Origin of the sequence: Streptomyces sp. YS415 (assembly GCF_023544665.1) — a bacterium.
Lineage (GTDB): Bacteria > Actinomycetota > Actinomycetes > Streptomycetales > Streptomycetaceae > Streptomyces.
Genome location: NZ_JAMJFL010000011.1, coordinates 1 through 57,671 on the forward strand (window position 1 = coordinate 1; position 57,671 = coordinate 57,671).

A 57,671-nucleotide genomic window follows, 5' to 3' on the forward strand; every position below is an offset into this window, starting at 1 on the left:
CGACCGGCAGGATCATCGGCCTGCGGCGATACGTGTCGGAAACCCACTTGCCCAGGGTGCGGCGGATCAGCTGCTGGAGCTGGTGGGGCTCCACGACGCCGTCCTGGGCCGACCGCTCCAGCACCTCGGTGATCCTCGGGATGACGTCGCCGAAGGCGGAGTCGTCGATGCCGGAGCCGCGAGCCTGGATGTGGGGGCCGGCCGTGATCTTGCCGGTGGACGAGTCCACGACCACGAAGACCGAGATGATGCCCTCGTCGCCGAGAATCTTCCGGTCCTTCAGCGCCGGCTCGCCCACGTCACCGACGGAGAGGCCGTCGACGTAGACGTAACCCGCCTGGACCTTGCCGGAGATCTTGGCCTTGCCCTCGACGAGGTCGACGGCCACGCCGTCCTCGGCGATGACGATCCGGTCGTGCGGGACGCCGGTCATGGCGCCCAGCTCGGCGTTGGCGCGCAGGTGGCGCCATTCGCCGTGGACCGGCATCAGGTTCTTCGGGCGGCAGATGTTGTAGAAGTACAGGAGCTCGCCCGCGGACGCGTGGCCCGAGACGTGCACCTTGGCGTTGCCCTTGTGGACGACGTTGGCGCCCCAGCGGGTCAGGCCGTTGATCACGCGGTAGACCGCGTTCTCGTTGCCGGGGATCAGCGACGACGCCAGGATCACCGTGTCGCCGTCGACGATGCGGATCTGGTGATCGCGGTTGGCCATGCGGGACAGGGCCGCCATCGGTTCGCCCTGGGAGCCGGTGCAGACCAGCACGATCTGGCTGTCCGGGAGGTCGTCCAGTGTCTTGACGTCCACCACCAGGCCCGGCGGGACCTTGAGATAGCCCAGGTCCCGGGCGATGCCCATGTTGCGGACCATCGAGCGGCCGACGAAGGCGACCCGGCGGCCGTACTCGTGGGCCGCGTCCAGGATCTGCTGGATGCGGTGGACGTGGCTGGCGAAGCTCGCCACGATGATCCGCTTGTTGGCGCCGGCGAAGACCTGCCGCAGGACGTTGGAGATCTCGCGCTCCGGCGGAACGAACCCCGGGACCTCGGCGTTCGTGGAGTCGCTGAGGAGAAGGTCGATGCCCTCCTCGCTCAGGCGGGCGAACGCGTGCAGGTCGGTGAGCCGGCTGTCCAGCGGGAGCTGGTCCATCTTGAAGTCGCCCGTGTGCACCACCATGCCCGCGGGGGTGCGGATGGCGACGGCCAGGGCGTCGGGGATGGAGTGGTTGACGGCGATGAACTCGCAGTCGAAGGGGCCGATGCGCTCGCGGTTCCCCTCCACCACCTCAAGGGTGTACGGGCGGATGCGGTGCTCCTGCAGCTTGGCCTCGATGAGCGCGAGGGTCAGCTTGGAGCCGATCAGCGGGATGTCCGGCTTCTCGCGGAGCAGGAAGGGGACGCCGCCGATGTGGTCCTCGTGACCGTGGGTGAGGACGATGCCCTCGATGTCGTCGAGGCGGTCCCTGATGGACGAGAAGTCCGGCAGGATCAGGTCGATTCCGGGCTGCTCCTCCTCGGGGAAGAGCACTCCGCAGTCGACGATCAGCAGGCGGCCGCCGTACTCGAAGACCGTCATGTTTCGGCCGATTTCGCCGAGGCCGCCGAGTGGGGTGACCCGCAGGCCGCCTTCGGCGAGCGGCGGGGGCGGGCTCAGTTCAGGATGCGGATGACTCAAAAGACTCTCCTCAACCACGCGCGCCACGTACCGGTAGGGCACGTGGCGCGCATGACGTTCGTGCAGAAGCAGTTGTCGTTGTGGCGCAGGCACCGGTGGCCTGCTTATTCAGTTGTGAAGTCGATGCGCGCGGTCGGGCCGCGCGAAGTCTGGTGCTAGAGCTGTACCCCGCCCGCGGCAAGATCGATCTTGAGCTGTTCGACCTCTTCGGGCGAGCACTCGACCATCGGGGCGCGCAGCGGTCCCGCGGGCAGGCCCTGGAGGGTGAGCGCGGCCTTGGTGGTCATGACGCCCTGGGTGCGGAACATGCCCGTGTACACGGGGAGCAGCTTCTGGTGGATCTCGGTCGCCTTCTGGACGTCACCGCTGGTGTACGCGTCGACGAGGGCGCGCAGCTCCGGGGTGACGACATGGCCGACGACGGAGACGAAGCCGACCGCGCCCACGGAGAGGAGCGGCAGGTTCAGCATGTCGTCGCCGGAGTACCAGGCGAGGCCGGAGCGGGCGATGGCCCAGCTCGCGCGGCCGAGGTCGCCCTTGGCGTCCTTGTTGGCGACGATCCGGGGGTGCTCGGCGAGCCGGACGAGGGTCTCGGTGCTGATCGGGACGCCGCTGCGGCCGGGGATGTCGTAGAGCATGACCGGCAGCTCGGCGGCGTCGGCGATGGTCCGGAAGTGCCGGTACAGGCCCTCCTGAGGGGGCTTGTTGTAGTACGGCGTGACGATCAGCAGGCCGTGCGCGCCGGCCTTCTCGGCCTGGCGGGCGAGCTCGATGCTGTGGTGCGTGTCGTTGGTGCCGACTCCGGCCACGACGTGGGCACGGTCGCCGACCGCCTCCAGTACGGCTCGTACGAGATCCGCTTTCTCCGCGTTGCTGGTGGTGGGGGACTCGCCTGTGGTGCCGTTGATGATCAGGCCGTCGTTGCCTGCGTCCACCAGGTGCGTGGCGAGCCGCTGCGCGCCGTCGAGGTCGAGTGCGCCGTCCGCCGTGAAGGGCGTGACCATGGCGGTGAGGACCCGCCCGAAGGGGGTCTGCGGAGTGGAGGTCGGAGCCATGGGTTACACGCTACTCGCTGCTCAAGGCGCGGTCTGCCCTAGGGGGTGCGGGAAAAGTCAGGACAAAGAAGGAGCCCGGCACTGCCTGCTCGGGGGTTCAAGCAGTGCCGGGTCCGTTTGATCAGGCTAGATGAACTTCGCTAAATGCCGCAATCCGGACACTTCATGAGGCTGACCCGTACATGTGTGCCCGGCCGGGAACTCGGGTGCGCTACGGCGCCACACGTCCGTTCGCATTGAAGGCGGCGTGGGTGAGCGGCATGAGCCTGGCCCACTCCGCCTCCATCTTCTCGCCGACCATCTCGATCTCCCGCTGCGGGAAGGACGGGAGCTTGGCCAGCTCGTGCTGGGTGCGCAGGCCGAGGAAGTGCATCAGCGAGCGGGCGTTGCAGGTGGCGTACATGGAGGAGAACAGGCCGACGGGCAGGACCGCGCGGGCGACCTCGCGGGCGACGCCCTCCGCGAGGAGCTTCTGGTAGGCGGAGTAGGCCTGCTGGTAGGACTCACCGAGTACCCGCTCGACCATGTCGTGCTGGTCCGGCGTCCCCTCGACGAAGGTGTACTTGCCCGGGCGGCCCTCCTGAACCAGCTTGCGGTCCGCACCGGGGACGTAGAAGACGGGCTCGAGCTCGCGGTACCGGCCCGACTCCTCGTTGTAGGACCAGCCGACGCGGTGCCGCATGAACTCGCGGAAGACGAAGATCGGAGCGCTGATCAGGAAGGTCATCGAGTTGTGCTCGAAGGGGCTGCCGTGCCGGTCCCGCATCAGGTAGTTGATCAGGCCCTTCGAACGCTCGGGGTCCTTCTGGAGCTCGGCGAGGGACTGCTCGCCGAGAGTCGAGACGCGAGCGGCGAACAGGACATCCGAGTCTGAGGCGCTGTGTTTGACCAGCTCGACCGTGACGTCGTGGCGCTTGTCGATGTCGGTGTGGGGGGCGTCGGCGGAGGTCAAGAGGGTCCTTCCCATCACGTCTGAGGTGCGGCGCCTACTTTACTCAGGGCCGCAGGGCGGGTTTGCCGGTCAGGACGGCCGCCGAGGCCGGTACCGACCCCATCCGGACCCCCTAGGGTGGTGAGCCGGGACACAGGTCGATAGCCTCACCGGGCACAGCCCCAGCATGGATTGAGTGAGGACCAGCCGTGCCCCTGCCCTTCCTGACGGCCGACCGAGCCTTCGAAACAGCCGATGACGTCGCGCTGCCCTTCGACGACCGTGACCGCTGGCGGCGCCCCTACCGTCCGGGCCCCTGGCGGGTGGGCGCGGCCGCGCTCGTCCTGCTGCTCGCGTCCTACGTGCTGTTCGCGGCGGTCATCATCGCGCTGACCGGCACACCGGCCGCGGCCGGTGTGGTCTTCGGTATCGCGCTGGCCGCGATCGCCGTCGCGCTGCGGCTGCTGCGCATGGGCGTGTGGGTGAGCGCCCAAGGGCTGCGCCACGTCGGCTTCTTCGCCACGCGCACCACGCCCTGGGACCGGGTCGTCGCGGTGCGCACGGTGCAGCGGCCGGTGCGCTGGCTCGGTCTTCCGCGCACCCTCCAGGGGCAGGCCCTGGTCCTCGTACGCGCCGATCGGGCCGCCGACGATCTGCCGCCGCTGCTGACCACGCACAACGCCGACTTCCTGGCGCGGCCGGAGGCGTTCGAGCGGGCCGCGGACACCATCGAGGCCTGGGGCGCGGAAGCACTCCGCTAAGGGCGGGCGCGTGTCCCGCGCCCCTCTGGGGCGCGCTTCAGCGGGCCGTTTCCCGCAGCATGATCGCCCGCTGCATCGCCTTTCGTGCCCGCGGGGTGTCGCGGGCGTCGTGGTAGGCGATCGCGAGGCGGAACCAGCTGCGCCAGTCGTCCGGCGCGTCCTCCGTCTCGGCCTTGCGGCGGGCGAAGACCTCGTCGGCCGAGTCACGGTCGATGCGCCCGCTGGGGGTGCGCTTCAGCTCGTCGACGGGCAGGCCGCCCTCGGCGTCGAGTTCGGCGGCGAGCTGGTTGGCCTTGCGGACGAACTCGGTGTTCTTCCACAGGAACCACAGGCCGATCAGCGGCAGGATCAGCACCGCGACACCGAAGGTGACGGTGAGCAGGGTGCCGGCCTGGATGAGCATCAGGCCCCGGCTGCCGACCAGGACGAAGTAGACGACCAGGACGGCGGCCGTGACGGCGTAGGAGATCTTCGCGCGCATGAGTCGGTCGGCCCTCAGCTCAGGTCCAGGAAGTGTTCCAGCCCGAAGGTGAGGCCGGGGGTGGCCACCACGCGGCGGGCGCCGAGCAGGATGCCCGGCATGAAGCTGCTGTGGTGCAGGGAGTCGTGGCGGACGGTGAGGGTCTCGCCCTCGCCGCCCAGCAGGACCTCCTGGTGGGCCAGCAGGCCCCGCAGCCGGATCGCGTGGACCGGGATCCCGTCCACGCTGGCGCCCCGCGCGCCGTCCAGGGCGGTGGTCGTGGCGTCCGGCGCGGGGGCCGAGCCGGCCCTGGCGCGGGCCTCGGCGATGAGCTGGGCGGTGCGGGTGGCGGTGCCGCTGGGCGCGTCCACCTTCTTGGGGTGGTGCAGCTCGACGACCTCGACCGACTCGAAGTACGGCGCGGCGATCTGCGCGAACTTCATGGTCAGGACGGCCCCGATGGAGAAGTTGGGCGCGATGAGCACGCCCGTCTCCGGGGACTCGGCCAGCCAGCCCTTCAGCTGCGCGAGGCGCTCGTCGGTCCAGCCCGTCGTACCGACGACCGCGTGGATGCCGTGGCGCACGCAGTAGTCGAGGTTGTCCATCACCGAGTCCGGCGTGGTCAGTTCGACGGCGACCTGGGCGCCGGTCCCGGCCAGGGTCTCCAGTGTGTCGCCCCGGCCCAGGGCAGCGACCAGTTCCATGTCGTCGGCGGCCTCGACGGCCCGGACCGCCTCGGAACCGATGCGGCCCTTGGCACCGAGGACCGCCACTCGCAGCTTGCTCATCTTCTTGCTTCCTTCGGGAGAGGCTTACGCGACCGCTTCGTGCAGACGGGACGCCTGTTTGTCCTTCAGCGGGCCGATGACCGACAGGGAGGGCCGCCGGCCCAGGACGTCCCGGGCCACCGAGCGGACCTCGTCCGGGGTGACCGAGGCTATCCGGGCCAGCATGTCGTCCACGGACATCTGGTCGCCCCAGCACAGCTCGCTCTTGCCGATACGGTTCATCAGCGCGCCGGTGTCCTCCAGGCCGAGGACGGTGGAGCCCCGGAGCTGGCCGATGGCGCGGCCGATCTCGTCGTCGGACAGGCCGTGCTCGGCGACCTGGTCGAGTTCGTCGCGGCAGATCTTCAGCACGTCGTGCACCTGCGAGGGCCGGCACCCGGCGTAGACGCCGAACAGGCCGCAGTCGGCGAAGCCGGAGGTGTACGAGTACACGCTGTACGCCAGGCCGCGCTTCTCCCGGACCTCCTGGAACAGCCGGGACGACATCCCGCCGCCCAGGGCCGTGTTCAGCACGCCCAGCGCCCAGCGGCGCTCGTCCGTGCGCGCGAGCCCCGGCATGCCGAGGACGACGTGCGCCTGCTCGGTCTTGCGGCCGATCAGCTCGACGCGGCCCGCGGTGCGCAGCGCGCGACTGCCGCCGCGCGGGGCGATCGGCGTGGCGTCGGGGTTCGTCAGCGCGCCGGCCTTCTCGAAGGCGGCCCGGACCTGCCGTACGACCTTGTTGTGGTCGACGTTGCCCGCGGCGGCCACGACCAGGTGGGTCGGGTCGTAGTGCTTCTTGTAGAAGCGGCGGATGCGGTCGGCGGTGAGGGCGTTGACCGTGTCGACCGTGCCGAGGACCGGGCGGCCGAGGGGGTTGTCGCCGAACATCGTGTGCGCGAACAGGTCGTGCACGCAGTCGCCGGGGTCGTCCTCGGTCATCGCGATCTCCTCGAGGATCGCGCCGCGCTCGACGTTGACGTCCTCCTCGAGGATCAGCGAGCCCGTGAGCATGTCGCAGACGACGTCGATGGCGAGCGGCAGGTCGGCGTCGAGCACACGGGCGTAGTAGCACGTGTACTCCTTCGCCGTGAACGCGTTCATCTCGCCGCCGACGGCGTCGAGGGCGGAGGAGATGTCCAGGGCCGAGCGGCGCCGGGTGCCCTTGAAGAGCAGGTGCTCCAAGTAGTGCGTGGCGCCGTTCAGGGCCGGGGTCTCGTCGCGGGAGCCGACGTGCGCCCAGATGCCGAAGGTGGCGGAGCGGACCGAGGGCAGGGTCTCGGTGACGATGCGCAGGCCGCCCGGGAGGGTGGTCTTGCGGACCGTGCCGATGCCGTTCTCGCCCTTGATCAGAGTTTGGGTACGGGCGACGGCCCGCGCCTCCGTGGAGGTGCGGGCCGTCGCCTTGGGGCTGCTCGACGTCACTTGTCGGTGTCGTCCTTCGTGTCCTCGGAAGCCTCTTCGCCCTCGATCACCGGGATCAGGGAGAGCTTGCCGCGGGAGTCGATCTCGGCGATCTCGACCTGGACCTTGGCGCCCACGCCGAGCACGTCCTCGACGTTCTCCACGCGCTTGCCGCCGGCGAGCTTGCGGATCTGCGAGATGTGCAGCAGACCGTCCTTGCCCGGGAGCAGCGAGACGAACGCACCGAAGGTGGTCGTCTTCACGACCGTGCCCAGGTAGCGCTCGCCGACCTCCGGCATGGTCGGGTTGGCGATCGAGTTGATCGTGGCGCGGGCGGCCTCGGCCTGCGAGCCGACCTGGGCACCGATGTAGATGGTGCCGTCGTCCTCGATCGTGATCTCGGCGCCGGTGTCCTCCTGGATCTGGTTGATCATCTTGCCCTTGGGGCCGATGACCTCGCCGATCTTGTCCACGGGGATCTTCACGGTGATGATCCGCGGGGCGTTCGGGGACATCTCGTCCGGCGTGTCGATCGCTTCCATCATCACGTCGAGGATGTGGAGGCGGGCGTCACGGGCCTGCTTGAGGGCCGCGGCCAGGACGGAGGCCGGGATGCCGTCCAGCTTGGTGTCGAGCTGGAGGGCGGTCACGAACTCCTTGGTGCCGGCGACCTTGAAGTCCATGTCGCCGAAGGCGTCCTCCGCACCGAGGATGTCGGTGAGGGTGACGTAGTGCGTCTCACCCTCGACCTCCTGGGAGATCAGGCCCATGGCGATACCGGCGACGGGGGCCTTCAGCGGCACACCGGCGTTCAGCAGCGACATGGTGGAGGCGCAGACCGAGCCCATGGACGTCGAGCCGTTGGAGCTCAGCGCCTCGGAGACCTGGCGGATCGCGTAGGGGAACTCCTCGCGCGTCGGCAGGACCGGCACGAGGGCGCGCTCGGCGAGGGCGCCGTGGCCGATCTCGCGGCGCTTCGGGGAGCCGACGCGGCCGGTCTCGCCGGTGGAGTACGGCGGGAAGTTGTAGTTGTGCATGTAGCGCTTGCGGGTCACCGGGGAGAGGGTGTCCAGCTGCTGCTCCATGCGGAGCATGTTCAGGGTGGTGACGCCCAGGATCTGGGTCTCGCCACGCTCGAACACCGCGGAGCCGTGCACGCGCGGGATGGCCTCGACCTCGGCGGCCAGGGTGCGGATGTCGGTGACACCGCGGCCGTCGATGCGCTTCTTCTCCTTGATCACGCGCTCACGGACCAGCTGCTTGGTGAGCGAGCGGTACGCGGCGGAGATCTCCTTCTCGCGGCCCTCGAACTCCGGCAGGAGCTTCTCGGCGGCGAGCGCCTTGACGCGGTCCAGCTCGGCCTCGCGCTCCTGCTTGCCGGCGATGGTCAGGGCGGAGGCGAGCTCCGGCTTGACGGCGGCGGTGAGGGCCTCGAGGACGTCGTCCTGGTAGTCCAGGAAGATCGGGAACTCGCCGGTCGGCTTGGCGGCCTTGGCGGCGAGGTCGGCCTGGGCCTTGCAGAGCACCTTGATGAAGGGCTTCGCGGCGTCCAGACCGGCGGCGACGACCTCCTCGGTCGGCGCCTCGGCGCCGCCCTCGACCAGCTTGATGGTCTTCTCGGTGGCCTCGGCCTCGACCATCATGATCGCGACGTCGCCGTCCTCCAGGGTGCGGCCCGCGACGACCATGTCGAAGACGGCGTCCTCGAGCTCGGTGTGCGTCGGGAACGCCACCCACTGGCCGCGGATCAGCGCGACGCGGACGCCGCCGATCGGGCCGGAGAAGGGCAGACCGGCCAGCTGCGTGGACGCGGAGGCGGCGTTGATCGCCACGACGTCGTACAGGTGGTCGGGGTTGAGCGCCATGATCGTGGCGACGACCTGGATCTCGTTGCGCAGGCCCTTCTTGAAGGAGGGGCGCAGCGGGCGGTCGATCAGGCGGCAGGTGAGGATGGCGTCCTCGGAGGGACGGCCCTCACGGCGGAAGAAGCTGCCGGGGATCTTGCCGGCGGCGTACATCCGCTCCTCGACGTCCACCGTCAGGGGGAAGAAGTCGAGCTGGTCCTTGGGGTTCTTGGAGGCGGTGGTGGCCGACAGCACCATGGTGTCGTCGTCCAGGTACGCCACGGCGGAACCGGCGGCCTGCTTGGCCAGGCGGCCCGTCTCGAAGCGGATGGTGCGGGTGCCGAAGGCGCCATTGTCGATGACGGCCTCGGCGTAGTGGGTCTCGTTCTCCACTAGCAATTTCTCCATTACTTTTCGTCTTTTGTCCCGATCCGCCCGTGTGGCGGGGGGACGAGGGGCGGAGAAGCGCTCTGCGGGCCGGTCTTCGATCGAAGCACCCGGGTTCGCATTGCCCGGGGGCCACTACCGAGGACCGGCGGCGGCGAGGTGCACTTCTCCTCGTGCCACTGCGTTGTGCTACCACACTACAAAGCGTGTGTGACACTCCGCACGTTTCCGTACGTACGGCAAAGGGAGCGGCCCCCGATCGTTTCGGGAACCGCCCCCTTCACGGCGTCTTACTTGGCGCCCGCCGCACCGCGGCGGATGCCGAGGCGGTCGACCAGCGCACGGAAGCGCTGGATGTCCTTCTTCGCCAGGTACTGGAGAAGGCGGCGACGCTGACCGACCAGGATCAGCAGACCACGACGGGAGTGGTGGTCGTGCTTGTGGGTCTTGAGGTGCTCGGTCAGGTCCGAGATCCGGCGGGAGAGCATGGCGACCTGGACCTCGGGGGAGCCGGTGTCGCCCTCCTTCTGACCGAACTCGCTGATGATCTGCTTCTTCGTAGCGGCGTCGAGCGGCACGCGTACTCCTCGTAGTCTTCTGAGTGGCCACCGAGTGCCCCCGGTCTGTGTCTCGGGGGAGCTTCCGTTACTCGGGAGGCGGGGATCCGCTGGGCGCGGCCTCCAGAGCGAGCGCTCCGGGGGTGCGTACACAAACGGCCGTCACTCAGGGTACCAGCCGGAGGTGGGCGCCCTTGCATCGGTTCCGGAACCGCCCTGATCGCGGGGCAGCGGCCACTAGGGTGAGCGCGCCGATCGAGCGTACGTCGGGATGACCCGTACGCCGGAAGTCTGTGGAAGGGGTCGCTGGGCATGGCGGAGACGGAAGCGGAGATCAAGGCGCGCAAGGAGCGGGAGAAGGACGAGCTGTACGCCCTCGACATCTCGGGCGTGGCGTGGGAGAGCGCGCCGGGCACCGAGTCGCACGAGGAGCGAGTGGAGATCGCGCGGCTGCCCGGCGGGGCGGTGGCGATGCGGTCGTCGCTGGATCCGGAGACGGTACTGCGGTACACGGAGGCCGAGTGGACGGCCTTCGTACTGGGCGCGCGGGACGGGGAGTTCGACCTGAAGTAGGCCCCGCGGAGCGGCGGTTCCGGCGTGGAGTGATCGACGGGCGGTCGTCCGGCGGTCGTGGGGGTGCGGGTCCGTGACTCCCCGCGGCCGCCGATTCGCTTGTCCGGCGGCGGCGTTGCGTGGGTGTTGCGTGGGTGTACGGCGGCGGGGTCGCGCGGGCCGGCTTGCTCGCTTCCTTCGCTTTCGTTCCGGATTGTTCACGAGTGTCGTCCGGTTTGTTCACCAATACGACGGCTGTGTACGGCACTTCGGGGCAGGCTGTGACGCAGCGGGCGGCTGCTCGGGGGTGGACGGGCCTGCCGGGGTGATGCCTGTGGTGATTAGTCTGGGACCGGGCGCGACGCCAGAACCCGTGGACCGGGCGTCGGTGGCCCAGGGGGAGAGCCGACCGGAACGGACGACCTCGAACGACTTCGGACGACGAGCAAGGGTCGCCCCGGCACGGCGTGGGGGTACTCGACCACACCAGGAGGAACTCTGTGAGCAGCGATCGGGACGGGATCCGCGGGGGCTGGGCCACACCCGGCGATGACCAGCCCGACGCGGAGTCGGCGAGCGAGGTCACGGGTGAGTTCACCATCGACTATGCGCCGCCTGCCTGGTACACCCAGAACGCGAGTGGCTCCGCCGGGGCGGGGCGGGACGAGGGCGGGTCGGGGGCTTCGGGTGCCTCTGGTTCTACGGGGGCTTCGGCGTCCTCGGGTGCGGCGTCGGGGGGTTCGGCGTCGGGGGGTTCGGATTCAGCATCATCGGCGTCTTCGGCGGGTGAAGGTGCTCCTGCTGCTCCGCCGGTCTTCACGCCCTCTCCCACCGCGCTGCCTTCCTCGCTGCCGGGGCTGACGCCGCCGGTTCCGCAGGGGTCGCCCGCGCCGGGGGCGCCGTTCACGCCGCCCGCTCCTCCGGTGCGGCCCGCGCCCGGGGCGCCGTTCACTCCCCCGCCGCCTGCGGCCGGAGGGCCGGTGGCGGTGCCCAAGCTGCCGGTGGGCAGTGGCTTCGAACCGCAGGGGACGCCGGCCGAGGCGCCCGCCACTCCGCCCGCCACTCCGACCGGGGAGGCGGCCTCTCCTACGGCCGTGCCGAGCATCCCGGTCGGGGGGTTCCAGTCGCAGTGGAGCACGTCTGCTTCCGCGCCTTCCGAGGCTTCCTCCACCGCTCCGGCCGCCGAGGAGTCCGACTCCGGGAACGGTGACCTGGAGAGCGGCGCCACGATGCGGTTCTCCGCGGTCGCGCTGAAGCGGGAGATCGAGGAGCGCGCGGCGGAGTCCGGGGCGGGGCTGCGGTCGGCGGACGGGGACGTTGTCTCCGGCGAGGCTGAGCCGCAGGAGGACGCGTCGGACGAGGACTCCGGTCCCGCCACGACCGAGACGGACGCCGTGGCGGCCGAGCCGGCGGACACCGAGCACACGGACGCCGAGCCGGAGCTGACCGACTCCGCCCCGGAGGACGTCGTGGCCGAGGAGGCCGAGCCGTCGGACGAGCCCGAGGCCGAACCGCAGGACGCGGTACCCGGTGGGACGGAACCGGAAGACGCCGTACAGGCTGATGCCGAGCCGGAAGAGGCGGTACAGGCCGAGGCGGAGCCGGAAGAGGCGGTACAGGCCGACGCGGAACCGGAGGCAGAGGCCGTACGGGCTGACGCGGACGCCGAGCCGGAAGACGCCGTACGGGCTGACGCGGAACTGGCCGACGCCGTACCCGCCGATGCCGAACCGGAGGACGCCGTACGGGCCGACGCCGGACCGGAGGACGCCGTACGGGCCGACTCGGAACCGGAAGACGCCGTACCCGCAGACGCGGAGCCGCAGGATGCCGTACCCGCGGCCGACGCCTGGACTCCCCCGCCGCCGGCACCGCCGGTCGGCGTGCCGCCGCTGCCGCCGTCGTACCAGCCCGCGGCTCCGCCGTCGGCGCCGCAGTGGCCCGTGCAGCAGCAGGAGCCGGTGGCTCCCGCGGAGCCGCAGCCCGTGGCCGAGCAGCAGCCTCCGTTCCAGCCGCAGGCCCCGCAGCCCGCACCGGCGGCCTGGAACCAGCAGCCGACGCCCGGCGTCCCGCAACCCGCGCCGCAGGGTGGCTACGGCTTCCCGCACCCTGGCACTCCCGCCGCACCGGCGCAGGAGCCCACGGCCCCGCACCCCACCGACAACCCGGCGCCCACGCCACAGGGCGGCTACGGCTTCCCTCAGCCCGGCACTCCCGCCGCACCGGCGCAGGAGCCCACGGCCCCGGCGCCCATGCCACAGGGCGGATACAACTCCCCCCAGCCCACGGCCCCCCAAGCGCAGGGCGGCTACGGCTTCCCCCAGCCCGGCGCCCCCACCGCGCCCGCGCCCGCGCCGGAAACCACCACCCCCCCCGCCCCCACACCCCCGGGCGGCTACCCCTCCCCCCAGCCCGGCACCCCCAACCCGCAGGGCGGCTACGGCTTCCCGCACCCCGGCGCCCCCGCCGCACCCGCACAGCAGCCGCCCGCCGCCCCGGCGCCCAACCCCCAGGGCGGCTACGGCTTCCCCCACCCCGGCACCCCGGCGGCCCCGCACGCACAGCCCGAGCACCCCGGCACTCCAGCTGCCCCCCACGCCCAGCCGGGCCAGCAGCCCCAGCAGCCCTCTCCCGCCGCCCACAACTCCCCTGCGCAGCAGGGTGGTTACGGCTTCCCCCAGTCGCCCGGCCAGCCGGGACCGGTACCGGGCCAGAGCCCCGCACAGCCCGCCGTACCTCAGCAGGCCCAGCCGCAGGCGCAGCCCGCCGCATACCCGCAAGGCCAGCCGCAGGCTCAGCCCGGCGTCACCCCACAGGTCCAGCCGCAGGCGCAGCCCGCCGTACCCCCGCAGGGGCACCCGCAGGCCCAGCCCGGCATCCCCCCGCAGGCCCAGCCGCAGGCACACCCCCAGGCCCAGCCGCAGGCGCACCCGCAGCCCCACCCCGGCATGCCTCCGCAGCAGCCCGTCGATCCTCGGGCCGGGGCCGCCTGGCCGCAGCCGATGCAGCATGATCAGCGGCAGCCGACCAACCCCGGCGCCGCGCCGCTCGGTTACACCGCTGCCGTGGAGCTGTCGTCAGACCGGCTGCTCAACAACAAGAAGCAGAAGGCGAAGAGCGGGCGGCCCGCCGCAGGCGGTGGGCGGTTCAAGATCGGTGGGAAGAAGGAGGAGGCCGAGCGGCAGCGGAAGCTCGAGCTCATCCGGACGCCCGTGCTGTCCTGCTACCGGATCGCCGTCATCAGCCTCAAGGGCGGCGTAGGGAAGACCACGACCACCACCGCCCTCGGATCCACCCTCGCCACCGAGCGGCAGGACAAGATCCTCGCCATCGACGCCAACCCGGACGCCGGTACCCTCGGCCGCCGGGTGCGCCGGGAGACCGGGGCCACCATCCGTGACCTCGTGCAGGCGATCCCGTACCTCAACTCGTACATGGACATCCGCCGGTTCACCTCCCAGGCGTCGTCCGGGCTCGAGATCATCGCCAACGACGTCGACCCGGCCGTCTCCACCACCTTCAACGACGAGGACTACCGGCGCGCGATCGACGTGCTGGGCAGGCAGTACCCGATCATCCTCACCGACTCCGGTACCGGTCTGCTCTACAGCGCCATGCGCGGCGTGCTGGACCTCGCCGACCAGCTCATCATCATCTCGACTCCGTCCGTGGACGGTGCGAGCAGCGCCAGTACGACGCTGGACTGGCTGTCGGCGCACGGCTACGCCGATCTCGTCTCGCGGTCCCTCACCGTCATCTCCGGCGTCCGCGAGACCGGCAAGATGATCAAGGTCGACGACATCGTCAGCCACTTCGAGACCCGCTGCCGGGGCGTCATCGTCGTGCCCTTCGACGAGCACCTCGCCGCCGGTGCCGAGGTCGACCTCGACATGATGCGGCCCAAGGTGCGGGAGGCGTACTTCCACCTCGCCGCGATGGTCGCCGAGGACTTCGTGCGCCACCAGCAGGCCCACGGCCTGTGGACCAGCGACGGCAACCCGCCCCCGGTGGCGGCCCCGCCCATGCCGGGCCAGCCGTTCCCCGGCCAGCCCGTCCCCGGCCAGCCGAACCACCACATGCAGCCCGCGGCCGGCCAGCCGTACATCCCCGGCCAGCCCTACGGCCACCCCGGTCAGCCTCCGGCGCAGCAGCCCGGCCAGCAGCCCTACCCCTACCCCCAGCAGCCCTCGCAGTAGGCGGTGGCGCAACGCGAAAGGGCGGCCGGTGCCCGCAAGGCACCGGCCGCCCTTCGGCGTCGTAGCGGCGGCTAGCGCTTCGCCCGGGCCGCCGCGTCCGCCGCCGCCGCCGTCAGATCGCGGCTGATCTTGATGTCCTCCATCATTCGCTCGATCAGCGCGTCGAGCGAGTCGAACTTCACCTGACCGCGCACGAAGCCGAGGAAGTCGACGGCGACATGCAGGCCGTACAGATCGAGGCCGACCCGGTCGATGACGTGCGCCTCGACCGTGCGCGCGGTGCCGTCGAAGGTCGGGTTGGTGCCGACGGAGATCGCCGAGGGCATCACCTCGCCCTGGGCGTGCAGCCAGCCGGCGTAGACACCGTCCGCGGGGATCGCGGTGTGCGGGAGGGTCTCGACGTTCGCCGTGGGGACGCCCAGCTCGCGTCCGCGCTGCGCGCCGCGCACGACGACGCCCTCGACCCGGTGCGGGCGGCCCAGGATCTCGGCGGCGCCCTCGACGTCGCCCTCCAGGACCAGACGCCGGGTCAGGGTCGAGGAGAACGGCTGACCGCCGCCCGCCTCACCGGACACGTACAGGTCGACGACCTCGACGTCGAAGTCGTACGTCTTGCCCAGCTCGGCCAGGTACACGACGTCGCCCGCCGCGCGGTGGCCGAAGCGGAAGTTGGGGCCCTCGACGACGGCCTTGGCGCGCAGCTTGTCGATGAGGACCTTCACGATGAAGTCCGCCGGGGAGAGGCTGGAGAACTCCGCGGTGAACGGCAGCACCAGCACCGCGTCCACGCCCAGTTCCGCCATGAGTTCGGCCCGCCGGTGGTGCGGGGCGAGCAGGGGCGGATGGGTGCCCGGCCGCAGCACCTCCTTGGGGTGCGGGTCGAAGGTGACGACCACGGCGGGCAGGCCCAGTTCGCGGGCGCGGTCCACGGTGTGCCGGATGATCAGCTGGTGTCCGCGGTGGACACCGTCGTAGGACCCGATGGTGACGACGCTGCGCCCCCAGTCCTGGGGGATGTCCTCCAAGCCACGCCAGCGCTGCACTGTGACCGCTCCTTGTCGAACCCGTGTCCGTCACTGCCTTCTACGCAGGTCTAAGGGTGCCATGCCGCGTGCTCCCGTCCCGCATCGGCATGGAGGCTGTGACGGGTAGCACGTGCCGGAGGGCGAAAGTCAGGCGGGGACACGGACACCCGCGAGGTTCTCGATCATCCGCCGGGTGCTGGGGCCCACCACGGCCGCCCAGTCCTGGGGCGCGTCGGTGAGCCAGCCGGCCACCCGGGCGGCGAAGCCGGGGACATGGCGGCCCAGGTCGACGAGACCGCGGTCGAAGCGGGTCGCCCCCTCGGGGGTGCGGACGAGCAGCAGCCCGGTGCGGTGGACGAGGTCGCGCAGTCCCTCGCCGTCCTGCTGGGCTGCCGCGCGCAGGACGGCGTCCAGGACGGCGGGGTCGTCCTCGTGGCCGAGCAGGAACTCCAGGAGGTCCTGGCGCAGGGGCCGGGAGGCGGGGGTCCCGGGGGCGGCGAGGACTCCGGCGAGGGCGGCCCGCAGCTGCTCGGACCCGCCGTCCAGCAAGCCGGTGACCAGCGGGAACAGCACGGCTCGGGCGGCCGGGCCGTGCTCCAGACGGCGGTCCATGCAGACGGCGACGTCCCCGGCCCGCTCCGGGCGCCGCTCCACCGCCTCCCGTACGAGCGCGGCGACCCGGCGGCCCAGCGCCGGGGTGGTGACGTCGGCGAGGGTGCGCAGTGCCGCTCCCGCGTCCGGTCGGCGCAGCCGCTCCCGGAAGGCGTCGAGGACCGGCTCGGGGTGGGTGATGAGGGCGCCGGCCAGTGCGCTCGGCGGGACCTGCGGGTCGCCGGACGCGAAGTGGCGCAGCGCGAGCGGGAGATGGCGGGCGCGGGTGTGCGGGTCGTGGACGAGCAGGGCGAGCGCGCCGCCGTGCAGGGTGCACTCGTCGGGGCGGGCGAGCAGGGCGAGGGCGGCGTAGCGCAGGAGTTCGCGGTCGGCGGTGGTCCGCACGTGCGGGGCCGCGCGCAGTCCGTACGTCACCGCCGCCACCCTCCGTGCGGGCCGCTCGTCGCGCGCCCACCGGTCCACGGCCCGGCAGATCGCGGACGGTTCCTCCTGGGCCAGCACGGCCAGCAGTTCGTCGGCCCGGCGGTGCCCGGCCTCGACGAGGGTCTCGGCCAGGTCGTCCGGCGCGCCGTGCCGGTGCGTGTGCAGCAGCGCCTGCGCGGCCCTCGCGACGGTCGCGTGCGGGGTGGCGGGCAGCGGGCGGTCGTCGTGGAACCAGCGGGTGAGGTGCGGCTGTACGGCGGGGGCGTCGGCGGCGAGGAGCCGGGCCACGGCGTCGAGGTAACGGGGGCCGGCCTTCGAGTCGGCGAGGACGAGGTGCCGAAGCAGGTCGAGCCGTGTGTCGTGCGGCAGCGGCAGCGCGATCCAGAAGTCGGGGCCGAACTCGGCGGGTACGGGCCGCTGTTGCTGCCGCCAGGTCACGATCCGGTCGGTGAGGGTGCGCAGTACGTCCGTGTAGGGCCGGGCGTCCGGTACGCGCAGCAGGACCTGGGCGAGGAGGCGGGCGGCCCACCAGGAGTGCGGGTCGGCGTCCAGGGCGTGGGTCAACTCCTGCAGGCGGAGAGCGAGTTGCAAGGGGGTGCGGTGGCGGGCGACGAGCAGCAGGGCCTCGACCACCGGGCCGATGCGGTGGCGCGGTACGGGAAGCGGGTGGGGGTCCGCGGCCGGATGGCGGTGGACCAGGGCGCGCAGGGCCTCGTCCAGGTCGAGGTGGGTGCCCTGGATCCAGTCGGCGAACTCCTCGTGGGCGAAGCGGTAGCCCTGGCCGGCGGGGACGAGGAGCCCTTCGGTGAGGACGGCGGAGGCCCAGCCGGTGCCGCCGCCGAGCCGTGCCGGTGCGGGGCCCCAGGGGAACACCGCCTCGAAGGTCTCCCGGTCGAGGCCGCCCTGGCCCGGGCCGAGGCTGCGGCGGGCGGCCTCGTGGACCTGGCCGGAGACCTTGGCGGCGAGGCGTTTCACCGCGCTGCCGCGCAGGCCGTTCTCCGCGGCGAGGCGCACGGCGATGCGCAGGCACATCAGGTCCAGGTGGGCGGCGAAGACGTCGTCGCGGTCGACGCGGGCGTGCGGGGCGTCGGGGAGGGCGGAACGGACCTCGGCGAGCAGGCGGAGGGTGAGGGGGTGGCGGGCGTCCCGGGGGGTGAGGGCGTCGTCGGGGATGCCGTAGCGGGTGCGGGCCCGGTGGGCTTCGGCGGGGGTCAGGTCGGGGAGCCGTACGCACGGGGGCAGGTGTCGGCGGAGCTCGCCGGTACGCCCGTCGTACAGCATCCCGGCGTCGAACTCCGTCCCCGCGCCCTCCCAGTACTCCTCCCGGCACGCCACCACCAGCCGTGCGCCCGTCCGGGTCAGCCACCGGGCCGTGCCCGCGGTCCATTCGGCCAGGCGGTGGGAGAGCAGCGGGGGCATCTCCTCGGGGCTGTCGAGCAGGAGCAGGAGGGGGTGGGCGGTGGTGCGGGCCAGGTGTTCGGGGGTCAGGTCGCCGAGGTCGGCGGGTGCGAGGCCGCGTGACGCGGCGACGATGCGGGCCGCCCTCGACAGCGCCCTGCTCGCGGCGTCCGCCACCGAGGTGTCGTCGGCCTTCAGGTCGGCGCCGCGCAGCCACAGGGTGGGGGCCGGTTCCGGGCCTCGGTGGCGGCGGTCGGCCAGGGCCGCCAGTTCGGTCGTACGGCCGCTGCCGGGCGGGCCCACGAGGGCCAGCACCGATGTCCCCGGGCGGGCGGTGAAGTCGTCGAACTGCCGTGTCACCGACGGCCGTTCCACCGGCTCGGCCGCGCCGGGCGGGCCGTCCTGGCCCACCGAGGTCGCCGTCAGTTCCAGGACGCCCGCCGGGTTCAGGTCGGCGCCGTAGGCGGGGACCGTGGCCGCGTTCTCCGTGAGCAGGTCCGCCAGCGGGCCGGGCGGGGGCGGCCGGAGGGGGATCGCGAAGCCCGAGTCCCGGTCGCCGCTCCTCAGGGCCGTGCCCAGGACGGCGATCACCGTGCCGGTCTCCGCGTCCAGCACCGGTCCCCCGGCCGCCCCGCCGCCCAGCCGCAGCGCGTCCCGGCCGGCGGTGCCGATGGCCAGTTCCAGGGCGTGGCTGAGGAAATGAGAGCGGTCCGTCGCCGTGTACGTCACCGGGGTCGCGCCCAGGACCCGTGCCTCGCGCCAGCAGCCGGTCGCGATCCTGACGTATCTGCCGGGCTCGGCCGCCTCCCGTGCCGACACCGGCAGCGGCTGCACGCCGAGGCCTTCGGTGCGGATCAGGGCCAGGTCCAGGGCGGGGAGTGCGGTCACCGCGTCGGCCGGCACGTCGCAGGTGCGGTCCTCGGCCGCGTGCAGGACCAGGCGCGACAGGCCGTCGACGGCCTCGTGGCTGGTGATCACCGTGCCGTGGTGGTCGGCCACGAAACCCAGGCCGCGAGGGCGGCCGGCGAGATCATGGATCCGCACCAGGGCGTCCTCGTGAGCCCCACCGGACTCCCCGGGAATCCGCGGGCCGGCTGCCGCCATGGTCCCACCTCCCGCCGTACCACCGTGCCTGTTCTCGACGGTAGGCGCGGAATGATCAGCGGCACAGATCGCGCGGCGAACGCGCCCCCTTCCACTCCCTCGGTTCACTCCGAGCGCCTGCCCACAAGGGTGAACAGACGGGGGCAGGTGGATACACCCTAGGGGTGGGGGAACCGAGGGGGACCGTGGAGCGGCGGGCAGTGAAAGACCCCGTGCGCGCCGCTCCGCGGGCGGAGAGGGGGCCTCATGGGCCTCAGCCGAAGACGGCCAGGCTCTTCGCCTTGCCCTTGTGCTCCTCGACCAGCGCCAGGAAACGGCCCTCCGCGTCGAAGACCGCGACCGCGCCCCGGCCCGCGTACTCCTCGGGCATCTCAAGCCGGACGCCGTTGGTGAGCAGCCGCGCCCGCCTGGTGTCCACGTCCCAGCGCGGGAACGCGGCCGTGGCGGCCTCGGCCAGCGGCAGCACGGTCAGCTCCTCCTGGAGCTGGTCCAGCGTCTTCGCCCCGTCCAGCCTGTACGGGCCCACGCGCGTCCGGCGCAGCGCCGTGAGGTGGCCGCCGACGCCCAGGCCGGCACCGAGGTCACGGGCGAGCGCCCGGATGTAGGTGCCGGAGGAGCAGACGACCGACACCACCAGGTCCAGGACGGGGGTGCCGTCCTCGGCGACGGCGTCCCGGATGTCGTAGACCTCGAAGGAGGAGACGGTGACCGGACGGGCCGGGATCTCGAACTCCTCCCCCTCGCGCGCCCGCTTGTAGGAGCGCACGCCGTTGATCTTGATGGCGCTGACCTTGGACGGGATCTGCATGATGTCGCCGGTCAGCTTGGCGATCCCGGCGTCGACGGCGTCCCGGGTGACCTTCGAGGCGTCCTGCGACCCCGTGATCGCGCCCTCGGCGTCGTCGGTCAGGGTCGTCTGGCCGAGCCGGACGGTGCCCAGGTACTCCTTCTCGGTCAGCGCGAGGTGACCTAGGAGCTTGGTGGCCTTCTCGACGCCGAGGACGAGCACGCCCGTCGCCATGGGGTCGAGGGTGCCGGCGTGGCCGACGCGGCGGGTCCTGGCGATCCCGCGCATCTTGGCGACCACGTCGTGCGAGGTGAAGCCCGACGGCTTGTCGACGATGACAAGCCCGTCGGGCGTCCGGTTCTGCTGGGTCATTCGGCGGTGTCGTCCTCGTCCTCGCCCGGCTTCTTGTACGGGTCCGGCTCACCGGCGTAGGTGGCGCCGGCCGAGACCTCGCGCACCTTCTCGTCGGACTGGCGGGCCCGGTCGAGGAGGTCCTCGATGGTCCGGGCGGTGTCGGGCAGCGCGTCGGCCACGAAGGTGAGCGTCGGGGTGAACTTCACGCCCGCCGCCGCACCGACCGCGCTGCGGAGCACGCCCTTGGCGCTCTCCAGCCCGGCGGCCGCCGCGGCCCGCTCCTCGTCGTCCCCGTACACCGTGTAGAAGACGGTCGCCTCCCGCAGGTCACCCGTGACCCGGGTGTCCGTGATGGTGACGTGCGAGCCGAGCCGCGGGTCCTTGATCCCGCGCTGCAGCTTCTGGGCCACCACCTCCCGGATGAGGTCCGCCAGCCTTTTCGCCCGCGCGTTGTCGGCCACTGGTCCGTCTCCTTAAGTGTCTTTCTTCTTGCATCAGTCTTCGTCGCTGTGGAGCCTGCGTCGAACCGAGAGCAGTTCCACCTCGGGCCGTCCGGCGACCAGCCGCTCGCAGCGGTCCAGTACGTCGGAGAGGTGACCCGTGTCCCCGGAGACCATCGCGAGACCGATCTCGGCCCGGCGATGAAGGTCCTGGTTCCCCGTCTCGGCCGCGCTGACCGCGTACTTGCGCTGGAGCTCGGCCACGATCGGACGGACGAGAGAGCGTTTCTCCTTCAGCGAGCGAACGTCGCCGAGAAGCAGGTCGAAGGAGAGAGTCCCCACATACATGTGCGTATCCGGATGTCCCGCCGGTTCGGGGTACGGGCGCCACGCATCGACGCCGATACGGGAACCGTACACGCAACGGCCGGGGCCGATCGACGGAAATAACTTCCGCCGACCGGCCCCGGTCGCGTGTCAGGTCACGCGCGCGGCTTCTCGCGCATCTCGTACGTCGCGATGACGTCGTCGACCTTGATGTCGTTGAAGTTGCCGAGGTTGATACCGCCCTCGAACCCTTCGCGGATCTCGGTGACGTCGTCCTTGAAGCGACGCAGGCCCTCGATGTTGAGGCTCTCCGCGACCACCTTGCCGTCGCGGATGAGGCGCGCCTTGGTGTTGCGCTTGACCTCGCCCGAGCGGATGAGGACACCGGCGATGTTGCCCAGCTTGGACGACTTGAAGACCTCGCGGATCTCCGCCGTACCGAGCTCGACCTCTTCGTACTCCGGCTTGAGCATGCCCTTGAGGGCCGCTTCGATCTCCTCGATCGCCTGGTAGATGACCGAGTAGTAGCGGACGTCCACGCCTTCGCGCTCGGCCATCTGCGCCGCGCGGCCGGCCGCACGGACGTTGAAGCCGATCACGATGGCGTCCGAGCCCATCGCCAGGTCGATGTCCGACTCCGTGACCGCACCGACACCGCGGTGCAGGACGCGGATGTCGACCTCTTCGCCGACGTCCAGCTGGAGCAGCGAGGACTCGAGCGCCTCGACGGAACCGGAAGCGTCACCCTTGATGATGAGGTTGAGCTGCTGGATCTCGCCGGCCTTGAGCACCTTGTCCAGGTCCTCGAGGGAGACACGGCGCGTGCGCTTGGCGAACGCGGCGTTGCGCTCACGGGCGGCGCGCTTCTCGGCGATCTGACGGGCCGTACGGTCCTCGTCCACCACCAGGAAGTTGTCGCCCGCACCCGGGACGTTGGTCAGGCCCAGGACCTGGACCGGCGTCGACGGGCCGGCCTCGGCCACGCTGTTGCCGTTGTCGTCGTGCATCGCCCGGACTCGGCCGTACGCGTCGCCGACCACCATGGTGTCGCCGACCCGCAGCGTGCCGCGCTGGACGAGGACCGTCGACACGGCACCGCGGCCGCGGTCGAGACGGGACTCGATCGAGATGCCCTGCGCGTCCTGGTGCGGGTTGGCCCGCAGGTCGAGCGAGGCGTCCGCGGTGAGGATCACGGCCTCCAGCAGGGAGTCGATGTTCAGACCCTGCTTGGCGGAGATGTCGACGAACATGGTGTCGCCGCCGTACTCCTCGGCCACCAGCCCGTACTCGGTGAGCTGACCGCGCACCTTCGTCGGGTCGGCGCCCTCGACGTCGATCTTGTTGACCGCGACCACGATCGGCACGTCGGCCGCCTTGGCGTGGTTGAGCGCCTCGACCGTCTGCGGCATGACGCCGTCGTTGGCCGCGACGACGAGGATCGCGATGTCCGTCGACCGCGCACCACGGGCACGCATGGCGGTGAACGCCTCGTGACCCGGGGTGTCGATGAAGGTGATCTTGCGCTCTTCGTCGTTGACCTCGGTCGCGACCTGGTAGGCACCGATGTGCTGGGTGATGCCGCCGGCCTCGCCCGCGATGACGTTCGTCTTGCGGATGGCGTCGAGCAGTCGGGTCTTTCCGTGGTCGACGTGACCCATGACGGTGACGACCGGCGGGCGGACCACCAGGTCGCCCTCGTCGCCCTCGTCCTCGCCGAACTCGATGTCGAAGGACTCGAGCAGCTCGCGGTCCTCCTCCTCCGGGCTGACGATCTGAACCGTGTAGTTCATCTCGTCGGCGAGGAGCTGGAGCGTCTCGTCGGAGACGGACTGCGTGGCCGTGACCATCTCGCCGAGGTTCATCATGACCGCGACGAGCGACGCCGGGTTGGCGTTGATCTTCTCCGCGAAGTCGGTGAGCGAGGCACCGCGCGACAGGCGAACGGTCTCGCCGTTGCCGCGAGGCAGCATCACACCGCCGACCGACGGGGCCTGCATGGCCTCGTACTCCTGGCGCCTCTGCCGCTTCGACTTGCGACCGCGACGCGCGGGACCGCCGGGACGGCCGAAGGCGCCCTGCGTGCCACCACGGCCACCGGGACCACCGGGACGACCACCGAAGCCGGGACGACCGCCGCCACCGCCACCGGGACCACCGGGACGACCGGCGAAGCCGCCGCCACCGCCACCGGGACCACCGGGACGACCGGCGAAGCCGCCGCCGCCACCGGGACCGGCCGGACGACCGGCGAAGCCGCCGCCACCACCGGGACGACCGCCGCCACCGCCACCGGGACGACCGCCGCCACCGGGACCGCGGCCACCGGGGCCACCGCCGCCGGGACGCGGGCCCGCGGCGGGACGCTGCGGCATCATGCCGGGGTTCGGACGGGGACCGCCGCCGGGACGCGGGGCGCCGCCCTGCGGACGGGGCATGCCGCCCGGGGTGGGACGCGCGCCGCCCGGACCCTGCGGACGGGGACCGCCGGCAGCGCCCTGGGGACGAGGACCGCCCTGGCCCTGACCCTGCGGACGCGGAGCGCCGCCGGGAGCGCCGGGACCACCCTGGCCGCCGGGACGCGGGGCACCACCCGGACGGGGCGCCTGCGGGCGCGCCATGCCGGTGGAGCCACCGGAGGTGAACGGGTTGTTGCCCGGACGGGGACCGGCCGGACGGGAGCCCGGACGCGGGGCCTGACCGGCCGGACGCGGGGCGCCGGGACGGTCGCCGCGGTCACCGCGGCCCTGGCCGGGACCGGCCGGACGGGAGCCCGGACGCGGCGCCTGACCGGCCGGACGCGGGGCGCCCGGACGCGGGCCGGAGCCCTGACCCTGGCTCGGAGCCTGGCTCGGGGCCTGGCTCGGGGCCTGGCTGCCCTGGGAGGCGGCCGGCGCGGCGGGAGCCGACGGCGGTGCCGTGAACTCGGGCGTGGTCGGAGCCGGGGACGCCGGCGCGGGGCGCGGCGCGGGCTTCGGGCCCGGACGGGGGCCGGGGGCGGCCGGCGCGGCGGGAGCCGCGGGCTGCTCGGCGGCGGCCGGCTTGGGGGCCGGCGGGCGCGGGGCAGCCGGACGGGCGGCCTGCGCGGGAGAGGGGGCTGCCGGCCTGGCCGGAGCAGCCTTGCGTGCGGGGGCGGACTTGCCGCCTCCATTGCCCTGCTGGAGGGCATCAGTCAGCTTGCGTACGACGGGCGCCTCGATCGTCGAGGAAGCCGAACGAACAAATTCACCGAGTTCTTGGAGCTTGGCCATGACGACCTTGCTCTCCACCCCGAACTCCTTGGCGAGTTCGTATACCCGGACCTTAGCCACTTCGCTCCTTTTAGGTCCGGGTTGCGGCCGGACCGTCGCTACTTCATGGGCGTACTCATCGCGTGCTCATCGAGTGCTCATCGCAATCTCGACCTACTTCCAACTCGCGGGGTACCTGGGCCGCGCGGGGGTTCCGCGCGACGCTTCTTACGGTGTTGCCTGCTCGACGTAGAGGCGCAACGCCTTGGTGTCGAGCGGACCCGGGGCGCGCAACGCCCGTGGGAACGCCCGACGGCGTACCGCCAGGTCGAAACAGACCAGGGCGGGGTGCACGTACGCACCCCGGCCGGGCAGCGTACCGCGATGATCGGGGACACACTCGTCCTCGATCGCCACGATGCGCAGCAAGTCCTTCTTGGCCGCTCGCTCCCGGCAGCCCACGCAGGTGCGCTCGGGGCATGCTGGGGCTTGCGTCCGGCCAGACACTGTTAAGTCTACCTCCCCGCACCGACCTCACCCCTTTGGGGCAAGAATCGAACGGTTGTTGTCGTGATCTCAGCCACCAGCGGCCGGGTTCTATTCCCCGGGCTGCTCGGTGTCGGGACGGATGTCGATGCGCCAGCCGGTCAGACGGGCCGCGAGCCGGGCGTTCTGCCCTTCCTTGCCGATCGCCAGTGACAGCTGGTAGTCGGGCACGGTCACCCGTGCGGACCGGGCCGCCATGTCCACGACCTCCACCTTGGAGACCCGGGCCGGCGAGAGCGCGTTCGCCACCATCTCGGCCGGGTCGTCCGACCAGTCGACGATGTCGATCTTCTCGCCGCTCAGCTCGCCCATGACATTGCGCACACGGCCGCCCATGGGGCCGATGCAGGCGCCCTTGGCGTTGAGCCCGGAGCGGGTGGAGCGGACGGCGATCTTCGTGCGGTGTCCGGCCTCACGGGCGATGGCGGCGATCTCGACGGAACCGTCGGCGATCTCCGGCACCTCCAGGGCGAAGAGCTTCTTCACCAGGTTCGGGTGCGTGCGCGAGAGGGTGACGGAGGGGCCGCGAACGCCCTTGGCCACCCGTACGACGTAACTGCGCAGCCGCATGCCGTGCGGGTAGGTCTCGCCGGGCACCTGCTCCTGCACCGGCAGGATGGCCTCCAGCTTGCCGATGTCCACGAGCACGTTCTTCGGGTCGCGGCCCTGCTGGACCACTCCGGTGACGATGTCGCCCTCACGCCCCGCGTACTCGCCGAGCGTGGCGTCGTCCTCGGCGTCGCGCAGCCGCTGCAGGATGACCTGCTTGGCGGTGGTGGCGGCGATACGGCCGAAGCCGGACGGGGTGTCGTCGAACTCGCGGGCCTCCTGGCCCTCGTCGAGGTCCTCGGGGTCCTCCTTCGCCCACACGGTCACATGACCGGTCTCCCGGTTGAGCTCCACGCGCGCGTGCCGGCGGCTTCCCTCGGTGCGGTGATAGGCGATGAGGAGGGCCGACTCGATCGCCTCGACCAGCAGGTCGAAGGAGATCTCCTTCTCCCGGACCAAACCCCGCAGGGCGCTCATGTCGATGTCCACGGCTACGCCTCCTCCTCTTCCTTCATGTCCTTCTTGTCCTTGCGACTGAACTCGACCTGGACGCGGGCCTTGGCGATGTCGCCGAAGGCGAGCCTGCGGTTGGTGGCCTTGCGGCCCTTCACTCCGGGTACTTCCAGGTCCACGCCGTCCTCGTCCACGGTCAGGATCCGCGCGACCAGTTCCCCGTCCTCGGCGAGCTGGAATCTCACCAGGCGGTCGACCGCGCGCACGTAGTGCCGGTGCTCGGTGAGCTCGCGCTCCGCACCGGGGGTACCCACTTCGAGGTCGTACGCGCCGTCACCCATCGCGTTGGTCTCGTCGAGCTTGGCCGAGAGCGCACGGCTCACATCGGCGATCCGGTCCAGATCGGCACCGGTGTCCGAGTCGACGACCACACGCAGCACCCGCTTGCGCCCGACGGAGTCCACGGCGATCTCTTCGAGATCGAGGCCCTGAGAGCTGACGAGGGGTTCCAGGAGTTCTCGCAGCCTCTCGCTCTGGGTCGTGCTCATCCGGGTGACTCCTCGGCCGCGTGTGCTGTTGTGGGATGGGTCGCGTGTCTGGTCAAAGGGTATCGGGTCCCAGGGTGTGTTGCCGTCCATCAGGGAGCGGACGGGTGCCGGTGGGTGGTCTCGGACATGTCCACGGGTACCGTGATCACGGGTGTGCTGCCCTCCCTCTCCGTACGAGCACCGAGGACGTCTGCCGTGCCGTTTCCCCCGCCGCCGCGCCTGCCCTCGGGGCCGCGCAGAAGGAGCCTGCTCGCCGCGGCCACCGGTGCCGCGCTGCTGGGGGGCTGTTCACCCGGTCCGGACACCGACGGCACCGCCGGCAGCCCGTCGGCCGCGGACCGCGCACGCGCGCATGCGGCCCGCGACAGCGCGGAGCTGGTGGACCGCTACGACGCGGTGATCGCCGCCCATCCGGCCCTGGCGGACCGGTTGCGGCCGCTGCGCGCGGAGGTGGTGCGGCACGCGGAGGCGTTCGGCGGTACGGCGGCGGCCGGGCCGGTGAACCCGTCCGCTTCGGGGAACCCGTCCGCGTCGGCGACATCGCCGGCGGTGCCGTCCGACGAGAAGGGCGCCCTCGCGGAACTCGCCGCCGCCGAACGGACGCTGTCGGACCGCAGGACCGGGGCGCTGTCGGCGCTGCCCGGGGAACTCGCCCGGCTGCTCGCCTCGGTGGCGGCTTCCGGGTCGGCGCATGTGTATCTGCTGACGGAGGGTGCGGCGTGAGCAAGGCCGAGGCCGGGGAACTGACCGCGCTCCAGGCGGCGCTGGCCGCCGAGCACGCGGCGGTGTACGGGTACGGCGTCGTCGGCGGCCGGATCCGGCAGGAGCGCCGCGCCGAGGCCCGCGGGGCCTACGACGCCCATCGGGCGCGCCGGGACGCCCTGGTGCGCGAGGTGCTGGACCTGGGCGGGGAGCCGGTCGCGGCGGAGCCCGGGTACGCGCTGCCGTTCGCGGTGGCCGACTCGGCGGCGGCGACCCGGCTGGCCGCCGAGGTGGAGGACCGGGTGGCCGGGGTCTACTCGGATCTGGTGCGGGCGGCCACCGGCGCGCGGCGTCGTACGGCCGCCGAGGCGCTGCGGGAGGCGGCGGTGCGGGCGGTGCGCTGGCGCGGTGAGAGCGTAGCCTTCCCTGGGCTCGCCGAGCGGGCGGCCACCGGCTCGGCATCGGCGACGCCCCCGGCGTGACGTGAACTGGAAGGAAACTCTCGCGTATGGCTTTCGAACCGCCGCGGCGTCTGGTCAGGGCGCTCGGTGAGACGGCACCGGACGCCGACGGCTGGCTGGAGAAGCTGCCCGAGGCGACACAACAGGCCGTGGCACTACGCGAGTTGACCGTGGAGCGGGTGCAGGTGCCCGGCGGGCGCAGCAGCCTGGTCGTGCTGGTACGGCGGGCGGACGGCACGCCGGCCGTGCTGAAGCTGGCCCCGCCGCGGGCCCGGCCGGAGAGCGAGCGCGCGGCGCTCGCGCACTGGGGCGGCCGGGGCGCCGTACAGCTGCTGGAGTCCTCCGTCACGGAGGGAGTGCTGCTGCTGGAGCGGCTGCACCCGGACGTGTCGGTGCGGTCGTTGCCGGAGGCGAAGGCGCTGCTGGAGGCGGCGGGGACGCTGCGCCGGCTGTGGGTGGAGCCGCCCGGGGACCATGTCTTCGAGACCGTGGCCGAGCGGACGGGGCGGCAGGCCGAGGCGATGCGGCTCGGCTCCGCGGGTGACGCGGGAGCGGCGGAGCTGGTGGACGCGGCGCTCGCCGCGCGGGAGGAGCTGCTGGCGGCGCCGCCCGAGCACCGGCTGCTGCACGGCACGTTCCGGCAGAGCAAGGTGCTGGCGGGGGAACGGACGCCGTGGCTGGCCGTGGGGCCGGATCCCGTGGTGGGCGAGTGCGCGTTCGACTTGGCCCGGCTGGTGCGGGACCGGGTGGAGGACCTGATCGCCTCGCCGTCGGGAGCGGCCACGACGCGCCGCCGCATCAAACGGCTGGCCGAGTCCCTGGAGGTGGACCAGGAACGGCTCCGCGGCTGGACCCTGTTCCGGGCCGTGGAGTCCGGCGTGCGCGCCCTGCGCGTGGGCCGCCCGCAGGACGCCGAACTGCTGCTGGAGTTCGCGGGCTGGCTGTGAGGGGACTCCTCCCCCGGCTGCCGGGTGCGGGGTCCGTCGTGGCCGGGTCGCGCAGTTCCCCGCGCCCCTGACGGGGTGCCGCACCGGCCCGGGGCCGGTGCGGCCGCTGCCGTTAGGCCGTCAGGCGGGCGATCGCCTCGTCGACCGTGAGCTCCTCGCGCTCGCCGGTGCGGCGGTCCTTGAGCTCGACGACACCCTCGGCCGCGCGGCGTCCGGCCACCAGGATCTTGGGGACGCCGATCAGCTCGGAGTCGGTGAACTTCACGCCCGGGGACACCCCGGCGCGGTCGTCGCACAGGACCCGCAGGCCCTTCGCCGCCAGCTTCTCGGCGACGTCGAGGGCGAGTTCGGTCTGCAGGGCCTTGCCGGCGGCGACCACGTGGACGTCGGCCGGGGCGACCTCGGCGGGCCAGCACAGGCCCTTGTCGTCGGCGGTCTGCTCGGCGAGCGCCGCGACCGCGCGGGAGACGCCGATGCCGTAGGAGCCCATGGTGACGCGGACCGGCTTGCCCTGCTGTCCGAGGACGTCGAGCTTGAGGGCGTCGGCGTACTTGCGGCCGAGCTGGAAGATGTGGCCGATCTCGATGGCACGGTCCAGCTTGAGGCCGGTGCCGCAGTTCGGGCAGGGGTCGCCCTCCTGGACGACCACGACGTCGACGTACTCGGCGACCTCGAAGTCACGGCCCGCGACGACGTTCCTGGCGTGCGTGCCCTCCTTGTTGGCGCCCGTGATCCAGGAGGTGCCGGGGGCGACGCGCGGGTCGGCGAGGTAGGTGACCTTCTCGCCCAGGCCCTGCGGACCGACGTAGCCGCGCACCAGGTCGGGGCGGCCCGCGAAGTCCTCCTCGGTGACCATCTCGACCGTCGCCGGGGCGAAGTGCGCCTCGACCTTGTCCATGTCGACCTCGCGGTCGCCGGGGACACCCACGGCGACGATCTCGCCGTCGACCTTCACCAGGAGGTTCTTCAGGGTCGCCGAGGCCGGGACGCCGAGGTGGGCGGCGAGGGTCTCGATGGTGGGGGTGTCCGGGGTCGGGATCTCCTCGAGCGCGGCCACGCCGTCGGCGTCCACCGGCTTCAGGGCGTACGTGATCGCCTCGGTGTTGGCCGCGAAGTCGCAGTTCGGGCAGTCGGCGAAAGTGTCCTCGCCGGCCTCGGCCGGGGCGAGGAACTCCTCGGACTTGGAGCCGCCCATCGCGCCCGCGGTGGCGGCGCAGATGCGGTAGTCCAGGCCGAGGCGCTCGAAGACGCGCTGGTAGGCCTGGCGGTGCAGGGCGTAGGACCGGGCGAGGCCCTCGTCCTCCGTGTCGAAGGAGTAGGAGTCCTTCATCAGGAACTCACGGCCGCGCAGGATGCCGGCCCGGGGGCGGGCCTCGTCGCGGTACTTGTGCTGGATCTGGTAGAGGATGACCGGCAGGTCCTTGTAGGAGGACGCCTGGTCCTTCACCAGCAGGGTGAAGATCTCCTCGTGGGTCGGGCCGAGCAGGTAGTCGCCGCCCTTGCGGTCCTGGAGGCGGAACAGCTCCTGGCCGTACTCGTCCCAGCGGCCCGTCGCGTCGTACGGCTCACGCGGCAGCAGGGCGGGGAGCAGCACCTCCTGGGCGCCGATCGCGTCCATCTCCTCGCGTACGACGCGCTCCACGTTGGCGAGGACCCGCTTGCCGAGGGGCAGCCAGGACCAGATGCCGGCCGCCGTGCGGCGGACGTACCCGGCGCGGACGAGCAGCTTGTGGCTGAGGACCTCGGCGTCCGCCGGGTCGTCGCGCAGCGTCTTCGCCATCAACTGGGACATGCGCTGGACCGGTGCGTTCGCCATGGTTCGTGTACTCCTGCTGCGTGAGGGTGATGGCAGGAGGTTAGCCGGGCGGTACGGGACGGTGGAAATCGGTTCTGTCCCCCTGCCGCCTGCGCAGGGGCAGGGGGGCACCCATCACGGCGTACGGCCTCGGGGCGCTGGGGAAGAGGACCTGTCGGGCGAGGTCCTGGTAGCCGAGGGAGTGGTAGAGGCCGCGGGCCGGGCTGTCGGTGTCGATCGCGGAGAGGATCGAGCGGGGTTCGCTCGCGCTGTCGGTGATGGTGGTGATCAGCGCGCGGCCGAGTCCGCGGTTCTGGTACTCCGGGTGGACGTGCAGCTCGGTGATGACGAAGGAGTCGTCGAGCCAGTGGTCGTTGCCCCGGCCGCGGAGGTACGGCTCCACGACCGTGGACCACCAGTGGGTGCGGTCGTTCGGCATGCCGTAGACGAATCCGACGAGCCGTCCGTCCTCGGTGGCGCCGAGGGCGCGGGCGCCGGGATAGGCCATGTGACGCAGGACGATCTGACGGCGTACGACCACCTCGTCGGCGCCGAGCCCGAAGGCGACGGCTTGGACGGCCAGGGCCTCGTCCACGTGGGCCGGCAGATCCAGGGGGCCGATGACGAGGTCCATGCGGGGAGGGTACAGGGAGCTAAAAGAGGACGCTCATGAAGGCGCCGACCTCTTCGAAGCCGACCCTGCGGTACGTCCTTCTGGCGGCGGTGTTGAAGTCGTTGACGTAGAGGCTCACCACCGGGGCCACGTCCGCGAGGGCATAGCGCAGGACGGCCGCCATGGCGGGGGCGGCCAGGCCCTGGCCCCGGTACTCGGGGGCCACCCAGACGCCCTGGATCTGGCAGGCGCGGTCGGTCGCGGCGCCGATCTCCGCCTTGAAGACGACCCGGCCGTGTGCGTCGAGGCGGGCGAAGGAGCGGCCGGAACCGACCAGTTCGGCCACCCGGGCCTGGTACAGCAGGCCGCCGTCGCCCGCCATCGGGGAGACGCCGACCTCTTCGGTGAACATCGCCACGCACGCCGGCATGATCGTGTCCATCTCGTCCTTGCGGATCCGGCGGACGCGGGGGTCAGGGGCGATGTCCTCCGGCATGCGATCGGTGACCATGAGGGGCTGGCGGGAGCGGACGTCCCGGGCCGGGCCCCAGTTCGGTTCCAGCAGGCGCCAGAGCTGGGCGGTGGGTTCGGCCGGGCCCACGATCGACGAGCAGCGGCGGCCCGCCCGGCGGGCCCGGTCGGCGAAGGCGCGGACGGCTCGGGGGGTGGCGCAGATGGGGACGAGGTTGGCGCCGGCGTAGCACAGGGACGTGAGCATGCCGTCCTCGTACCAGCCCCACATCTCGCCGCCGAGGCGCCAGGGGTCCAGGCCGGCGACCTGGACCCGGGACGTGACGAAGGCGTTCGTCACGGGCTCGCGGTCCAGTACGGCGAGCGCTGCGTCCAGGTCGCTCGGTTCGAGGACCCGGGAGGTGGTCTGGGTCAGCAACTGCGGGGCCTCACACTAAAGACAGCTGATCTCCGCACTGTACCTGGCGGGGATGTGGAGTGCCGCCCTGCTGAAGTGCAACCGGCCGGGGCGCTGCTCGCCGGGAGGGGCCGCCGCGCGGTCCTGCTCAGACCGTCTCCGGGACTCAGCCCGCCACCGAGACCGACGGCTCGCCCGACTCGATGCCCGCGTCCTGCATCTGCTCGGCCAGCTTCATGGCTTCCTCGATCAGGGTCTCCACGATCTTCGACTCGGGCACCGTCTTGATGACCTCGCCCTTGACGAAGATCTGGCCCTTGCCGTTGCCGGAGGCGACGCCGAGGTCGGCCTCGCGGGCCTCGCCGGGGCCGTTCACCACACAGCCCATGACCGCGACGCGGAGGGGGACCTCCATGCCGGTCAGGCCCGCGGTGACTTCCTCGGCCAGCTTGTAGACGTCCACCTGGGCGCGGCCGCAGGACGGGCAGGAGACGATCTCCAGGCCGCGCTGCTTGAGGTTCAGGGACTCCAGGATCTGGATGCCGACCTTGACCTCCTCGGCGGGCGGCGCCGAGAGGGAGACGCGGATCGTGTCGCCGATGCCCTGGGAGAGCAGGGCGCCGAAGGCGACCGCCGACTTGATCGTGCCCTGGAAGGCGGGCCCCGCCTCCGTGACACCGAGGTGCAGCGGGTAGTCGCACTGGGCGGCGAGCTGCTTGTACGCCTCGATCATGACGACCGGGTCGTTGTGCTTCACCGAGATCTTGATGTCGCGGAAGTCGTGCTCCTCGAAGAGCGAGGCCTCCCACAGGGCCGACTCGACGAGCGCCTCGGGCGTCGCCTTGCCGTACTTCTGGAGCAGTCGCCGGTCCAGCGAGCCCGCGTTCACCCCGATGCGGATCGGCGTGCCGTGGTCCTTCGCCGCCTTCGCGATCTCCTTGACCTTGTCGTCGAACTGCTTGATGTTGCCGGGGTTCACCCGGACCGCGGCGCAGCCGGCCTCGATGGCCGCGAAGACGTACTTCGGCTGGAAGTGGATGTCCGCGATCACCGGGATCTGCGACTTGCGGGCGATGGTGGCGAGGGCGTCCGCGTCGTCCTGCGTGGGGCAGGCGACCCGCACGATCTGGCAGCCGGACGCCGTCAGCTCGGCGATCTGCTGGAGGGTCGCGCCGATGTCGGACGTACGGGTCGTCGTCATCGACTGGACGGAGACCGGGGCGTCGCCGCCCACCGCGACCGTGCCCACCTGGATCTGCCGGCTCTTCCGGCGCTCGGCAACCCTGGTCGGAACGGACGGCATGCCGAGAGAAATCGCAGTCATCTGCTGTGCAACCCCAAGTCGTGGATCAAGGTCCGGCCCCGTCAGCAGCGGGCTCCAGGCTTCGAGATTACGGCACGGGCCACGGCGAGAGCACATCACGGCCCGTAAACCCACTCGATGGAAGGCGGCCCGGGACACAGGATCCCGGGCCGCCGTGAACGCCGTATGGCTAGGAGATTCTCACCGGGTTGACCACGTCGGCGATCAGCACCAGGAGCGTGAAGCAGACGAAGATCCCGGCGACCACGTAGGCGACCGGCATCAGCTTGGCCACGTCGAACGGGCCCGGGTCCGGACGGCGCAGCACCCTGGCGAGGTTGCGGCGCAGCGACTCCCACATCGCGCCCGCGATGTGGCCGCCGTCGAGCGGCAGCAGCGGGAGCATGTTGAACAGGAACAGGGACAGGTTGAAGCCGGCCACCAGCATGACCGCCATGGCCAGCTGCTGGGAGGCGGGGATGTCGAGGGTGAAGATCTCGCCGCCCACCCGGGCCGCGCCGACCACGCCCATGGGCGAGTCGGACTCGCGCTCGCCGTCGCCGAAGGCCGCGTCCCACAGGGCCGGGATCTTGGCGGGCAGGGCGGCGAGGGAGTCGACGGCGTCGACGACCCGGTCGCCCATCCAGGTCACGGAGTCGCCGAAGTCCTGTTTGACGATGCCGGTGGCGGCGCTGAAGCCGAGGAAGCCAGCGGTGACGTACTCGCCCTGGACGATCTGGCCGCCGGCGTCCTTCTTGGCGACCTGGTTGGTGGCGATCGTCGCGGTGAGGGTGACCTCCTGGCCGTCCCGGTCGACGACGATCGGCACCTCCTTGCCGGGGTTGGCGCGGATCAGGTCGGAGAGCTTGTTCCAGTCGTCGGTGCGCACCCCGTCGAAGGCGACGATCTTGTCGCCGGCCTTCAGGCCCGCGGCGGCGGCCGGTGCGGCCGGGTCGGACTTCTCGCAGGTGTCGCGGTTCTCGCTCTGGGCGATGACGCACTGGGAGACCGAGCTGACGGTGGTGGTCTGCTGGGAGATGCCGAAGCCCATGAGCACGGTGAAGAACAGGCCGACGGCGAGGACCAGGTTCATGAAGGGGCCCGCGAACATCACGATGACCCGCTTCCACGGCTTGCGCGTGTAGAAGAGGCGGGTCTCGTCGCCCGGCCTGAGTTCCTCGAACGCGGCCTCGCGGGCGTCCTCGATCATGCCGCGCCAGGGCGAGGTGGAGCGGGCTTCCAGACGGCCGTCGGGGCCGGGCGGGAACATGCCGATCATGCGGATGTAGCCGCCGAACGGGATGGCCTTGATGCCGTACTCCGTCTCGCCCTTCTTCCGCGACCAGAGGGTCGGGCCGAAGCCGACCATGTACTGGGGCACGCGGATGCCGAAGAGCTTGGCGGTGGACAGGTGCCCCAGCTCGTGCCACGCGATCGAGAACAGCAGCCCGACGGCGAAGACCACTATGCCGAGGATGAACATCAAGGTCGTCATGCACGGGCCTCCGCCGTCTGTGCCGCCAGTTCCCGGGCCCGGGTGCGCGCCCAGGTCTCCGCTTCGAGGACGTCCGCGACGGTGAGTGAGGTTCCCGTGACCGGGGTGCCGTGCTCCTGGACCACCCGGGTCACGGTCTCCATGATCCCGTTGAACGGCAGCGCGCCGGCCCGGAAGGCCTCCACGCTCTCCTCGTTGGCGGCATTGAACACCGCCGGGGCCGTGCCCGCGAGCTCACCGACGTGGCGGGCGAGGTTCACCGACGGGAACGCGTCGTTGTCGAGCGGGAAGAACTCCCACGTCGAGGCCCTGCTCCAGTCGAAGGCGGGCGCCGCGTCGGGGACGCGCTCGGGCCAGCCCAGACCGATGGCGATCGGCCCGCCCATGTCGGGGGGCGTCGCCTGGGCGATCGTGGATCCGTCGGTGAACTCGACCATCGAGTGAACATACGACTGGGGGTGCACGACGACCTCAATGCGGTCGAAGGGAATGTCGTAGAGAAGGTGTGCCTCGATGACTTCCAGGCCCTTGTTGACGAGGGTCGCGGAGTTGATCGTGATCACCGGGCCCATGGCCCAGGTGGGGTGGGCGAGGGCGTCCTCTACGGTGACGCTCGCGAGCTCCTGCTTGGTCCGGCCGCGGAAGGGGCCGCCGGACGCGGTGACGACGAGCTTGCGTACGTCCGCGCGCGTGCCCGAGGCCAGCGCCTGGAACAGCGCGGCGTGCTCGGAGTCGACCGGGATGATCTGGCCCGGCTTGGCGAGCGCCTTGACCAGCGGGCCGCCGACGATGAGCGACTCCTTGTTGGCGAGCGCGAGGGTGCGGCCCGCCTCCAGGGCGGCGAGGGTCGGGGCCAGGCCGATCGAGCCGGTGATGCCGTTCAGGACGGTGTGGCAGGCGGAGGCGGCGACCTCGGTGGCGGCCTCCGGTCCGGCCAGGATCCCGGGCAGCGGCTCACCGGCGCCGTACCGCGCGCGGAGGGCCTCGCGCAGCTCGGGTACGGCGTCCTCGCGGGCGACGGCTACCGTGCGGACCCCCAGCCGGTGGGCCTGTTCGGCGAGGAGGGCGACGCGGCCGCCGTTGGCGGAGAGCGCGGTGACCCGGAAGCGGTCGGGGTTGCGCAGCACGAGGTCGATGGCCTGGGTGCCGATCGACCCGGTGGAGCCGAGGATCACCACGTCCTTCGGGCCGTCTCCCGCGACGGGGTCGTACACCAGGTGCGGGTCGGCGAGGGGGGCAGGAGAGTCGCTCATTCCTCCATTGTTGCCGCAAGCGCTGTGCGGGGGGACAGGGCGTCCCCCTCACGGGGACGGGAAGGGAACACCCTGTCGGTGGCCGGTCAGCGGATCGGGCGGTGCACGTTCTCCCGTTCGCTCGGGCCGGGGACCGCGTCGGCGATCCAGGGGCCGTCGCCCGAGGGGTCGACGATGCCCTGCTCCAGCCATGCGTAGGTGCCCGACATGACGCCCTTGACGACCTTGCGGTCGACGTCGTCGGTGTTGCTCCACAGCCGGCCGAAGAGTTCCTCGACGCGGATGCGGGACTGCCGGCAGAAGGCGTCGGCGAGCTGGTAGGCCTCCCGGCCGTTCTCGCCGCGCGAGCGCAGGTGCTCGGCGCGTACGCAGACCGCGCTCATCGCGAACAACTCCGCGCCGATGTCGACGATCCGGGCGAGGAAGCCCTGCTTGGACTCCATCCGGCCCTGCCAGCGGGACATGGCGTAGAAGGTGGAGCGGGCGAGCTTGCGGGAGGTGCGCTCGATGTGACGAAGGTGGGCGGAGAGGTCGACTTCGCGCTTGAACTCGCTGTAGGAGTACGGGAGCTGGCCCTGGCCCGCGACCAGCTTCGGGAGCCATTTGGCGTAGAAGACGCCCGCGTTCGCGCCCGCCCTGGCCTTGTCCTGGAGGGACTTGTCGGGGTCGATGAGGTCGCCGGCGACCGAGAGGTGGGCGTCGACGGCCTCGCGGGCGATGAGGAGATGCATGATCTCCGTCGAGCCCTCGAAGATGCGGTTGATGCGCAGATCGCGCAGGACCTGCTCGGCGGGGACCGCCCGCTCGCCGCGCGCCCGGAGCGACTCGGCCGTCTCGAAGCCGCGTCCGCCGCGGATCTGGACGAGTTCGTCGGCCATCAGCCAGCCCATCTCGGAGGCGTACAGCTTGGCCAGGGCGCCTTCGATCCGGATGTCGTTGCGGTCCTCGTCGGCCATCTGCGAGGCCAGGTCGAGCACGGCCTCCAGGGCGAAGGTGGTGGCCGCGATGAAGGAGATCTTGGCGCCCACCGCTTCGTGCTGGGCAATCGGCTTGCCCCACTGCTCGCGGGCCGCCGACCACTCCCGGGCGATCTTCAGGCACCACTTGCCGGCGGCCACGCAGGACGCGGGCAGCGACAGCCGTCCGGTGTTGAGAGTGGTCAGAGCGATCTTCAGGCCGGCGCCCTCGGGGCCGATGCGGTTGGCGGCGGGGACCCGGACCTGGTGGAAGCGGGTGACGCCGTTCTCGATGCCGCGCAGGCCCATGAAGGCGTTGCGGTGCTCGACGGTGACGCCGGGCGAGTTGGTCTCCACGACGAAGGCCGTGATGCCGCCCCTGTGCCCCTCGGACTTCGGCACCCGCGCCATGACGACGAGCAGATCGGCGACCACCCCATTGGTGGTCCACAGCTTCACCCCGTCGAGGACGTACTCTCCCCCACTCTCGAAGTCGCTCGAGCGGGAGGGACCCCCATCGTCCGGTACGGCGGAGGCGGCGAGCCGGGCCGGGTCGGAGCCGACGTCCGGCTCGGTGAGCAGGAACGCCGAGATGTCGGTACGGGCGCAGCGCGGCAGGAAGCGTTCCTTCTGCTCGTCCGTGCCGAACAGCTTCAGCGGCTGGGGCACGCCGATCGACTGGTGGGCCGAGAGCAGCACGCCGATCGCGGGCGAGGCGGAGCCGGCCAGGGCGAGGGCCTTGTTGTAGTACACCTGGGTGAGGCCGAGGCCGCCGTACTTGGTGTCGATCTTCATGCCGAAGGCGCCGATCTCCTTGAGGCCGCCCACGACCTCGTCGGGGATGCGGGACTCGCGCTCGATGACGGCGCCGTCGACCTTGGTCTCGACGAAGTCGCGAAGCTTGGCGAGGAACTCCTCGCCGCGCTGGGCGGCCTCGTCGGTCGGCATGGGGTGGGGGTGGATGAGGTCGAGGCGGAAGCGGCCGAGGAACAGTTCCTTGGCGAAGCTGGGCTTGCGCCAGTCCTGCTCACGGGCCGCCTCTGCCACCTGGCGGGCCTCACGTTCGGTGACTGTGGGCTTGGTCGTTGGAGCGGACATGACGCTCACCTCGCCGCGCATAGGGTTCGATGCCGGGATCATCCGGACCGGGAGTTACTGACGGGTGCTACCCGATCGTTGGTACCCGATCCGGGGCGAGGTGGCCACCCTGCGTGCGGCCGTTCAGCCGAGAATCGCTCCCGGAGAAAATCGCTGTCGAAGCGCTTCGACAGCCTATGGACACCCACCCCCGGTGGAGCTACTGTCGAACCACCCTCACCCGCCCCTATTCACTGTGCGCACTGTCGAAGCGCTTCACAAAGCTTGGAGAGCTGGATGGTCACCCTCGCCGAGGTCGCCCAGCACGCCGGAGTCTCGGCGAGCACGGTGAGCTATGTCCTCAGCGGCAAGCGGTCCATCTCCGCGACCACCCGGCACCGGGTCGAGCAGAGCATCCGCGAGCTCGGCTACCACCCGAACGCGGGCGCCCGGGCGCTGGCCAGCAGCCGGTCGAACATCATCGCGCTGATGGTCCCCCTGCGCACCGACATGTATGTGCCGGTGATGATGGAGATCGCCATCGCGGTGGCCACCACCGCGCGCACGCACGGCTACGACGTCCTGCTGCTCACCGGTGAGGAGGGCCCGGACGCGGTGCGCCGGGTCACCGGCAGCGGGCTCGCCGACGCGATGATCCTGATGGACGTCGAACTCGACGACGAGCGGCTGCCGTTGCTCCGGGACGCCGACCAGCCGTCCGTGCTGATCGGACTGCCCGCCGACACCTCCGGACTGACCTGCGTCGATCTGGACTTCCGGGCGACCGGCGCGCTCTGCGTGGAGCATCTGGCGAAGCTCGGACACCGCGACATCGCTGTCATCGGCGAGGCACCGGCGGTCTACGAACGGCACACCGGCTTCGCCGAGCGCACCCTCGACGGACTGCGTTCGCGCGCCCAGGAGTTGGGCACCCGGCTGCTGCACCGGCCGTGCGAGGGCGGCTACGACGCGATGGCCGTGACCCTCGCCCGCGTCTTCGACGAGCGCCCGGGCACCACGGGCTTCGTCGTGCAGAACGAGTCGGCGGTGGAACCGCTGCTCGCCCTGCTGCGCCAGCAGGGCCGGGCCGTGCCGGAGGACGTGTCGGTGGTCGCGATCTGCCCCGACCAGGTCGCCGTCCAGGCCTCGGTGCGGCTGACGTCGGTGTCCATTCCCGCGCAGGAGATGGGCCGGCACGCCGTGGAGCATCTGGTGGCCAAGCTGGACGGGCGGGGCGAGGACGACGTCGTGCTCCTCGCCCCCGAGCTGACGGTCCGGGCGAGCTCGGGACCGGCCGCTTCCTGACCCGTACGTCCCCCTGCGGCCCCTGCGGGGGCGGCTTCCCCCTGTCATCGTCCAGGAGTACGCCTCGTGAATCAGCCTGCCGAAAGCCAAGCGAAGGTCAGCCTGGCGCAGTCCTCCCCCACCGTCGGCACGTTCCGTGAGCGGGACGGCTCGCTGGAGTGGAGCGGCCGTCAGGAGACCGTACGGGTCGAGCCGTGGGGTCCGGACGCGGTGCGGGTGCGGGCCCGGCTGGGCGGGCCGGTCCTGGCCGGTCTGCCGGGCGCGCTGCTGGACGAGCCTCCCGCGACCCCGTCGACGGTGAAGATCGAGGACGGGCTCGGGCGGCTGACGGTCGGGGCGCTCACCGTCGAGGTCGACGCCGAGGGCCTGGTCCGCTTCCTGCGCACCGGCGACGGCGCCGAACTGCTCGCCGAGGAGCGTGCCCACTTCTGGTGGCCGGGTCCGCGGCTGTACACGGCCGTCGGCAACGGCCACCACCGCCTGGAACAGCGCTTCGCCGCCTACGACGACGAGAAGCTCTACGGCCTCGGCCAGCACCAGCACGGCCGGCTCGACCAGAAGGGCCTGGTGCTGGACCTGGTGCAGCGCAATGCCGAGGTCGGCATCCCGGTGCTCACCTCCAACCGCGGCTACACCCTGCTGTGGAACAACCCGGCGATCGGCCGGGTGGAGCTCGCCCACAACGGCACCCGCTGGGTCGCGGACTCGGCCCGGCAGATCGACTACTGGATCACCGCGGGCGACCCGGCCGACGCCCAGCGCCGCTACAGCGCGGTGACCGGCCGGACGCCGATGCTGCCCGAGTGGGCGGCCGGGTTCTGGCAGTGCAAGCTGCGCTACCGCACCCAGGACGAACTCCTCGCCGTGGCACGGGAGTACAAGCGGCGGGGCCTGCCGCTGGACGTGATCGTCTGCGACTTCTTCCACTGGACGCACCTCGGCGAGTGGAAGTTCGACCCCGCCGAGTGGCCGGACCCCGCGGCGATGGTCCGCGAACTGGAGGAGCTGGGCGTCAAGCTGGTGGTGAGCGTCTGGCCGTCGGTGTCCCCGCTGTCGGAGAACCACCCGGTGATGGAGCAGCGCGGCTGGTTCATCGGCACCCAGTACGGCCCGATGGCGCACGCCGACTGGCCGGACAAGGAGGTCGCCTCGACCGTCCAGGTCTCCTTCTACGACGCCACCAACCCGGAGGCCCGGGAGTTCGTGTGGTCGCGGATCCGCGACAACTACCTGCGCCCGTACGGCATCACGGCCTTCTGGCTGGACGCCTGCGAGCCGGAGCTGAAGCCGGGGTTCCAGGAGAACCTGCGGTACTGGGCGGGGCCCGGCCTGGAGGTCGGCAACCTCTACCCGGCGGAGAACTCCCGCACCTTCCACGAAGGGCTCACCGCCGAGGGCGAGTCCGGGATCATCACCCTCAACCGCTCGGCGTGGGCGGGCAGTCAGCGCTACGGCGCCGCCCTGTGGTCCGGTGACATCGGCACCGACTTCCCGACCCTGCGCCGCCAGATCGCGGCCGGTCTCAACACCGCGCTGGCCGGCATCCCCTGGTGGAACACCGACATCGGCGGCTTCCACGGCGGCGACCCGCAGGACCCGGCGTACCGCGAGGTCATGGTCCGCTGGTTCCAGTTCGGCGCGCTGTCCCCGCTGATGCGGCTGCACGGCTTCCGCGACCCCGGCATGCCCCTGGGCCCGGACATGACGGGCGGCCCCAACGAGGTCTGGTCGTACGGCGAGGAGGCCGGCGCGATCCTGGAGCGGTATCTGCGGCTGCGCGAGCGGCTGAAGCCGTACGTCCTGGAGGTCATGCGGGAGGCGCACGAGGAGGGGCTGCCCGTGATGCGGCCGCTGTTCCTGGAGTTCCCCCGCGACCCGGCCGCCTGGTCGGTGGACGACGCCTATCTCTTCGGCCGGGATCTGCTGGTGGCGCCGGTGCTGACGGCGGGGGCCACCGCCCGGACGGTGCATCTTCCGGCGGGCGCCGGCTGGACGGACGCGTGGACGGGGACGACGTACGAGGGCGGCGCGGCCGTGACGGTCGACGCGCCGCTGGACCGTATCCCGCTGTTCCTGCGGGACGGGGCGGAACTGCCGATCGCGGAATGACGCGTGCGGCCGGTCCCGCGATAGGTACGGGACCGGCCGCACTCTCACCTGATCAACTGCTGCTGACGGTCAGGTTGTTGGTGACGAAGTCCAGGCCGCCGGAGGACGAGGTGATCTCGTAGCCGAACTGGACGTCCCCGATCGTCTCGTTGCTGGACATCCAGCCCTTGGTGCTCGCGATCCAGGTGAGGATCGGCTTGATGTTCACGGTGCCGGAGTTCGAGTCCGAGGTGCGCAGGAACGAGAAGACCTGGTTGGCGCCGTTGTCGCCCTTGTAGACGTTCCAGGTGTGGCCGCCGAGCGTGACGGAGCCCTGGGAGCTGCCGAGCGGGCCGACCGGGCCGTGGTGGTTGACCCACAGCATGATCTCGTAGTCGTAGTCGGTGTCCCAGATGTCGTACGACGTGTTGTAGGCGCCGGACGCGGGGACCGTGACGTTGTAGCTGCTGGTCAGCGAGGCGATCGAGGAGATCGTCTTGTTGACCACCTTCTTCGCGTTCGGGTACGACTTGATGCCGCCGGTGTTGGGGTGGTTGGCCCAGACGCCCCAGTTGGTACCGGAGTTGGCCCAGACGCACTGGCTGCCGGCGCCGGAGCCCCAGATGTTGTTGTAGAGCGTGTAGCCGTTCAGGTTCGTGTTGCCCCACTGGTCGCAGGAGCTCCAGACGGCGGCGTGGGCGGGTGCGGAGGCGAGGCCGACGGTGGCGCCGAGGGCGAGCGCCGGGGCGATGAGGGCCTGGGTGACACGGCGGAGCGTGCGGGTCGATGCCATGGTGTCCCTTCCATGGGTGGGGGGAAATGCGGGGAGTCACCACGTCCACGGGGTGAGGACGTGGTCTTCTCCGGCGACGAGGTCGAGCGGTCTCGTGCCGGTGGAAGTCCTGAGCTCGACGCGGAGGGTGCGGGTGGGGCGGAGGACCGCGGTCGCTCCGTCCGGCGTCCAGTCGAGGTCGAGTTCCGCGCCGAAGCGGGTGCGGATTCCGTGCAGCCGGCCCGTCGGGTACGCCGGTGGCAGCGCGGGCAGCAGGACCAGCCGGTGGGGGGTCGACTGGACGAGCGCCTCGATCAGCACCGCGGGCAGGGTGTGGGCGGCGTCCGCGTTGTAGACGTCCCGCTTCGGGTAGTGCGCGCTCATCAGGGAGGCGTGGAAGAAGTCGCCGTCCAGGACCCGGCCGAGGGCGTCGGCGACGCGGTCCGCGTCGCGCAGGCGGGCGGCGACGAGGGCGTGGTGGAGATGGCCGTGCGCGGAGTCGTTCTCGGCGCCGCGCAGTGCGAGGGCGCGGTGTGCGGCGCGGGCGAGGTCCGGGGTGTCGTAGGGGTTGATCTCGTCGAGCGGCCACACGCCGTAGAGGTGGCTGAGGTGCCGGTGGTCGTAGGTGTCCGCCAGGCCGGGCCGCGCCCATTCGGCGAGGGCGCCCTCGTCGTTGACGCGGTGCGGGGGGAGCCGGTCGGCGAGTGCTCTCCAGCGCTCGGCGTGCTCGGGGTGGTACGCGGCCGCCGTGCGCAGGGCGTGCCGGGCGGCCGAGAGGTCCATGGCCGCGTTCAGGGTGCCCCAGCTCGCGTTCGCGGGCCGGTTCTCGGGTGAGTAGGACGGGACGACGACGAGGTGCCCTTCGTCGTCGGTGCGGGTGAGGAAGTCCTCGTAGAACAGGGCGACTTCGGCGAGCGCGGAGGCGGTTGCGGGGTCGCGTTCGCCGCGGGTCTCGTCGTGGTCGACGAGTGGCTTGAGCAGCCAGTCCGCGCCCGCGGTCCACAGGTGCAGGGGGTACTCGCGGCTGAAGTGGTACACGAGCCCGGACTCGCCGTCGGTGTGGGCGGGCGCGACGACGCCTCGGGCGCCGAAGACGGCGCGGGCGTTCTCCCGCCAGTGCGGCAGCTGGCCGGCGATCAGTGCGGCGTGGGCCGCTGTCACTTCGGGGAGTGCGGCGGCCACGGCGGAGGCGGTCTGCAGGTTGAGGTTGGCGTCGGTGGTGAAGGCGCCCGACCAGGCCGTGTTCCAGTCGCCGGTCCACAGCCCGGTGAGCCGGGGCGGCAGCAGACCGCTGCTGGACAGCAGGTGGTAGCGGCCGGCCGCGAAGAGCCGCTCCGGCAGGGCCGCGCCGCGGGTCCGCCGCAGCAGTTCCGAGCCGGGCAGGGCGCGCTCGGCCGGGTCGCCGCCCAGGTCGAGGGTGACGCGCTCGTAGGCGGTGCGGTGCCGGGGCAGATGGCGGGCGAGGAGGGTGTCGTACGGCTGCCCGGTGGCGGGGAGCAGCGCGCGCAGGGCGCGGCCCTCCTCGATCACGTCGAGCTCGCCGGTGTGCCGTCGTACCCGGGTGAGCAGCAGGACCGAGGCGGCGCCCTCGACGCGCACGCCGGGGGGTGCGAGTGCGCAGGTGCCGCGGGTGACCGCGACGAGGGTGACGCCGGTGTACGCGCGGTCGCTGTCCGGGTAGCGGGCGCGCAGGCTGAGCAGGGCGCCCTCGGGGGTGAGCAGCGCGCCCTGGCCGACGCCCAGGCCGTCCGGGGCGCCGGGCAGGCGGTGGTCCAGGGCGATGTCGAGGCGGGGGCCCGCGGTGGTGACGTGCTGGACGATCACGTCGTCCGCGCGGGAGACGAAGACACGGCTGGACCAGTCGGCGCGCTCGGCGGCCGTCTCGCCGGTGGTGAAGTCGACGGAGCGCCGGTAGCCGTGGGCGTTCTCGGGCGGTCTGCGCAGCCGGACCTGGAAGGCCGGGTGGAAGGGCTGCACCCACTGGAGGGGTCGGCCGTCGGTGAAGCTCTCGGCGGCCGTGGTGTCCCCCGCCAGCAACCTGTCCTGCAGCGCCTGGAGTTGGGCCGCCAGCTCGGGGGGCCGGGCCTGCTCGCCGCCGTTGGGGCGGACCAGGGTGTGGTGGGTGACGATGACACGGTCGTCGTCCGGGTCGCCGAACACGAGGGCGCCGTGGTGGCCGTTGCCGCTGAGGAAGGCGTCCTCCCAGCGGGCGGCCGGGGCGGGCTCCCAGGTGCCGTGCACGGTCATGGCTTCAGCACCGCCGCTCCGTAGCGCCCGAGGGTGAGGTCGTCCGTGACCGTCGTGCCCGTCAGGAGGTCGCGGTGGGTGCCGGGGACCTTCACCGTGACCGGCTCGCGGCCGTGGTTGAGCACGAACAGGACGTCGCCCCGGCGGACGGCCTCGACCTGCGCGGGCAGCCCGTCGAGCACGGGCCGGACGCCCGCCTCGGCGCCGATCCGCTCGAGCAGCTCGCGCAGGTCCGCCGGTTCGGGGAGCGTGGAGAGGTACCAGGCACGGCCGGTGCGCAGGACCGCGGGCAGGCCGTCGAGCTCACCGCCCTTGTACGCGGCCACGGTCAGGGCGTCGTCGCTCTTGTCGATCTCCTCCGACCACAGCGTGCCGCGGAACCCCTCGCACTCGACGCTCTCCCCCGCCTCCAGCGGCCACCACTCGTGCAGGGTGCGGATGCCGAACAGCTCGCGCAGCCGGGCGTCCATGCCTCCGGGGCGCACCCGGTCGTCCTCGTCGGCGACGCCGGTGAGGAAGCCGGAGACGAGGGTGCCGCCCTGGCGGACGTAGGCGAGGAGGTTGTCGATCGCGGTGTCGGTGAGGGCGTACAGCTGGGGCACGACGACGAGCCGGTACCGGGTCAGGTCGTGCTCGGGGTGGGCGAAGTCGGTGGTGAGATGGGCCTCCCAGAGGGCGCGGTGCCAGGCGGTGAGGATCCGGGCGTGGTCGACCTCGGTGGAGAGCCGGCCCTCGTGGGCGCCGGCCCACCAGGAGTGCCAGTCGTGGAGGACGGCGATGTCGTGGTCGCTGTGACTGCCGCTCACCTCACCGGCGATCCGGGCGAGGTCGGCGCCGAGCCCCTTGATCTCCTGGTACGTCCGCCCATGCTCGCCCGCGTGGCCGACCATGCCGGAGTGGAACTTCTCGGCGCCCTGCCGGGACTGGCGCCACTGGAAGTAGCAGACGGCGTCCGCGCCCCGGGCGACGGCCTGGAGGGACCAGAGGCGGTTGAGGCCGCGCGGCTTGGGGTGGTTCACGCCTCGCCAGTTCACGGGGCCGGCCGCCTGCTCCATGAGCATCCAGGGTCCGCGGGCCTGGGAGCGCGTCATGTCCTGGACCAGAGCCCCGTGCTGGGCGCCGAAGGGGTCGCGGGGGTCGGGGTAGAGGTCGACGGAGACGACGTCCTCCTCCTCGGCCCAGCGCCAGGCGTCCTGCCCGGCCCACAGCGGCATGAAGTTGGTGGTGACCGGGAGGTGGGGGGTGTACCGGCGGACGATGTCCCGCTCGGCGAGAAAGCACTCCAGGAGCATGTCGGAGGTGAACCGCTTGAAGTCCAGCACCTGGCCGGGGTTCTTCAGGTAGTGGGCGTGACGCGGGGTGTGGATCTCCTCCCAGTCGCCGTAGCCCTGGCTCCAGAAGGCGGTTCCCCAGGCGGTGTTGAGGGCGTCGAGGCTGCCGTACTTGCGCCTGAGCCAGCCGCGGAAGCGGGCGGCGGCCGCCTCGCTCCAGTCGTAGGTGCAGTACTCGTTGTTGATGTGCCACATGGTGAGGGCCGGGTGAGTGGCGTAGCGGGCGGCCAGGTCCTCGGTGATGGCGGCGGCGTGCCGGCGGTAGGTGGCGCTGGAGTGCGAGAAGTGCTGGCGGCCGCCCCACCATTCGGTGCGGCCGTCCTCGTCGACGGGGAGGGTGTCGGGGTGCAGGCGGCCGAGCCAGGGCGGGGGCGAGGCGGTGGGGGTGGCGAGGACGACGCCGATGCCGTTCGCGTGCAGCAGGTCCATCAGGCGGTCGAGCCAGCCGAACTGCCGCTCTCCCGGCCGGGGTTCGAGCTTCGACCAGGAGAAGACGCCAAGGGTGACGGAGTTGACGCCGGCGTCGCGCATCAGCCGGATGTCGTCCGGCCAGGTCTCCTCGGGCCACTGTTCGGGGTTGTAGTCGCCGCCGAAGAGGATGCGGCCCCGGGTGACGTCGGCGAGGGCCGGCTTCACGCGGGCTCCCCGTACTGGATGCCCCGGCCGTTGGTGGCCAGGTAGACCCGGCCGTACACGCGCGGGTCGCCGGTGATGGTCTCGCCGATCCAGCCCCACTGGTGCCGGTCGTCATTGATGCGGACCCAGCTCCGGCCGGCGTCGTCGGAGCGGTGGACGGCGGTGATCGCCTCCGTGGAGCCGACCTGGTAGATGGCCGGGTAGTCGGCGCCGTCGGCGGCCTTGCCGAAGCCGAGGGCGTACGAGGCCCAGCAGCTGTCGATCTTGGTGAAGCTCGCGCCGCCGTCGGTGGACCGGTACAGCCCGTTCCACTTGGCGCTCAGCCACAGGTCGCCGGATCGGCCCGGCGCCGCGACGACCTTGAACTGGCTGTCGCCGGAGGGCAGCCCGGTCGCACGCGCGGTGAACGTGCGGCCACTGTCAGTGCTGGCCAGTAGCGTTCCCGTATCGGTGTCGTACGCGTAGAAGAGCGTCGGGTCGGCCGGGTCGGCGACCGGCGTGGCGCCCTTCGGGAAGGAGGGGATCTCGGTCCAGGTGGAGCCGTTGTCCGCGGAGCGATAGGCGGGGTGCCTGGTGCCGTCCCAGTGCACGAAGACCCAGAGCAGGGCGGTGCCGTCGGCGTTGGTCGCGATCGGCCCCGGTGCGTTTTTGGCGAGGTCGGGCGCGCCCGCGAAGGGCGCCCAGGTCCGTCCGCCGTCGTCGGAGTACGCGCCGTTGCCGTGGTCGCCCCAGCCGGTGCGCACGACGTACGCCGGCTTCCGCGCGGCCTGCGCGAGTCCCGTCGCCGACCCGAACACGGGGTTCGTGGCCATGCCGCGCGAGGGGGACGCGGTGAGCGTGTCGTGGTACATCACGCCGATGTCCCTGGACCCGCTGAGCAGGTGCGCCTCCCCGACCGGGGGCGACACCAGCTGCACCACCGAGGCCTCCTCCAGGCCGCGGATCTGCGGGGCCCAGTGCTTCAGGTCCCGGGTGCCGTAGAGGGTGGCGCCGGTGCCGAAGACGAGGTGCCGGGAGTCGTAGGGGTCGAGGGCGAGCGCCTGGATCCACCAGCCGAACTTGGGGGCGTCTGCGCCCCACTTCAGATAGGGGGTCTCCGACACGTCGAGAACAGCGGAGTCCTTGAGGGACGTCCAGGTGCGTCCGCCGTCGGTGCTGCGGAAGACGGTGTCGACGGCGGCCCAGCGGTTGTTGGTGGAGACGACGACGGTGCCGGGCCGCCGGGCGTCGACGGCGACACCGCCGTAGCCGAAGGTGTCGTCACCGCCGGGTGCCACCGGCGTGACCTCGGTCCACCTGCCGTCCAGGGTGCACAGCCGGTGCACGCTGCCGCCGGACTGCCCGTTGGGCCCGGGCGCGTCGGCGTACGTCAGATACAGGTGCCGGCCGGTCCGGTCGTAGGCGGCGCGGATCGGGACCTTGGCGGCGGTGCCGGAGGGCCGGCCGGGGACGGCTTCCCAGGTGGTGCCGTCGACGGTGCGGTAGAGGTTGGCGGCGGTGCCGTCGGCGTCGCCCCAGCCGGCGTAGACGGCGCGGCCGGCGGCGACCAGCAGGGTGACGCCCTGCCCGGAGGCACTGGGCGCGGGCGGGAAGCCGTCGGCGGGGGCCCAGGTGGCGCCCCGGTCGGCAGACTTCAGCAAGCCGTCGTGCCGGGTGCCGAGCCACAGGGTGTCGCTGTTCCGGGGGTCGACGAGCAGCCGCTCACCGGTGCCCCGTCCGTCCTCGTTGGCCCCGAGCTTCACGCCGAGGTCGGTACGGCTCCAGGTGGCGCCCCGGTCGTCGGAGCGCAGGACGGCGCCGTTGGAGGCCCAGGACTGGGCGTAGGTGCCGACAGCGAGGTAGAGCCGGGCGGGGTGGGCCGGATCGACGGCCATGGCCTCGACCCCGAGCAGGTTCCAGTCGTCCCAGCCGAGGTGGTCCAGGAGCGGGGTCCAGCGGGCGGTGCGGTCCTCCCAGCGGTAGGCGCCGCCGATGTCGGTGCGGGCGTAGGCGAGGCCGCGCACGGAGGGGTGGAAGAGCACGCCGGTGATGAAGCCGGTGCCGCCGATCACGGCGTTGCGCCAGCGGTAGGCGGGGGCGGCGGGGACGGCCTGCGCGCTTGCCTGGAGCGCGGGGACAGCGGTGAGCGCGGCGGCCGCAGTCCCGGCAAGAACGGCTCGCCGACTCAGGTTGGGCGTGAGCATGACATACCTCGCTTGTTGGGAGGGGCGGGATTGCCTGCCTCGGGGGTGCGGGGAACTGCGCGACCGGCCACGACGAAACCGCAGCCGCCGCGCAGCGGGGGTCCCCCGCCGACCAGGCGCCGTGTCAGCCCTTGACCGCGCCCGTCAGCATCCCCTTCCTGAAGTGCCGCTGGACGAACGGCGAGAGGACGGCCACCGGGAGCAGCGCCATCACCATGACCGCCATCTGCACGGCCAGCCCGGACAGTTGCCCCGTCTTGATGGCCTGTCCCAGCCCCACCGGTGCCTCCTGCTTCTGCACCAGCTGGATCATCACGTTCTGCAGCGGCATCATGTTCTGGTCGTTCAGGTACAGCGACGCGTTGAACCAGGCACTCCAGTACCCGACCGCGTAGAACAGGGTGATCACGGCGACGACGGCCCGGGACAGCGGCAGGACGATCTGCCACAGGATCCGGAAGTCCCCCGCCCCGTCGATCCGGGCGCTGTCGGTCAGCTCCTGCGAGATGCCCATGAAGAACCCGCGCAGCACCAGGATGTTGAAGACGCTGAGCGCGCTGGGCAGGATCAGCGCGAGATAGCTGTCGGTCAGGCCGAGCGTCTGCACCAGCAGATAGGTGGGGATGAGCCCGGCGCTGAAGAACATCGTCGCCAGCAGGGTCATCAGGATCCACCGGTGCCCGAGCGATCCGGTGCGGGAGAGGCCGTAGGCGCACAGCACGGACACCGTCATGGAGAACGCCGTGCCGACGAGCGTGACCAGCACGCTGATGATCGCCGCCCGGGTCACCTGCCCGCCGCTCAGCAGCTCCTGGTAGGCGACGAAGGTGATGTCCTTGGGGATCATCACCAGGCCGCCGGCCTCGTCGATGGTCTGACGCGTGGACAGGCTGGTGACGACGACGATCCACAGCGGGAACAGGATCGCGAGGCAGGCGATGCCCAGCACGAGACCCTTGCTCGCCAGACCGGCCCTGGTCGGCTGTTCCTCCCAGACCGGCCGCGGCGGAGCGGCCCAGCGGTTCCGTACCGGCTTGTCGAGGACCGTGGTCACTTCTTGTACACCCCCTGCTCGCCCATCAGATGGGCCACCTTGTTCGCGGCCAGGACGAGTCCGATGCTGATGACGCCCTTGACGAGGCCCGCGGCGGCCGCGTAGCCGAAGTCCTGGTTGCGGACGCCGTTCCACCACACGAAGGTGTCGAGGACCTCCGCCGCGCCCGGTCCCACGGCGTCGCGCTGGAGCAGGATCTGCTCGAAGCCGACGGTCAGCGCGTCACCGACGCGCAGCACGAGCAGCAGCGCGATCACCGGTCGCAGCGCGGGCAGCGTGACGTGCCACATCCGGCGCCAGCGGTTGGCGCCGTCCATCGCGGCGGCCTCGTAGAGGTCGGGGCTGACCGCGGCCAGCGCGGCGAGGAAGACGATGATCCCCCAGCCGGCGTCCTTCCACACGGCCTGCGCGGTGACCAGGAACTTGAAGGTGTTCGGGTCGGTCATGACGTCGAGCCCGTCGTACCCGTGGTCGCGCAGCAGCTGCGAGAGCAGCCCCGCCCCGCCCAGCAGCTGCTGGAAGACCGCGATCACCAGCACCCACGAGAAGAAGTGCGGCAGGTACAGGACGGCCTGCGCGATCGCCCGCACCCGGGGCCTGACCACGCTGTTGATGAGCAGCGCGAGCAGGACCGGGAGGGGGAAGAACAGCAGGAGCTGGAGGAAGAACAGCACCAGCGTGTTGCGCACCGCCTGCCAGAAGGCGGAGTCCTCGAAGATCCGCTGGAAGTTCTCCAGGCCCACCCAGGGGCTGTTCAGGATGGACACGACGCCGTTGTCGCTGATGTAGGGGTCGTAGTCCTGGAAGGCGACCACGTTGCCGAGGATCGGCACGTAGTTGAAGAGCAGGATCAGGACGACGGCCGGCAGGGTCATCAGGAGCAGGGCGCGGTCGCGTCGGAACCTGTGCCGCAGGCTCGGTTTCGGTGCGGGCGGTCGCCCGCCCGGCCCGGTGGCGCCGTCCGGTGTCACCGGGGACTTCGCCGTCGTGTCGGCCTCGGCCCTGCTCCGAGGCACCGTGCTGTGGGACACGGCCGTTCTCCTTGCCTCGGTGCCCGGTCAGTTGGCCGCGGAGCCGTTCTCGTCGAGGACCTGCATGTACCAGTCGCGCAGCTTGTCGCCGCCCTTGCTCTTCCAGTCGGAGACCCACTGCTGCATGTCGCTGATCTTCTTGCGGCCCCGGACGACGTCGTCCTCCATCTGCTCCATGTCGTTGGCGAGGTTGGTGTAGCGGCCGGGCTCGGTGATCTGCATGCCGTAGAAGGAGGACTTCTTGGTGAAGGCGCCCATCCGCTGCTGCCATTCGACCTGGCCCTTGGCGACCTCCGGGAAGTCGGGGTGGGCGAGGGTCGGGGCGGGGCTCGCGACCATCACGTAGGCGTTCATCACGTCGATGTTGCCCTGGTCGGTCTTGGTGGGGACGCCGTCCTCCACGGAGTAGTGGGTGCCCTCCACGCCGTAGTTGGTCATCATGTACTCCTTGGTGCCGTACGGCGCCGCGGTGACGTTCGCGACGGCCAGCACGTCGCGGATGACCGACTCGGACGCCTTCTTGTTGACGAAGGCGAAGATGCCGGCGGGCTGTTCGGCCCAGAGCGTGGGGTCGCCGCCGTCGTGGCCCCACACGTCCATGCCCCAGACCTTGAACTCCGGGTTCTGCGTGGCCTGTTCGGCGGTGCGGCTCCACCACTGCGAGATGTTGTTGGCGTAGATCAGAAACTCGCCCGCGGCGAACTTGGGGCCCGGGTCGGTGGCCTGGCTCTTGCCGAGCTCGGCGTCCGGGTGGACGACGCCCGCGGCGAAGAGCTTGCGGGACCACTCCAGCGCCTCGAGGTACTCCTCGGTCTCGATGCGGTAGATCATCTTGCCGTCGACCAGGTTCCAGCCGAGCGGCTTCTCGCTGCCGGAGAGCACGCCGAAGGCCTGGAAGGCCGTCCACTTCATGTCCATGCACGCCCAGCGCTTGGCCTTGGCGTTGGTGATGTCCTTGGCCAGGGCCAGGAACTCGTCGCAGGAGCGCGGGACTTCGTAGCCCTCCTTGTCGAAGACGTCCTGGCGGTACAGCGGCACGATGCCGGTGACGTACGGCGCCGGCTGCGGCAGCCCGCGCAGCTTGCCGCCGAAGATGGAGCGCTGCCAGGCGTCCGTCGGGATGGCGGCGAGGTTCGGGTACTCCTTGACCGCGTCACCGGAGAGATAGGGGCCGAGGTCGGCGAACTTGCTGATGATGGCGCTGGGTATCTTGCCGTTCATGTTCCAGCCCGGGACCACCACCACGTCCGGGACGTCGCTGGAGGCCAGGACCGCGCCGAGCTTCTGCTCGTAGGTGTTGCCGTCCTGGTTCTGCCACCGGACGTCGACGCCGATCAGGTCGTTCATCGCCTTGTAGTAGGCGTTGTCGCTCTTGGGCGGCGAGCCCCAGAACGGCGACATGACGGTGACCCGGCCGCCCTTGCCGAGCTTCTCGGGCACCGAGGTCTTCAGCTCGGCGAGCTCCAGCTTGCTGGTGAACCCGGCCGCGGAGCCGTTCTTGGCGGGGATGTCCGGCGCGACGACATTGCTCGCCACGTAGGCCGGCAGGAGCTTCTTGGCGTCCTTGCCCGAGGTGGTGCCTTCGCGCGAGCCGCTGTCCGAATCGCCGCACGCGGCAAGCAGCGGCATTCCTCCCGCCACCGCTGCGGCGGCGACCGCCGAGGAGGCGAGGAAGCTTCTCCGGCTGGTCGCGGAAGAGGCGGAGGAGGCGTTCGGCGTCATTGCGTCAACCCTTCATGGCGCACCTGGACACCCGGCGGTGGGCCGTCGGCTGCGGTGTCGTAAGTGGAACTGGCTGAGCGGAAGCAGTCCTCCGACCAATGTCTGCGTGCTGCGTCGAAGCGCTTCGATGTTGCTGTGAGGTTAAGTGAACACCCAGGGGCGCACAAGGGCCGCTCCCAAGATTCCTCCGCCGCAGGCGACCCGACCATTTCTCATGTGCGGCCTGAATGGGAGCTGCTGATCCCTTGACACCCACCCACCTGTCGAATCAGCATCGAAGCGCTTCGAAAGAGCCGCGTCGATCCATCCCAAGGGGATCCCCAAGTGACCGCAGACCCGCCGCCCACCCCGCCTTTCCGCGACCCCGGCCTGCCGGTCGCGAAGCGCGTCGACGATCTGTTGGCGCGGCTCACGCTCGAGGAAAAGATCGGGTTTCTGCACCAGTTCGCCCCGGCCGTCGAGCGGCTCGGGGTCGCCGCGTTCCGCACCGGCCAGGAGGCCCTGCACGGCGTGGCGTGGATGGGCCCGGCGACGGTCTTCCCCCAGGCGGTCGGGCTCGGCGCGACCTGGAACCCGGAGCTGGTGCGCCGGGTCGGCGCGGCCGTGTCCCGGGAGGCCCGCGCGATGCGGGCCCGCGACGAACGCGTCGGCCTCAACGTCTGGTCCCCGACGGTCAATCTGCTGCGCCACCCGCTGTGGGGCCGCAACGAGGAGGGCTACTCCGAGGACCCGAAACTGACCTCGGCGATCGCCACCGCGTACACCCGGGGCCTGCGCGGCGACCATCCGGTGCACTGGCGGACCGCCCCGGTCCTCAAGCACTGGCTGGCCCACAACAACGAGACGGACCGCGACACGGCGTCCTCCTCGGTCCGCCCGCGCGTGCTGCACGAGTACGACCTGCGCGCCTTCCGCGAGACGGTCGAGGCGGGCGCGGTGGCCGGGGTGATGCCGGCGTACAACCTGGTCAACGGCCGCCCCAACCACGTGTCGCCGTATCTGCGCGAGCAGTTGCGCACCTGGACCGGGGAGGAGTTGCTGGTCTGCTCGGACGCGGGCGCGCCGTCCAATCTGGTCGACTCCGAGCACTACTTCGACACGCACGAGGAGGCGACGGCGGCCGCGCTCCGGGCGGGCGTCGACAGCTTCACGGACCACGGCACGGACGGCTCGAAGATCACCGCACGGGTGCGGGCCGCGTACGAGCGGGGCCTGGTGAGCGAGGCGGACATCGACACCGCGGTCCGCCGCCAGCTCTCGGTCCGCTTCCGTCTCGGCGAGTTCGACGACCACCGGGACCCCGGCGCCTTCGACACCCCCGAACACCGCGCGCTGGCCCAGGAGGCGGCCGAGCAGGCGGTCGTCCTGCTGCGGAACGACGGTGTGCTGCCGCTGCGACCGGACAGCCGTATCGCCGTCGTGGGCCTGCTCGCCGACGACTGCAAGCTCGACTGGTACAGCGGCACCCTGATCCACCGGTCCACCCCGCTGGAAGGGCTGCGCGAGCGGTTCGGCGCCGACCGCGTGCAGTTCGCGGAGGGTGTGGACCGCATCCGGCTGAGAACGTCGGCGGGGGTCTTCCTGTACGTCCCCGAAGGCGCCGCCGCCGAGGAGGTGCGCGGCGCCGAGGGCGCGCTGGACCCGGCCCTGCTCGCGGGCCGCACCGATCTTCCGCCGCTGACCACGGACCCGGTCGGCACCGAACTCGCGCTGGTGGACTGGGGCGAGGGCGTACTGACGCTGCGCGCGCCCGACGGCCGCTATCTGTCGGTCGCCGAGGACGGCTACGTCCGCGCCTCGGCCGACCAGCCGGGCGGCTGGGTCGTGCAGGAGACCTTCCGGCTGGAACCGCACGACAGGGGACACCTCCTCCGGCACCTCGGCACGGGCCGCCACGTCTCGGTCGCCGCCGACGGCGTGAAGGTTGCCGGGACGGACCCGGAGATCTTCGAGACGGTCGTCGTGGAGCGCGGCGAGGAGGCGGTGGCCCGGGTCGCGGCAGGGGCCGACGTGGTGCTGGTGGTCGCGGGCAACGACCCGCACATCAACGGCCGCGAAACCGAGGACCGTACGACCCTGTTCCTGCCCGCCCACCAGGAGCGGCTGCTGCGCGCGGCCCGCGCCGCACAGCCCAGGACGGTGCTGGCGCTGGTCTCCGCCTACCCGTACGCGGTCGAGCCGGGCTCCCTGGCGGCCCTGCTCTGGACGGCCCACGGCGGCCAGGCCGCGGGCACCGCGCTGGCCCGGGTCCTGGCCGGTGACGTCTCCCCCGCCGGGCGCCTCCCGCAGACCTGGTACGCGAGCGACGCCGACCTGCCGGACCTGCTCGACTACGACGTGATCGGCGGCTGCCAGACCTATCTGTACTTCGAGGGCACCCCGCTCTACCCGTTCGGCCACGGCCTGTCGTACGCCTCGTTCTCCTACGCCGGGCTGTCCGCGCACGTGGCCGAGGACGCGGTGCGCGTGTCGTTCACGGTGACCAGCACCGGGCGGCGCACGGCCGCCGAGGTCGCCCAGCTCTACGGCCGGGCCGTGGATCCGTCGGTCCCGCGTCCCCGGCGCGAACTGCTCGCCCACCGCCGCGTCACCCTCGCTCCCGGCGAGCGGACGCGGATCGACTTCGACGTGCCGCTGTCCGCCTTCGCGTTCTGGGACGTGGCGCACGGCCGATGGCACCTCGACCCGGGCCCCTACGACCTGATGGCCGGCGGCTCCAGCGAGGACATCCGGCTGCGTACGACGGTGACGCTCGCCGGGGAGCCGGTGGCCCCGCGCGCGGTGCGGCAACGACGTCTGGACGCGGCCGACTTCGACGAGCAGAGCGGCACCGCGATCGTCGACCGTACCAGGACGACGGGCGACGCGGTGACACCGGCCGGGGACCGGGCGGGCGAACTCCTCTACCGGGCCTGCGACTTCGGCCCGGGCGTCACCGGGGTGACGGTGACGGTGGCCGGCCGGGGAACGGTGGAGGTGTCCCTGGACGGCAGGCCGCCGCTGGCGACCCTCACGGCGGACTCGCCCCCGGGCCCGTACGCCTACACCGAACTCACCGCCGACTTCACGGCCGCGGGCGTGCACGACGTCCGCCTCGCACTGCGCGGCGCCCTGCGGCTCGCGCACGTCGGCTTCTCCGGTTGAGGGGCCGGACCGAGCCGGCCGACAGGAAGGGGCCCGGCGCCGGAAGGCATCGGCGCCGGACCCCTTCGCGAAGACTATATGAAAACGGTTCCCATTAGCCAGGAGTTCGGCGCGGGAAAGCCGTTACGCCCGCCGCCGGACTGTGGCAGCCTGCCGCCATGCCAGCCGAACTGCGCGAGCACGCAGGCCGCCACTACGCGGTCCAGTTCCACTACGCGCTGCCCGACGACGCCTGGGCGGTGGAGCTGAGCGAGGCCAGACCCACCCCGGCGTCCCTCAGCGAGGCCCCCGGCGCGGAGACCTACATGCCCGGGGTGGCCTTCGTGGTGGCGGTCGTCCCGGACGAGGACCCGGGTCTGGAACCGACCGTCCGTGTCCACAGCCACGACGAGCACGTCGTGCCCTACGAGATCATGCGCTGGTTCATGGAGCTGGTGGCCGATCAGGTGGAGCGCTGCCGCACCGCCTTCGAGCAGGAGGAGCGCGGCGGCTCGCAGGCCGCGGGCTGAATGACACCGGCGGCCGGAGCCCCCGCACAGTGGGCTCCGGCCGCCGGGGGCCGTCGGGTCGGCTCAGAGAGCGAGGCCGGTCAGGACCAGGACCCGCTCGTAGGTGTAGTCGTCCATCGCGAACCGCACGCCCTCACGGCCCACGCCGGACTGCTTGGCGCCGCCGTACGGCATCTGGTCGGCGCGGTAGGAGGGCACGTCACCGATGACCACGCCGCCGACCTCCAGGGCCCGGTGGGCACGGAAGGCGGCCTGCACGTCGTGGGTGAACACGCCCGCCTGGAGGCCGTACTTGGATGCGTTGACGGCGGCGAACGCCTCGGCCTCGCCGTCCACCTTCTGCACGGACAGCACCGGGCCGAAGACCTCCTCGCAGGCCAGCGTGGTGCCGGCCGGCAGGTCGGTCAGGACGGTCGGCGCGTAGGAGGCGCCGTCGCGCTTGCCGCCGGTGAGCAGCGAGGCGCCCGCCTCGACCGCTTCCTGGACCCACGCCTCGACGCGCCGGGCGGCGTCCTCGCTGACCAGCGGGCCGACGTCGGTCTTGTCGTCGGAGGGGTCACCGGTGACCTGGGCCTCGACGGCGGCGACGATGCGCGGCAGCAGCCGGTCGTACACCGCGGCGTCGGCGATCACGCGCTGCACCGAGATGCAGGACTGGCCGCCCTGGTAGTTGGAGAAGGTGGCGATCCGCGTCGCGGCCCAGTCCAGGTCCTCGTCGCTCGCCCAGTCACCGAGGACGACGGCGGCGCCGTTGCCGCCCAGCTCCAGGGTGCAGTGCTTGCGCGGCACCGAGTCCATGATCGCGTAGCCGACCTGCTCGGAACCGGTGAAGGAGATCACCGGCAGCCGCTCGTCCTGGACGAGGGCGGGCATCCGGTCGTTGGCGACCGGGAGGATCGACCAGGAACCGGCGGGCAGCTCGGTCTCGGCGAGCAGGTCGCCGATGATCAGGCCGGAGAGCGGGGTCGCCGGGGCCGGCTTGAGGATGATCGGGGCGCCGGCGGCGATCGCGGGGGCGACCTTGTGCGCGCACAGGTTCAGCGGGAAGTTGAACGGCGCGATGCCGAGCACGACCCCCTTCGGGAAGCGCCGGGTCAGCGCCAGCCGGCCCTGGCCGCCGAGGTCGGTGTCCAGCCGCTGGGCCTCGCCGCCGTTGAAGCGGCGGGCCTCCTCGGCGGCGAAGCGGAACACGGAGACGGCACGGCCGACCTCACCGCGCGCCCACTTGATCGGCTTGCCGTTCTCGGCGGAGATCAGCTGGGCGATCTCCTCGGTGCGCTCGGCCAGACGGCGGCTGACTTGGTCCAGGGCGGCGGCCCGGACGTGCGCCGGGGTGGCCGCGAACTCGTCCCGCACGGCGTACGCGGCGGCCACGGCCTCCTCGACCTGGGCGTCGGTCGGCACGCTCACCGTGCCGACGACCCGGCCGTCCCACGGCGAGGTGACGTCGAAGGTGTCCTCGCCGGAGACCTGGCGGCCGGCGAGCCAGAAGGCGTGGGTGGAAGTCATGTGATCTCCGGCCCTTCCGCGTTGGGGGTGGGTGTTCCTCGGTTCGGGGTCCACGGTAGGGGCGCCGGGGCGGTGTGGCGTTTGTCCGACTCGTAGTAGTGGCCGGTGAGGGCACTACGGATTGGCGCGGTGGGCTAGTCGGCGGAGGTCGCCTTCAGCGCCAGCCACAGCTCCATGCGCACGTCCGGGTCGTCCAGGGAGCGGCCGAGGATCTCCTCGACGCGCCGCATCCGGTAGCGCAGGGTGTGCCGGTGGACGCCGAGGTCGGCCGCGGCCGCGTCCCACTGGCCG

The 57,671-nt window shown here is 71.7% G+C and carries 43 protein-coding genes and 1 pseudogene (1 of these 44 running past the window's edge); 11 read left to right on the forward strand and 33 right to left on the reverse strand.

What is annotated here, in order from left to right:
* The 3 genes from M8H82_RS15935 to thyX form a co-directional block, all read right to left on the reverse strand.
* A partial coding sequence (locus M8H82_RS15935; RefSeq protein ID WP_250074420.1) for a ribonuclease J occupies positions 1–1,672 on the reverse strand: 1,672 nt, incomplete at its 3' end.
* A 155-nt stretch (positions 1,673–1,827) separates the two neighbouring features.
* Complete coding sequence (gene dapA, locus M8H82_RS15940; protein ID WP_250074422.1) at positions 1,828–2,727, reverse strand: 4-hydroxy-tetrahydrodipicolinate synthase; 900 nt, start codon at positions 2,725–2,727, stop codon at positions 1,828–1,830.
* Positions 2,728–2,938: 211 nt separating this feature from the next.
* The gene (thyX, locus tag M8H82_RS15945) at positions 2,939–3,679 is read right to left on the reverse strand and encodes an FAD-dependent thymidylate synthase (RefSeq protein ID WP_250074424.1); all 741 of its coding nucleotides are present in this window, start codon (positions 3,677–3,679) and stop codon (positions 2,939–2,941) included.
* Between the two features lie 188 nt (positions 3,680–3,867).
* On the opposite strand from thyX, the gene M8H82_RS15950 reads away from it, so the two are divergent.
* A complete protein-coding gene (locus M8H82_RS15950; RefSeq protein ID WP_250074426.1) occupies positions 3,868–4,419 on the forward strand; it encodes a PH domain-containing protein in 552 nt (183 codons plus the stop codon).
* Positions 4,420–4,456: 37 nt separating this feature from the next.
* On the opposite strand, the gene M8H82_RS15955 is transcribed toward M8H82_RS15950, so the two are convergent.
* The 5 genes from M8H82_RS15955 to rpsO form a co-directional block, all read right to left on the reverse strand.
* Entirely contained in the window at positions 4,457–4,900 is a 444-nt protein-coding gene (locus tag M8H82_RS15955) for a hypothetical protein (RefSeq protein ID WP_250074429.1), read from the reverse strand.
* 14 nt (positions 4,901–4,914) lie between these two features.
* The gene (gene dapB, locus M8H82_RS15960) at positions 4,915–5,667 is read right to left on the reverse strand and encodes a 4-hydroxy-tetrahydrodipicolinate reductase (protein WP_250074430.1); all 753 of its coding nucleotides are present in this window, start codon (positions 5,665–5,667) and stop codon (positions 4,915–4,917) included.
* Between the two features lie 24 nt (positions 5,668–5,691).
* Positions 5,692–7,071 (reverse strand): pitrilysin family protein, encoded by a 1,380-nt coding sequence (locus tag M8H82_RS15965; RefSeq protein WP_250074432.1) that lies wholly within the window; start codon positions 7,069–7,071, stop codon positions 5,692–5,694.
* Positions 7,068–9,287, reverse strand: a complete 2,220-nt coding sequence (locus M8H82_RS15970) for a polyribonucleotide nucleotidyltransferase (protein WP_250074435.1) — start codon at positions 9,285–9,287, stop codon at positions 7,068–7,070. The genes M8H82_RS15965 and M8H82_RS15970 overlap by 4 nt, the downstream gene beginning before the upstream one ends.
* A gap of 284 nt (positions 9,288–9,571) precedes the next feature.
* Positions 9,572–9,859, reverse strand: coding sequence for a 30S ribosomal protein S15 (rpsO, locus tag M8H82_RS15975; RefSeq protein WP_015657483.1), 288 nt, complete (start codon positions 9,857–9,859; stop codon positions 9,572–9,574).
* A gap of 291 nt (positions 9,860–10,150) precedes the next feature.
* Here rpsO and M8H82_RS15980 point away from each other — a divergent pair, with 291 nt between their 5' ends.
* From M8H82_RS15980 to M8H82_RS15985, 3 genes and pseudogenes are all read left to right on the forward strand, one after another.
* Positions 10,151–10,411 carry a DUF397 domain-containing protein gene (locus tag M8H82_RS15980; protein WP_250074436.1) on the forward strand — a complete coding sequence of 87 codons (261 nt, stop codon included), beginning with the start codon at positions 10,151–10,153 and terminating at the stop codon, positions 10,409–10,411.
* A 479-nt stretch (positions 10,412–10,890) separates the two neighbouring features.
* A pseudogene (locus tag M8H82_RS36770) lies at positions 10,891–11,019 on the forward strand (SCO5717 family growth-regulating ATPase); the annotation flags it as partial.
* A 600-nt stretch (positions 11,020–11,619) separates the two neighbouring features.
* On the forward strand, positions 11,620–14,586 hold the full coding sequence (locus M8H82_RS15985; protein WP_284048969.1) for an AAA family ATPase: 2,967 nt from the start codon (positions 11,620–11,622) through the stop codon (positions 14,584–14,586).
* A gap of 71 nt (positions 14,587–14,657) precedes the next feature.
* On the opposite strand, the gene M8H82_RS15990 is transcribed toward M8H82_RS15985, so the two are convergent.
* The 9 genes from M8H82_RS15990 to rimP form a co-directional block, all read right to left on the reverse strand.
* Positions 14,658–15,629, reverse strand: a complete 972-nt coding sequence (locus M8H82_RS15990) for a bifunctional riboflavin kinase/FAD synthetase (protein ID WP_250074442.1) — start codon at positions 15,627–15,629, stop codon at positions 14,658–14,660.
* Between the two features lie 129 nt (positions 15,630–15,758).
* Positions 15,759–19,148, reverse strand: a complete 3,390-nt coding sequence (locus M8H82_RS15995) for a trypsin-like peptidase domain-containing protein (RefSeq protein WP_250074443.1) — start codon at positions 19,146–19,148, stop codon at positions 15,759–15,761.
* Between the two features lie 253 nt (positions 19,149–19,401).
* Positions 19,402–20,307 carry a tRNA pseudouridine(55) synthase TruB gene (gene truB, locus M8H82_RS16000; RefSeq protein WP_250074445.1) on the reverse strand — a complete coding sequence of 302 codons (906 nt, stop codon included), beginning with the start codon at positions 20,305–20,307 and terminating at the stop codon, positions 19,402–19,404.
* Positions 20,304–20,750 carry a 30S ribosome-binding factor RbfA gene (rbfA, locus tag M8H82_RS16005; RefSeq protein ID WP_250074446.1) on the reverse strand — a complete coding sequence of 149 codons (447 nt, stop codon included), beginning with the start codon at positions 20,748–20,750 and terminating at the stop codon, positions 20,304–20,306. Before rbfA ends, truB begins: the two co-directional genes overlap by 4 nt.
* A gap of 33 nt (positions 20,751–20,783) precedes the next feature.
* A complete protein-coding gene (locus M8H82_RS16010) occupies positions 20,784–21,077 on the reverse strand; it encodes a DUF503 domain-containing protein (protein ID WP_250074448.1) in 294 nt (97 codons plus the stop codon).
* Between the two features lie 134 nt (positions 21,078–21,211).
* Positions 21,212–24,364, reverse strand: a complete 3,153-nt coding sequence (gene infB / locus M8H82_RS16015) for a translation initiation factor IF-2 (protein WP_250074449.1) — start codon at positions 24,362–24,364, stop codon at positions 21,212–21,214.
* A gap of 147 nt (positions 24,365–24,511) precedes the next feature.
* A complete protein-coding gene (locus M8H82_RS16020; RefSeq protein ID WP_250074451.1) occupies positions 24,512–24,790 on the reverse strand; it encodes a YlxR family protein in 279 nt (92 codons plus the stop codon).
* 90 nt (positions 24,791–24,880) lie between these two features.
* Positions 24,881–25,867, reverse strand: coding sequence for a transcription termination factor NusA (nusA, locus tag M8H82_RS16025; protein ID WP_250074453.1), 987 nt, complete (start codon positions 25,865–25,867; stop codon positions 24,881–24,883).
* A gap of 2 nt (positions 25,868–25,869) precedes the next feature.
* Positions 25,870–26,379, reverse strand: a complete 510-nt coding sequence (gene rimP / locus M8H82_RS16030; RefSeq protein ID WP_250074455.1) for a ribosome maturation factor RimP — start codon at positions 26,377–26,379, stop codon at positions 25,870–25,872.
* 195 nt (positions 26,380–26,574) lie between these two features.
* Here rimP and M8H82_RS16035 point away from each other — a divergent pair, with 195 nt between their 5' ends.
* The 3 genes from M8H82_RS16035 to M8H82_RS16045 are packed head-to-tail and all read left to right on the forward strand — an operon-like array spanning position 26,575 to position 28,489.
* Positions 26,575–27,102 (forward strand): hypothetical protein, encoded by a 528-nt coding sequence (locus M8H82_RS16035; protein ID WP_250074820.1) that lies wholly within the window; start codon positions 26,575–26,577, stop codon positions 27,100–27,102.
* Entirely contained in the window at positions 27,099–27,563 is a 465-nt protein-coding gene (locus M8H82_RS16040) for a ferritin-like domain-containing protein (protein WP_250074457.1), read from the forward strand. Before M8H82_RS16035 ends, M8H82_RS16040 begins: the two co-directional genes overlap by 4 nt.
* Positions 27,564–27,589: 26 nt before the next feature.
* Positions 27,590–28,489, forward strand: a complete 900-nt coding sequence (locus M8H82_RS16045; protein ID WP_250074459.1) for an aminoglycoside phosphotransferase family protein — start codon at positions 27,590–27,592, stop codon at positions 28,487–28,489.
* Positions 28,490–28,601: 112 nt separating this feature from the next.
* Here M8H82_RS16045 and M8H82_RS16050 read toward each other — a convergent pair whose 3' ends face one another.
* The 7 genes from M8H82_RS16050 to M8H82_RS16085 all read right to left on the reverse strand — a co-directional run bounded on the left by M8H82_RS16050 (position 28,602) and on the right by M8H82_RS16085 (position 37,870).
* Positions 28,602–30,305 carry a proline--tRNA ligase gene (locus M8H82_RS16050; protein WP_250074461.1) on the reverse strand — a complete coding sequence of 568 codons (1,704 nt, stop codon included), beginning with the start codon at positions 30,303–30,305 and terminating at the stop codon, positions 28,602–28,604.
* A 40-nt stretch (positions 30,306–30,345) separates the two neighbouring features.
* On the reverse strand, positions 30,346–30,918 hold the full coding sequence (locus tag M8H82_RS36620; RefSeq protein WP_374211665.1) for a GNAT family N-acetyltransferase: 573 nt from the start codon (positions 30,916–30,918) through the stop codon (positions 30,346–30,348).
* Between the two features lie 19 nt (positions 30,919–30,937).
* Positions 30,938–31,786: a GNAT family N-acetyltransferase gene (locus M8H82_RS16065; protein ID WP_250074462.1), complete on the reverse strand. Its 849-nt coding sequence runs from the start codon at positions 31,784–31,786 to the stop codon at positions 30,938–30,940.
* A gap of 145 nt (positions 31,787–31,931) precedes the next feature.
* The gene (gene ispG / locus M8H82_RS16070) at positions 31,932–33,089 is read right to left on the reverse strand and encodes a flavodoxin-dependent (E)-4-hydroxy-3-methylbut-2-enyl-diphosphate synthase (RefSeq protein WP_250074464.1); all 1,158 of its coding nucleotides are present in this window, start codon (positions 33,087–33,089) and stop codon (positions 31,932–31,934) included.
* Positions 33,090–33,258: 169 nt separating this feature from the next.
* Positions 33,259–34,551, reverse strand: coding sequence for an RIP metalloprotease (locus M8H82_RS16075; protein ID WP_250074822.1), 1,293 nt, complete (start codon positions 34,549–34,551; stop codon positions 33,259–33,261).
* An 8-nt stretch (positions 34,552–34,559) separates the two neighbouring features.
* Positions 34,560–35,816 carry a 1-deoxy-D-xylulose-5-phosphate reductoisomerase gene (dxr, locus tag M8H82_RS16080; protein ID WP_250074467.1) on the reverse strand — a complete coding sequence of 419 codons (1,257 nt, stop codon included), beginning with the start codon at positions 35,814–35,816 and terminating at the stop codon, positions 34,560–34,562.
* Positions 35,817–35,902: 86 nt separating this feature from the next.
* Positions 35,903–37,870, reverse strand: coding sequence for an acyl-CoA dehydrogenase family protein (locus tag M8H82_RS16085; protein ID WP_250074469.1), 1,968 nt, complete (start codon positions 37,868–37,870; stop codon positions 35,903–35,905).
* 276 nt (positions 37,871–38,146) lie between these two features.
* On the opposite strand from M8H82_RS16085, the gene M8H82_RS16090 reads away from it, so the two are divergent.
* Both M8H82_RS16090 and M8H82_RS16095 read left to right on the forward strand, forming a co-directional pair.
* Positions 38,147–39,154 (forward strand): LacI family DNA-binding transcriptional regulator, encoded by a 1,008-nt coding sequence (locus tag M8H82_RS16090; RefSeq protein WP_250074472.1) that lies wholly within the window; start codon positions 38,147–38,149, stop codon positions 39,152–39,154.
* Positions 39,155–39,220: 66 nt separating this feature from the next.
* A complete protein-coding gene (locus tag M8H82_RS16095; RefSeq protein WP_250074474.1) occupies positions 39,221–41,263 on the forward strand; it encodes a TIM-barrel domain-containing protein in 2,043 nt (680 codons plus the stop codon).
* A 52-nt stretch (positions 41,264–41,315) separates the two neighbouring features.
* Here the strand turns inward: M8H82_RS16095 and M8H82_RS16100 are convergent, their stop codons facing one another.
* From M8H82_RS16100 to M8H82_RS16130, 7 genes are all read right to left on the reverse strand, one after another.
* Positions 41,316–42,035: a hypothetical protein gene (locus M8H82_RS16100; RefSeq protein ID WP_250074476.1), complete on the reverse strand. Its 720-nt coding sequence runs from the start codon at positions 42,033–42,035 to the stop codon at positions 41,316–41,318.
* A gap of 36 nt (positions 42,036–42,071) precedes the next feature.
* Positions 42,072–44,261 (reverse strand): glycoside hydrolase N-terminal domain-containing protein, encoded by a 2,190-nt coding sequence (locus tag M8H82_RS16105; RefSeq protein ID WP_250074478.1) that lies wholly within the window; start codon positions 44,259–44,261, stop codon positions 42,072–42,074.
* Complete coding sequence (locus M8H82_RS16110) at positions 44,258–46,228, reverse strand: beta-galactosidase (RefSeq protein ID WP_250074480.1); 1,971 nt, start codon at positions 46,226–46,228, stop codon at positions 44,258–44,260. Before M8H82_RS16110 ends, M8H82_RS16105 begins: the two co-directional genes overlap by 4 nt.
* On the reverse strand, positions 46,225–48,411 hold the full coding sequence (locus M8H82_RS16115) for a 1,4-beta-glucanase (protein ID WP_250074481.1): 2,187 nt from the start codon (positions 48,409–48,411) through the stop codon (positions 46,225–46,227). Before M8H82_RS16115 ends, M8H82_RS16110 begins: the two co-directional genes overlap by 4 nt.
* Before the next feature lie 124 nt (positions 48,412–48,535).
* A complete protein-coding gene (locus tag M8H82_RS16120; RefSeq protein ID WP_250074484.1) occupies positions 48,536–49,465 on the reverse strand; it encodes a carbohydrate ABC transporter permease in 930 nt (309 codons plus the stop codon).
* Complete coding sequence (locus tag M8H82_RS16125; RefSeq protein ID WP_250074486.1) at positions 49,462–50,496, reverse strand: ABC transporter permease subunit; 1,035 nt, start codon at positions 50,494–50,496, stop codon at positions 49,462–49,464. Before M8H82_RS16125 ends, M8H82_RS16120 begins: the two co-directional genes overlap by 4 nt.
* Before the next feature lie 27 nt (positions 50,497–50,523).
* Complete coding sequence (locus M8H82_RS16130; RefSeq protein ID WP_250074488.1) at positions 50,524–52,218, reverse strand: extracellular solute-binding protein; 1,695 nt, start codon at positions 52,216–52,218, stop codon at positions 50,524–50,526.
* Between the two features lie 324 nt (positions 52,219–52,542).
* Here M8H82_RS16130 and M8H82_RS16135 point away from each other — a divergent pair, with 324 nt between their 5' ends.
* Together M8H82_RS16135 and M8H82_RS16140 are read left to right on the forward strand one after the other, a co-directional pair.
* On the forward strand, positions 52,543–55,362 hold the full coding sequence (locus tag M8H82_RS16135; protein WP_250074490.1) for a glycoside hydrolase family 3 C-terminal domain-containing protein: 2,820 nt from the start codon (positions 52,543–52,545) through the stop codon (positions 55,360–55,362).
* A 158-nt stretch (positions 55,363–55,520) separates the two neighbouring features.
* A complete protein-coding gene (locus tag M8H82_RS16140; RefSeq protein WP_250074492.1) occupies positions 55,521–55,871 on the forward strand; it encodes a hypothetical protein in 351 nt (116 codons plus the stop codon).
* Positions 55,872–55,934: 63 nt separating this feature from the next.
* Here M8H82_RS16140 and M8H82_RS16145 read toward each other — a convergent pair whose 3' ends face one another.
* Together M8H82_RS16145 and M8H82_RS16150 are read right to left on the reverse strand one after the other, a co-directional pair.
* Positions 55,935–57,380 (reverse strand): aldehyde dehydrogenase family protein, encoded by a 1,446-nt coding sequence (locus tag M8H82_RS16145; RefSeq protein ID WP_250074495.1) that lies wholly within the window; start codon positions 57,378–57,380, stop codon positions 55,935–55,937.
* Positions 57,381–57,514: 134 nt separating this feature from the next.
* On the reverse strand, positions 57,515–57,671 hold the final stretch of the coding sequence (locus M8H82_RS16150; RefSeq protein WP_250074497.1) for a PucR family transcriptional regulator. The gene runs 1,529 nt beyond the window's last position; 157 of the gene's 1,686 nt are visible here — the last part of the coding sequence; the start codon falls outside the window, past its right edge; the stop codon is at positions 57,515–57,517.

Excerpts from the sequence above, each read along its gene's own strand:
- M8H82_RS16010 (WP_250074448.1), bottom strand. The coding sequence starts at position 21,077 with ATGTATGTGGGGACTCTCTCCTTCGACCTGCTTCTCGGCGACGTTCGC.
- M8H82_RS15980 (WP_250074436.1), top strand. The coding sequence starts at position 10,151 with ATGGCGGAGACGGAAGCGGAGATCAAGGCGCGCAAGGAGCGGGAGAAG.
- M8H82_RS16115 (WP_250074481.1), bottom strand. The coding sequence starts at position 48,411 with ATGCTCACGCCCAACCTGAGTCGGCGAGCCGTTCTTGCCGGGACTGCG.
- M8H82_RS16045 (WP_250074459.1), top strand. The coding sequence starts at position 27,590 with ATGGCTTTCGAACCGCCGCGGCGTCTGGTCAGGGCGCTCGGTGAGACG.
- dapB (WP_250074430.1), bottom strand. The coding sequence starts at position 5,667 with ATGAGCAAGCTGCGAGTGGCGGTCCTCGGTGCCAAGGGCCGCATCGGT.
- M8H82_RS15985 (WP_284048969.1), top strand. The coding sequence starts at position 11,620 with ATGCGGTTCTCCGCGGTCGCGCTGAAGCGGGAGATCGAGGAGCGCGCG.
- M8H82_RS16105 (WP_250074478.1), bottom strand. The coding sequence starts at position 44,261 with ATGACCGTGCACGGCACCTGGGAGCCCGCCCCGGCCGCCCGCTGGGAG.
- M8H82_RS15995 (WP_250074443.1), bottom strand. The coding sequence starts at position 19,148 with ATGGCGGCAGCCGGCCCGCGGATTCCCGGGGAGTCCGGTGGGGCTCAC.
- dxr (WP_250074467.1), bottom strand. The coding sequence starts at position 35,816 with ATGAGCGACTCTCCTGCCCCCCTCGCCGACCCGCACCTGGTGTACGAC.
- M8H82_RS16145 (WP_250074495.1), bottom strand. The coding sequence starts at position 57,380 with ATGACTTCCACCCACGCCTTCTGGCTCGCCGGCCGCCAGGTCTCCGGC.
- rimP (WP_250074455.1), bottom strand. The coding sequence starts at position 26,379 with ATGAGCACGACCCAGAGCGAGAGGCTGCGAGAACTCCTGGAACCCCTC.
- M8H82_RS16130 (WP_250074488.1), bottom strand. The coding sequence starts at position 52,218 with ATGACGCCGAACGCCTCCTCCGCCTCTTCCGCGACCAGCCGGAGAAGC.
- M8H82_RS16100 (WP_250074476.1), bottom strand. The coding sequence starts at position 42,035 with ATGGCATCGACCCGCACGCTCCGCCGTGTCACCCAGGCCCTCATCGCC.
- M8H82_RS36620 (WP_374211665.1), bottom strand. The coding sequence starts at position 30,918 with ATGGACCTCGTCATCGGCCCCCTGGATCTGCCGGCCCACGTGGACGAG.
- M8H82_RS16085 (WP_250074469.1), bottom strand. The coding sequence starts at position 37,870 with ATGTCCGCTCCAACGACCAAGCCCACAGTCACCGAACGTGAGGCCCGC.
- M8H82_RS16050 (WP_250074461.1), bottom strand. The coding sequence starts at position 30,305 with ATGGCGAACGCACCGGTCCAGCGCATGTCCCAGTTGATGGCGAAGACG.
- M8H82_RS16140 (WP_250074492.1), top strand. The coding sequence starts at position 55,521 with ATGCCAGCCGAACTGCGCGAGCACGCAGGCCGCCACTACGCGGTCCAG.
- ispG (WP_250074464.1), bottom strand. The coding sequence starts at position 33,089 with ATGACTGCGATTTCTCTCGGCATGCCGTCCGTTCCGACCAGGGTTGCC.
- M8H82_RS15955 (WP_250074429.1), bottom strand. The coding sequence starts at position 4,900 with ATGCGCGCGAAGATCTCCTACGCCGTCACGGCCGCCGTCCTGGTCGTC.
- dapA (WP_250074422.1), bottom strand. The coding sequence starts at position 2,727 with ATGGCTCCGACCTCCACTCCGCAGACCCCCTTCGGGCGGGTCCTCACC.
- truB (WP_250074445.1), bottom strand. The coding sequence starts at position 20,307 with ATGACCCAGCAGAACCGGACGCCCGACGGGCTTGTCATCGTCGACAAG.
- M8H82_RS16090 (WP_250074472.1), top strand. The coding sequence starts at position 38,147 with ATGGTCACCCTCGCCGAGGTCGCCCAGCACGCCGGAGTCTCGGCGAGC.
- M8H82_RS16075 (WP_250074822.1), bottom strand. The coding sequence starts at position 34,551 with ATGTTCATCCTCGGCATAGTGGTCTTCGCCGTCGGGCTGCTGTTCTCG.